Annotated in this window: 51 protein-coding genes and 1 rRNA gene (2 of these 52 running past the window's edge); 44 read left to right on the plus strand and 8 right to left on the minus strand. The window is 36.7% G+C overall.

Annotated elements, in window-relative coordinates; genetic code table 11:
• From Ami3637_RS11750 to epsC, 12 genes are all read left to right on the plus strand, one after another.
• A protein-coding gene (locus tag Ami3637_RS11750; protein WP_162362750.1) for a sugar ABC transporter ATP-binding protein crosses the window boundary here: on the plus strand, positions 1-507 show its final stretch. 987 nt of this gene lie to the left of the window's left edge; the window shows 507 of its 1,494 coding nt (coding positions 988-1,494); the start codon falls outside the window, past its left edge; the stop codon is at positions 505-507.
• Between the two features lie 16 nt (positions 508-523).
• A complete protein-coding gene (locus Ami3637_RS18660) occupies positions 524-652 on the plus strand; it encodes a hypothetical protein (RefSeq protein ID WP_330586622.1) in 129 nt (42 codons plus the stop codon).
• 41 nt (positions 653-693) lie between these two features.
• Positions 694-1,554: an ABC transporter permease gene (locus Ami3637_RS11755; RefSeq protein ID WP_330586623.1), complete on the plus strand. Its 861-nt coding sequence runs from the start codon at positions 694-696 to the stop codon at positions 1,552-1,554.
• A gap of 61 nt (positions 1,555-1,615) precedes the next feature.
• Complete coding sequence (locus tag Ami3637_RS11760) at positions 1,616-2,599, plus strand: sugar ABC transporter substrate-binding protein (protein WP_162362751.1); 984 nt, start codon at positions 1,616-1,618, stop codon at positions 2,597-2,599.
• Between the two features lie 81 nt (positions 2,600-2,680).
• A complete protein-coding gene (locus Ami3637_RS11765) occupies positions 2,681-3,724 on the plus strand; it encodes an NAD(P)-dependent alcohol dehydrogenase (RefSeq protein WP_162362752.1) in 1,044 nt (347 codons plus the stop codon).
• Between the two features lie 6 nt (positions 3,725-3,730).
• The gene (gene xylB / locus Ami3637_RS11770) at positions 3,731-5,254 is read left to right on the plus strand and encodes a xylulokinase (RefSeq protein WP_162362753.1); all 1,524 of its coding nucleotides are present in this window, start codon (positions 3,731-3,733) and stop codon (positions 5,252-5,254) included.
• Between the two features lie 214 nt (positions 5,255-5,468).
• Positions 5,469-6,512, plus strand: coding sequence for a LacI family DNA-binding transcriptional regulator (locus Ami3637_RS11775; RefSeq protein ID WP_162362754.1), 1,044 nt, complete (start codon positions 5,469-5,471; stop codon positions 6,510-6,512).
• A gap of 22 nt (positions 6,513-6,534) precedes the next feature.
• Entirely contained in the window at positions 6,535-6,942 is a 408-nt protein-coding gene (gene rbsD, locus Ami3637_RS11780) for a D-ribose pyranase (RefSeq protein ID WP_162362755.1), read from the plus strand.
• An 11-nt stretch (positions 6,943-6,953) separates the two neighbouring features.
• Positions 6,954-8,447, plus strand: a complete 1,494-nt coding sequence (locus tag Ami3637_RS11785) for a sugar ABC transporter ATP-binding protein (RefSeq protein WP_162362756.1) — start codon at positions 6,954-6,956, stop codon at positions 8,445-8,447.
• Positions 8,448-8,452: 5 nt separating this feature from the next.
• Complete coding sequence (gene rbsC / locus Ami3637_RS11790) at positions 8,453-9,415, plus strand: ribose ABC transporter permease (RefSeq protein WP_202931050.1); 963 nt, start codon at positions 8,453-8,455, stop codon at positions 9,413-9,415.
• A 71-nt stretch (positions 9,416-9,486) separates the two neighbouring features.
• Entirely contained in the window at positions 9,487-10,395 is a 909-nt protein-coding gene (gene rbsB, locus Ami3637_RS11795; protein WP_162362757.1) for a ribose ABC transporter substrate-binding protein RbsB, read from the plus strand.
• Between the two features lie 160 nt (positions 10,396-10,555).
• Positions 10,556-11,458: a serine O-acetyltransferase EpsC gene (gene epsC, locus Ami3637_RS11800; protein ID WP_243158005.1), complete on the plus strand. Its 903-nt coding sequence runs from the start codon at positions 10,556-10,558 to the stop codon at positions 11,456-11,458.
• A gap of 87 nt (positions 11,459-11,545) precedes the next feature.
• Here epsC and Ami3637_RS11805 read toward each other — a convergent pair whose 3' ends face one another.
• Complete coding sequence (locus tag Ami3637_RS11805; RefSeq protein ID WP_162362758.1) at positions 11,546-12,643, minus strand: HD-GYP domain-containing protein; 1,098 nt, start codon at positions 12,641-12,643, stop codon at positions 11,546-11,548.
• A gap of 195 nt (positions 12,644-12,838) precedes the next feature.
• On the opposite strand from Ami3637_RS11805, the gene Ami3637_RS11810 reads away from it, so the two are divergent.
• Positions 12,839-13,453, plus strand: coding sequence for a HutD/Ves family protein (locus tag Ami3637_RS11810; RefSeq protein ID WP_162362759.1), 615 nt, complete (start codon positions 12,839-12,841; stop codon positions 13,451-13,453).
• A gap of 77 nt (positions 13,454-13,530) precedes the next feature.
• On the opposite strand, the gene Ami3637_RS11815 is transcribed toward Ami3637_RS11810, so the two are convergent.
• The gene (locus Ami3637_RS11815) at positions 13,531-14,544 is read right to left on the minus strand and encodes a threonine aldolase family protein (RefSeq protein WP_162362760.1); all 1,014 of its coding nucleotides are present in this window, start codon (positions 14,542-14,544) and stop codon (positions 13,531-13,533) included.
• 320 nt (positions 14,545-14,864) lie between these two features.
• Between Ami3637_RS11815 and Ami3637_RS11820 the strand changes: the two genes are divergently transcribed.
• From Ami3637_RS11820 to Ami3637_RS11835, 4 genes are all read left to right on the plus strand, one after another.
• Entirely contained in the window at positions 14,865-16,460 is a 1,596-nt protein-coding gene (locus tag Ami3637_RS11820; RefSeq protein ID WP_162362761.1) for a CTP synthase, read from the plus strand.
• Positions 16,461-16,589: 129 nt separating this feature from the next.
• Positions 16,590-16,967: a BlaI/MecI/CopY family transcriptional regulator gene (locus Ami3637_RS11825; protein ID WP_162362762.1), complete on the plus strand. Its 378-nt coding sequence runs from the start codon at positions 16,590-16,592 to the stop codon at positions 16,965-16,967.
• Positions 16,968-17,044: 77 nt separating this feature from the next.
• Complete coding sequence (locus Ami3637_RS11830; RefSeq protein WP_162362763.1) at positions 17,045-19,342, plus strand: M56 family metallopeptidase; 2,298 nt, start codon at positions 17,045-17,047, stop codon at positions 19,340-19,342.
• Between the two features lie 250 nt (positions 19,343-19,592).
• Positions 19,593-19,769, plus strand: a complete 177-nt coding sequence (locus Ami3637_RS11835; RefSeq protein ID WP_162362764.1) for a GGDEF domain-containing protein — start codon at positions 19,593-19,595, stop codon at positions 19,767-19,769.
• Between the two features lie 47 nt (positions 19,770-19,816).
• Here Ami3637_RS11835 and spoIIID read toward each other — a convergent pair whose 3' ends face one another.
• Positions 19,817-20,074, minus strand: coding sequence for a sporulation transcriptional regulator SpoIIID (gene spoIIID / locus Ami3637_RS11840; protein ID WP_162362765.1), 258 nt, complete (start codon positions 20,072-20,074; stop codon positions 19,817-19,819).
• 167 nt (positions 20,075-20,241) lie between these two features.
• Between spoIIID and Ami3637_RS11845 the strand changes: the two genes are divergently transcribed.
• From Ami3637_RS11845 to Ami3637_RS11895, 11 genes are all read left to right on the plus strand, one after another.
• On the plus strand, positions 20,242-21,207 hold the full coding sequence (locus tag Ami3637_RS11845; protein ID WP_162362766.1) for a DMT family transporter: 966 nt from the start codon (positions 20,242-20,244) through the stop codon (positions 21,205-21,207).
• 239 nt (positions 21,208-21,446) lie between these two features.
• Positions 21,447-22,151 (plus strand): response regulator transcription factor, encoded by a 705-nt coding sequence (locus Ami3637_RS11850; RefSeq protein WP_162362767.1) that lies wholly within the window; start codon positions 21,447-21,449, stop codon positions 22,149-22,151.
• Positions 22,138-23,097, plus strand: a complete 960-nt coding sequence (locus tag Ami3637_RS11855; RefSeq protein WP_162362768.1) for a hypothetical protein — start codon at positions 22,138-22,140, stop codon at positions 23,095-23,097. The genes Ami3637_RS11850 and Ami3637_RS11855 overlap by 14 nt, the downstream gene beginning before the upstream one ends.
• The gene (locus tag Ami3637_RS11860) at positions 23,049-23,756 is read left to right on the plus strand and encodes a sensor histidine kinase (protein WP_162362769.1); all 708 of its coding nucleotides are present in this window, start codon (positions 23,049-23,051) and stop codon (positions 23,754-23,756) included. Before Ami3637_RS11855 ends, Ami3637_RS11860 begins: the two co-directional genes overlap by 49 nt.
• Before the next feature lie 204 nt (positions 23,757-23,960).
• The gene (locus tag Ami3637_RS11865) at positions 23,961-25,076 is read left to right on the plus strand and encodes a hypothetical protein (RefSeq protein WP_162362770.1); all 1,116 of its coding nucleotides are present in this window, start codon (positions 23,961-23,963) and stop codon (positions 25,074-25,076) included.
• Between the two features lie 17 nt (positions 25,077-25,093).
• Positions 25,094-26,098, plus strand: a complete 1,005-nt coding sequence (locus Ami3637_RS11870) for an efflux RND transporter periplasmic adaptor subunit (protein ID WP_162362771.1) — start codon at positions 25,094-25,096, stop codon at positions 26,096-26,098.
• Complete coding sequence (locus Ami3637_RS11875) at positions 26,068-26,235, plus strand: hypothetical protein (protein WP_162362772.1); 168 nt, start codon at positions 26,068-26,070, stop codon at positions 26,233-26,235. The genes Ami3637_RS11870 and Ami3637_RS11875 overlap by 31 nt, the downstream gene beginning before the upstream one ends.
• Positions 26,236-26,254: 19 nt before the next feature.
• Positions 26,255-26,911: an ABC transporter ATP-binding protein gene (locus Ami3637_RS11880; protein WP_162363752.1), complete on the plus strand. Its 657-nt coding sequence runs from the start codon at positions 26,255-26,257 to the stop codon at positions 26,909-26,911.
• Positions 26,905-27,597, plus strand: coding sequence for an ABC transporter permease (locus tag Ami3637_RS11885; protein ID WP_162362773.1), 693 nt, complete (start codon positions 26,905-26,907; stop codon positions 27,595-27,597). Before Ami3637_RS11880 ends, Ami3637_RS11885 begins: the two co-directional genes overlap by 7 nt.
• Positions 27,555-28,160 (plus strand): ABC transporter permease, encoded by a 606-nt coding sequence (locus Ami3637_RS17965; protein WP_162362774.1) that lies wholly within the window; start codon positions 27,555-27,557, stop codon positions 28,158-28,160. Before Ami3637_RS11885 ends, Ami3637_RS17965 begins: the two co-directional genes overlap by 43 nt.
• A 113-nt stretch (positions 28,161-28,273) precedes the next feature.
• Positions 28,274-28,708 carry a hypothetical protein gene (locus tag Ami3637_RS11895; RefSeq protein ID WP_162362775.1) on the plus strand — a complete coding sequence of 145 codons (435 nt, stop codon included), beginning with the start codon at positions 28,274-28,276 and terminating at the stop codon, positions 28,706-28,708.
• 73 nt (positions 28,709-28,781) lie between these two features.
• Here Ami3637_RS11895 and Ami3637_RS11900 read toward each other — a convergent pair whose 3' ends face one another.
• Both Ami3637_RS11900 and Ami3637_RS11905 read right to left on the minus strand, forming a co-directional pair.
• Positions 28,782-29,015, minus strand: coding sequence for a DUF3892 domain-containing protein (locus Ami3637_RS11900; protein ID WP_162362776.1), 234 nt, complete (start codon positions 29,013-29,015; stop codon positions 28,782-28,784).
• Positions 29,016-29,128: 113 nt separating this feature from the next.
• Entirely contained in the window at positions 29,129-30,211 is a 1,083-nt protein-coding gene (locus Ami3637_RS11905) for a metal-dependent hydrolase family protein (protein ID WP_330586625.1), read from the minus strand.
• Positions 30,212-30,505: 294 nt separating this feature from the next.
• On the opposite strand from Ami3637_RS11905, the gene Ami3637_RS11910 reads away from it, so the two are divergent.
• From Ami3637_RS11910 to Ami3637_RS11965, 12 genes are all read left to right on the plus strand, one after another.
• Complete coding sequence (locus Ami3637_RS11910) at positions 30,506-32,359, plus strand: hypothetical protein (protein WP_162362777.1); 1,854 nt, start codon at positions 30,506-30,508, stop codon at positions 32,357-32,359.
• 191 nt (positions 32,360-32,550) lie between these two features.
• Positions 32,551-33,297, plus strand: coding sequence for a polysaccharide deacetylase family protein (locus Ami3637_RS11915; protein WP_162362778.1), 747 nt, complete (start codon positions 32,551-32,553; stop codon positions 33,295-33,297).
• A 43-nt stretch (positions 33,298-33,340) separates the two neighbouring features.
• The gene (locus tag Ami3637_RS11920; protein ID WP_162362779.1) at positions 33,341-34,249 is read left to right on the plus strand and encodes a bactofilin family protein; all 909 of its coding nucleotides are present in this window, start codon (positions 33,341-33,343) and stop codon (positions 34,247-34,249) included.
• Positions 34,250-34,340: 91 nt separating this feature from the next.
• Positions 34,341-35,363, plus strand: coding sequence for a rod shape-determining protein (mreB, locus tag Ami3637_RS11925; RefSeq protein ID WP_162362780.1), 1,023 nt, complete (start codon positions 34,341-34,343; stop codon positions 35,361-35,363).
• A 75-nt stretch (positions 35,364-35,438) separates the two neighbouring features.
• Positions 35,439-36,578, plus strand: a complete 1,140-nt coding sequence (locus Ami3637_RS11930) for a THUMP domain-containing class I SAM-dependent RNA methyltransferase (RefSeq protein ID WP_162362781.1) — start codon at positions 35,439-35,441, stop codon at positions 36,576-36,578.
• Positions 36,579-37,070: 492 nt separating this feature from the next.
• Positions 37,071-39,638 (plus strand): calcium-translocating P-type ATPase, PMCA-type, encoded by a 2,568-nt coding sequence (locus Ami3637_RS11935; RefSeq protein WP_162362782.1) that lies wholly within the window; start codon positions 37,071-37,073, stop codon positions 39,636-39,638.
• 207 nt (positions 39,639-39,845) lie between these two features.
• The gene (carA, locus tag Ami3637_RS11940) at positions 39,846-40,931 is read left to right on the plus strand and encodes a glutamine-hydrolyzing carbamoyl-phosphate synthase small subunit (protein ID WP_162362783.1); all 1,086 of its coding nucleotides are present in this window, start codon (positions 39,846-39,848) and stop codon (positions 40,929-40,931) included.
• Positions 40,931-44,113 (plus strand): carbamoyl-phosphate synthase (glutamine-hydrolyzing) large subunit, encoded by a 3,183-nt coding sequence (gene carB / locus Ami3637_RS11945; protein ID WP_162362784.1) that lies wholly within the window; start codon positions 40,931-40,933, stop codon positions 44,111-44,113. The genes carA and carB overlap by 1 nt, the downstream gene beginning before the upstream one ends.
• A gap of 209 nt (positions 44,114-44,322) precedes the next feature.
• Positions 44,323-45,030, plus strand: a complete 708-nt coding sequence (locus tag Ami3637_RS11950; RefSeq protein ID WP_162362785.1) for a LytR/AlgR family response regulator transcription factor — start codon at positions 44,323-44,325, stop codon at positions 45,028-45,030.
• Between the two features lie 9 nt (positions 45,031-45,039).
• Positions 45,040-46,359: a sensor histidine kinase gene (locus Ami3637_RS11955; RefSeq protein WP_162362786.1), complete on the plus strand. Its 1,320-nt coding sequence runs from the start codon at positions 45,040-45,042 to the stop codon at positions 46,357-46,359.
• Positions 46,360-46,481: 122 nt separating this feature from the next.
• Positions 46,482-47,453 carry a CPBP family intramembrane glutamic endopeptidase gene (locus Ami3637_RS11960; protein ID WP_162362787.1) on the plus strand — a complete coding sequence of 324 codons (972 nt, stop codon included), beginning with the start codon at positions 46,482-46,484 and terminating at the stop codon, positions 47,451-47,453.
• 2 nt (positions 47,454-47,455) lie between these two features.
• On the plus strand, positions 47,456-48,220 hold the full coding sequence (locus tag Ami3637_RS11965) for a CPBP family intramembrane glutamic endopeptidase (protein ID WP_162362788.1): 765 nt from the start codon (positions 47,456-47,458) through the stop codon (positions 48,218-48,220).
• Positions 48,221-48,332: 112 nt separating this feature from the next.
• On the opposite strand, the gene Ami3637_RS11970 is transcribed toward Ami3637_RS11965, so the two are convergent.
• Both Ami3637_RS11970 and Ami3637_RS11975 read right to left on the minus strand, forming a co-directional pair.
• Entirely contained in the window at positions 48,333-49,784 is a 1,452-nt protein-coding gene (locus tag Ami3637_RS11970) for a basic amino acid/polyamine antiporter (RefSeq protein ID WP_162362789.1), read from the minus strand.
• A 134-nt stretch (positions 49,785-49,918) separates the two neighbouring features.
• Positions 49,919-50,689: a dimethylarginine dimethylaminohydrolase family protein gene (locus tag Ami3637_RS11975; RefSeq protein WP_162362790.1), complete on the minus strand. Its 771-nt coding sequence runs from the start codon at positions 50,687-50,689 to the stop codon at positions 49,919-49,921.
• 205 nt (positions 50,690-50,894) lie between these two features.
• Between Ami3637_RS11975 and Ami3637_RS11980 the strand changes: the two genes are divergently transcribed.
• Entirely contained in the window at positions 50,895-51,545 is a 651-nt protein-coding gene (locus Ami3637_RS11980; RefSeq protein WP_162362791.1) for a GntR family transcriptional regulator, read from the plus strand.
• 58 nt (positions 51,546-51,603) lie between these two features.
• Here the strand turns inward: Ami3637_RS11980 and Ami3637_RS11985 are convergent, their stop codons facing one another.
• Positions 51,604-52,845 carry an AI-2E family transporter gene (locus Ami3637_RS11985; protein WP_162362792.1) on the minus strand — a complete coding sequence of 414 codons (1,242 nt, stop codon included), beginning with the start codon at positions 52,843-52,845 and terminating at the stop codon, positions 51,604-51,606.
• Positions 52,846-53,763: 918 nt separating this feature from the next.
• Here Ami3637_RS11985 and pflB point away from each other — a divergent pair.
• The 3 genes from pflB to Ami3637_RS12000 form a co-directional block, all read left to right on the plus strand.
• A complete protein-coding gene (gene pflB, locus Ami3637_RS11990; protein ID WP_334297053.1) occupies positions 53,764-55,992 on the plus strand; it encodes a formate C-acetyltransferase in 2,229 nt (742 codons plus the stop codon).
• Between the two features lie 255 nt (positions 55,993-56,247).
• Positions 56,248-56,955, plus strand: coding sequence for a pyruvate formate-lyase-activating protein (gene pflA, locus Ami3637_RS11995; RefSeq protein WP_162362794.1), 708 nt, complete (start codon positions 56,248-56,250; stop codon positions 56,953-56,955).
• Positions 56,956-57,525: 570 nt separating this feature from the next.
• Positions 57,526-57,671 (plus strand): 16S ribosomal RNA (locus Ami3637_RS12000) (it continues 1,371 nt past the right edge of the window).

Here is a 57,671-nt window from a genome sequence, read left to right on the forward strand (position 1 = left end):
AACGGCATGATTATGCTTTCAGAAGACAGAAGAAGATATGGAATCGTTCCAGTGAGAAGTGTTATGGAGAATGCCAGTCTGTCCTCTTTAGAGCAATTTGTATATGGAGGATACGCTCATAGGAAAAAGGAGAAAGATACTGTGAAATCATATTTTCACAAGATGAATGTGAAGACTCCTACTCTTGAAACAAGTATTCAGTCTTTATCCGGCGGCAATCAACAGAAAGTACTGTTAGCAAAATGGATGCTAAGAAATCCGGATATTATGATTTTGGATGAACCTACAAGAGGTATCGATGTAGGGGCCAAGTTCGAAATATACAAACTGATGACGGAAATGGCCAGAGAGGGCAAAGGCGTTATAATGGTCTCATCAGAGCTGCCTGAACTTATTGGCATGTGTGACCGTATATACGTTATGTGTCAGGGCAGAATTGAAGGGGAACTCCAGAAAGAAGAGTTTTCCCAGGAAGCAATCATGAAGTTTGCTACAGGAACATGTTAAGGGAGGATGTAAAACAATGAGACTAAGGGATAGTGCAAGCACAGCAATGCAGAAATACTCCATATTTTTTGTTTTGCTGGTAATGATATTTATATCGGCCGCTATGAATGATAATTTTTCAGTGCAGGAAATCTTACAAATATAGGAAGACAGCTGGCTGTTGCAACTATACTGGCTTATGGTGAAATGCTACTTATTATCAGCGGTATGCTGGATTTATCGGCTGGTGCAGTTTTAGCACTTTCCGGTGTGCTTTCAGTAAATTTTTATAAGACTACTGGCTCACTGCTGGGAGCCTTTTTAGTAGCTATTGCAGTAGCAGTTGCCTGTAACCTTGTAAATGCCTTTTTTGTGGCAAACTGCAAAATGCCAGCATTTATTGTTACTTTAGCCATGACCATGGCAGCAAGGGGTTTGGCTCTGTTATATACCCAGGGTCAGAATATTCTTCAGATTGGAGATTACAGAATATTTGGACAGGGAAAACTGACAGACATACCAATTCTGGAGAAAATAACATTTTTGGATTCGGTGCCTATTCCCATAGTTTTCTTGATACTAATGACTATAATCATCTGGTATATATTAAATCATACTAAGTTTGGGCGCTCTCTTTATGCTATAGGAGGGAACGAAGAAGCCGCTATTGCGTCTGGAATCAATGTAATTTCATCAAAATATAAAGCGTTCATTATAAATGGTATTCTTGTGGGAATATCCGGAGTACTTTTCATGTCACGTGTAAATGCAGGACTTCCAAATGGTGCTGTGGGATATGAAATGGAAGGTCTGACAGCTGCCATTGTAGGTGGCACAAGTTTCTCCGGCGGAGTGGGTACTACTCTGGGAACCATGGTTGGCTCTTTCATCATCGGATGTTTAAACAACATTATGAATCTCCAGGGCGTAGACTCCTACGTACAGCAGGTTGTTAAAGGCGGTATCATTGTAGCTGCTGTTCTTTATGATCTGAAATTTAAAAACAAAAAAAGCGTTAAAGTAATTTTAGGAAATAAAGATAAGAAGAACAATGAAAATGTTAATTAATTTTTTAAGGCTCCAATTTTATTTATTATATAAATGTAAAGAAAGAAAGGAAAAGAGCATTATGAAAAAGAAAATTTTATCCCTTCTATTAGTTTTAACTCTTGTATTTGCCACATTTGCAGCTTGTGGAAAAGCTGAAAGCAAATCCGATGATAAAGAAGGCAAGACTTATAAGGTAGCTTATATCGCCAGAGCTCAGTCTGACTCTTTTGCTGCATGGCTTGCAAATGAAATGAAGGCAGCCGCAAAGGAATATAAAGACATTGATCTTGAAGTCTTTGATGGACAGGCTGATGACGAAAAAGAAAATGCTGCAATCGAAAATGCCATTTCTAATGGATTTGATGCAATCATTGTTCAGCCAAACAATGGTGAGGCTCAGAGACCTTATGTAGAACAGGTTGTTGACGCTGGTATCATTGCTATCACCACTAATGCTCGTATTGATGGCATTAAAGGTGCTTCTTCCGTTGACGCAGACCCATATCTTCAGGCTAAAGTTAATGCAGAACAGGCAATCAAACAGGTACCACAGAATGGAAGAGTTGTTGTTCTAAAGGGACCTTCAGGAAACTTCCACGCAGATGAAAGACTAAAAGCATGGAAAGAAGTATTCTTTAAAGCAAGACCAGACGTAAAAATTGTTGGTGAAGATTTTGCAAACTGGAATAAAGATGAAGCTATGCAGCTGATGGAAGACTGGGTTACATCACAGGGTAAAATTGATGCTATTATTTCTATGAATGATAATATGGCAGCAGGCGCTTTGGAAGTAGTTAAGGATAATCCAGATTATAAGAATATTTTATCTTACGGTGTAGATGGCACTGCAGAAGCTTGTCTTCTTATTGAACAGGGTAAGATGACTTCAACTTGCTTACAGTCTGCAATCGATCTTGCAAAATTAAATATGGAAACGGTTCACAAACTACTAACAGGTGAAGAAAAACAAATCGATACAAATATTGAAGAAGTACTTATCACAAAGGATAATGCAAGCCAGTATGTAAAAATGTACCGAGAAAGAGGACTAATCACTGAGTAATTAATGACTGATATAAAGGTGCCTTGAGACTAAATTAAGGCACCTTTCTTATATAACAGAAAAGAAAGGATATAAAGGCATATGAAAAACAGAGCAGCTTATATGACAGAGCTAAATAAAATGGAAATCCGTGAAATACCTGTACCTGAAGTGAAAGAACAGGAGGTATTGGTCAAGCTTGAATACGTGGGCATATGTGGCTCCGATGTTCATTACTTTCACGATGGCAGATGCGGAGACTTTGTAGTAGATGGAGAATTTATGCTGGGGCATGAATGTGCAGGCACAATAGTTAAATTGGGAAGTGGTGTAACTAATCTTACAATCGGTGACAAGGTAGCCTTGGAACCTGGTATTACCTGCGGCCAGTGTGAATTCTGCAAAACAGGAAGATATAATCTTTGCCCGGATGTACAGTTCTTAGCTACTCCTCCAGTTCAGGGATGCTATGAAAACTATATTGCATTTCCTGCCAATATGTGCTTTAAGCTACCAGAGAAGATATCCACCAAAGAAGGGGCATTAGTAGAACCTTTATCTGTAGGCATGCACGCAGCATCTCAGGGACAGATTGGACTTGGAGACCAGGTAGTCATTCTTGGTGCAGGATGTATAGGACTTGTTACATTACTTGCATGCAAGGCTTACGGTGCTACAGACATTACAGTAGTAGATGTTATTCCTAAGCGCCTTGAATATGCAAAGAAACTAGGAGCAACAAGAACAATAAATGGTAAGAATACAGATGTTATCGCTGAAATAGAAAAACTGACAAATGGCATGGGCGTAGAAAAAGTAATTGAAACAGCAGGTTCACCAGTTACTATAGCTCAGACTCCATATCTGGTAAAGAATGGTGGGACTATTGTTTTAGTTGGGTTGTCAGCAGATCCTGAAATTAAATTTAACTTTGGCAAGATTATGGCTAAGGAAGCTAAGATTGAGTCAGTATTCAGATATCGAAACGTATATCCTAAGGCCATAGCAGCTATAGCAGATGGCATCATTGATGTATCAGGAATCGTAACTCATGAATTTGAGTTTGACCATATTCAGGAAGCTTTTGAATGTGCTATAAATGATAAGGATAATGTTGTTAAAGCAGTAATTAAAATCACGGAGTAACAAACTATGGAATATTTATTGGGAATAGATATAGGAACTTCTGGAACAAAGACAGTTTTGTTTGATACTGATGCAAACACAGTAAGTTCCAAAACATGTGAGTATCCTCTTTATCAGGAACAGAACGGCTGGGCAGAGCAGGATCCACTGGACTGGTGGAAGGCAACAGCTGAAGGTATTCAGTATGTAATAACACAATCAAGGGTGAATCCCAAGGATATAAAAGGAATTGGCCTTTCAGGCCAGATGCACGGACTTGTTATGCTTGATTCCGATGGACTTCCTTTGCGAAGATCAATCATCTGGTGTGATCAGAGGACTGGTAAAGAGGTAGAAGATATGAACCGACTTCTGACACCAGAGAAGTTGATTGACATTACGGCCAACCCAGCCTTGACCGGTTTTACCGCAGCAAAGATTCTCTGGGTCAGAAAAAATGAGCCGGAAGTTTATAAACAGTGTGCTCATATTTTATTGCCTAAAGACTATATACGATATAAGCTTACAGGAGATTTTGCAACAGAAGTCTCTGATGCATCAGGAATGCAGCTTATGGATGTATCAAAGAGAGACTGGTCTGATGAGGTTCTGGATACACTTGAAATAAACAGGGGGCTGCTTGGAAAAATGTATGAATCACCGGATATAACCGGACAGGTTCATCAGGGGGCAGCAGCAGAAACAGGTCTTATGGCTGGTACGATTGTTGTAGGAGGAGCTGGAGACAATCCGGCTGCAGCTATAGGAACCGGAATTGTAAGTGAAGGAAGTGCCTTTACAACCATCGGTACTTCAGGAGTTGTTTATGCAATTTCAGATAAAGTTGCTATTGACAAAAAGGGCCGAGTGCATACATTATGCGCTTCAGTTCCAGGAAAATGGACGGTTATGAGTTGTACACAAGGAGCCGGACTTTCCCTTCAATGGCTTAGAAACAATGTATGCAGCAATGAAGTGGCAGAAGCAAAAGAAAAAGGCGTTGACCCTTATGAAATCATGACCGCTATGGCAGCAAAAGTCCCCGTTGGTGCGGACAGGCTGGTATATCTGCCATATTTAATGGGTGAACGTTCCCCTCATCCGGATCCGGACTGCCGTGGAACTTTCTTTGGCCTTTCAGCCATTCATGAAACAAAACACCTGATCAGAGCAGTACTGGAAGGGGTTGCCTATTCTCAGCTGGAATGTGTAGATGTTTTCCGGGAAATGGGCGTAAATATAAACGACATGATGATCTGCGGAGGTGGAGCGAGAAGTGATATGTGGAGGCAGATGTTTGCTGACATGTATCAATGTCCTGTAAGTACCATTCAGGCTGAACAGGGTGGTGCGTTGGGAGCTGCCATACTGGCGGGAATCGGTGCAGGTGTATATAAGGATTTGGAATCCACCTGTAAAAAGCTTATTTTGAAAAAGTCCATACAGGAACCTATTAAATCAAACAGTATGGAATATCAGAAGTACTATAAATTATATAAAGAATTGTATATAACGTTATTTGACAGTTACAAAAAATTAGCTGCCCTGTAAACGTTAATCATCATATGATGGAGCTATCCCGTGAGAATAAGTAATGTGCATACAAGAAGAAAACAGATACCTGTTTGCACGTATTTATTTACGAGAGAGCTCCTTTTTTTAAAATGTATACGTATTTAATACATTGACACTATGATTCATTTAAAGTAGAATGTAGGGGAAGGAAGGTTAAACGTTTAACCGAAGTAAGATGAAGGAAATTACCATGAAAAAAAGCATAACGATAAAAGAAATTGCAGAAAAGGCACAAGTTTCAATAGCTACAGTTTCTATGGTTTTAAATAAAAAAGATAAAAAAATCAGCCAGGCAACAAGAGAAAAGATTTTAATTATTGCAGAAAAATATAATTATACACCCAATACCATGGCAAGAAGTCTCATTACAAAGCAGACTCGTACAATCGGTCTGATTATACCCGATATTGTAAATCCATTTTTCCCTGAAATAGCAAGAGGCGTAGAGGATAAAGCCAGTGAGTTGGGATATAGTGTCATCTATTGCAATACAGATGACAAAATAAAAAGAGAAGATAAATATATTAACGTATTAACGGAAAAAATGGTGGACGGTATTATTTTTGCACACTCTTCTGACAGGCAGATGGGCTTTGACAGTTTAGACAGATGTAAAGTCCCCATTCTGTTAATAGACAGAGATTATGAAAATAAAAATGTCATAGGACGGGTTGTAGTAGACAACAAAAAAGGTGCTTATATGGCAACTTCGTATCTGCTGGACAGAGGCTATAAAAAGATTGCATATATTGCAGGTTCTATAACAACTACCACTGCAATTGGAAGACTAGAGGGATATAACCAGGCTCTTACGGAAAGAAAACTTGTTATAGATAATCGTTACATAAAGGTGGGAGAGTATAAGATGCAGTGGGGAATGCAGGCTGCAGAGCAACTGCTCTGTGAAAAAGAACCTGCTGACGCAATTTTCTGCGGTAACGATTTAATTGCCATCGGGGCAATAAAAAAATTAAAGGAATATGGTTTAAGAGTGCCAGAAGACATTGGAATTGTAGGATTTGACGACATTTATCTGGCAAGTCTGGTGGAGCCGCCACTGACCACCATAAAACAGCCCAATTATGAAATGGGTTTTAAAGCCGCAGAGCTTCTTATAAAAAATCTGGAAAAAGGCAGAGTGAACAGCGTAAAAAATGAGAATAATAAAATTTTAGCGAAAGAAAATAATATATTACTTCCAACTGAACTAATTATTCGAATGTCTACTAAATAATTTTCAAAGAGGTGTAGTTAAAATGAAGAAAAATTTGCTAATTAACTCCGAAATATCCTATTGCATTTCAAAATTGGGACATAAAGACAGTATCGTTATAGGTGATGCAGGACTGCCAGTTCCGGATGGTGTGAAACGCATAGATCTGGCATTATCTGAGGGTATTCCCTCATTTACATCAGTGTTAAGGGCTGTTTTGTCTGAACAGGAAGTGGAAAAGATTATTCTTGCAGAAGAAATACGGACGGTCAGCAGTGAATTACACGATGAAATTCTGGCGCTATGCAGACAATCAGAGAAAATGTTTGAGATTGAATATATGCCCCATGAAATGTTTAAGGAAAGTACAAAAAAATGTAAATGTGCCATAAGGACAGGTGAATTTACTCCTTTTGCAAATATCATATTAATATCGGGCGTAGTTTTCTAAGGAGGATATAAATGCATAAAAAGATTGTGACCATGAGCGGGATAACCAAGGAGTTTTCCGGAGTTACAGTGCTGGATAAGGTTGACTTTACTATATATGAAGGCAGAATTATGGCACTCCTTGGAGAAAATGGAGCGGGAAAGTCAACGTTGATGAAAATTCTTACGGGCGTATACGAGAAGTCATCCGGGCAAATACATTTAAATGATGAACCTGTTGATTTTAAAAGTACAAAGGAGTCCCAGGAAAACGGAATAGCCATTATACATCAGGAACTGAACCTCATAGGACACTTATCTATAGGTGAAAACATATTTTTAGGCAGAGAACCAGTAAACAGGTTTGGAAAAATTGATTGGCGAAAATTATACAGCGAATCTGAAAAATGGATTTCTATGTTGGGGCTAAATGAGAACCCCAGACAAATTGTAAATAATATCAGTGTTGGTAAACAACAGTTGGTGGAAATAGCTAAGGCCTTATCTTTAAATGCAAAAATAATTATTATGGATGAGCCTACGGGAGCATTAACCATTTCTGAAACAGAAAAACTGTTTAGTGTAATAGGAAAGTTGAAGGCGCAGAACCATAGCATTGTTTATATTTCACACAGGCTAGAAGAAATATTTAAAATTTGTGATGATATAACGGTTTTACGTGATGGAAAGTTAATCCGGGAAGTACCTGCATCGGAAGTTGATGAAGATAAGCTCATAGAAATGATGGTAGGAAGAAAACTGGAAGAACAGTATCCAAAATCCAATTCAGAAATAGGTGAAGTGATTTTTGAAGTTAAAAATCTTACAAATAAGTTTGTCAGCAATGGGTCTTTTCAGTTGAAAAAGGGCGAGACATTAGGCATTGCAGGACTTATGGGCTCAAGCAGAACAGAACTTGCCAGAACAATTTATGGAATATATAAAATGGATAAAGGCGAAATTTTTATAAATGGTAAAAAAATCCATATTAACAGTCCAAGAGATGCCATAAAAGCAGGGATTGCCTACGTTTCAGAAGACAGAAAGACCAATGGCATTGTTTTAGGCATGAGCATAAAAGAAAATATAACTCTTACTTCCTTAAAAAGTATCAGCGGAAGACTGGGATATGTTTTCAAGAAAAGGGAAGAAGAAGTCAGTCAGGAATACGTTAAAAATTTATCTATTAAATCCAGTGGGACCAAACAGCTGGTCAAATATTTAAGCGGAGGAAACCAGCAAAAAGTTTCTATTGCAAAGAATCTGTTTGCAGATCCCAGCATCCTTATTCTTGATGAACCAACAAGAGGTGTTGATGTAGGGGCTAAAAAGGAAATTTATAATTTAATTAATAAATTCAAGCAGGCTGGTGTAAGTATTATTATGATTTCTTCGGAAATTCCTGAAATTCTCGGCATGAGTGACCGGGTTCTGGTGATGCATGAAGGGCATATCAGTGGAATATTGGATATGGATAGTGCGAATCAGGAGAGTATTATGAGTTTAGCTGTAGGGAAGGGTGTGTAGTCAAATTGAAATGGACATCTAATGATAGTGTTAAGGATATAATCAAAAAAAATAAACCGTTAATTGTTTTACTCCTATTAAGTATTGCTATGGCTTGCTTAAGTGATAGTTTCTTTACATGGAGGAATCTGCTTACCGTTCTTAGGCAAACCTCGATAAATGCAGTGATTGCTACCGGCATGACCTTTGCTATCTTAATTGGGGGCATTGATCTTTCTGTGGGTTCTGTTCTGGCCATATGCGGTGCCATTGCAGCAAATCTCATTGCCTCAGGTATGGACATAATTTTAGCAATACTCATTACTTTATTTTTAGGCCTGGCCATTGGAATTGTAAATGGTCTGCTTATTAGTAAAGGGCGGTTACAGCCTTTCATTGCAACATTGGGAACCATGACATTACTTAGAGGTTTTACGCTGGTATATACCCAGGGAAAACCCATTGGAACCGGTGACGGTGCGGGAAGCCTCATTTTTGGGAAAATTGGGTCAGGCTATATATTAGGGCTGCCTATTCCAGTATACATTATGATTATTGTATTCGTCATTGCTTACTACATTTTAAGACATCTGCGCATGGGAAGATATATTTATGCTCTGGGCTCTAATGAGGAAGCAACCGTTTATTCAGGCATTAAAACCGATAAGGTTAAACTCTTTGTATATGGAGCCTCTGGAATCCTGGCCGCCTTGGCAGGAATCATTGTTACAGCCAGACTAGGTTCTGCACAACCTACTGCCGGAGCAGGATATGAACTGGATGCCATAGCCGCAGTAGTACTCGGAGGAACCAGTATGTCGGGCGGTGTAGGAACCATCGGAGGAACTGCTATTGGTGCATTGATTATAGGTATATTGAACAATGCTTTAAACTTATTGCAGGTGCCTTCTTATTATCAGGATGTGGCTAAGGGTGCAGTAATACTGTTTGCTGTTCTGCTTGACAGAAAACAGAAGGCCGCCAGATAAAACGTTATGTTATTTAATCGATGGGCGATTAAATATATATTGTATGTATTGTTAATTTAGGAGGATGAAAAATGAAGAAGATTTTAGTGGTTTTGCTGGTACTTATTTTAGCACTGGGAATGTTCGGATGTGGAAATAAGGCTGCTGCTCCAGATGACAAAGCTGACAAAAAGGCAACAATAGGCTTGATTGTATCAACTTTGAATAACCCTTTCTTTGTGGATCTCAAAGATGGTGCTCAGGCCAAGGCGGATGAGTTGGGAGCTAAACTGGTGGTTCTTGATTCACAGGATGATTCAGCTACAGAGCTTTCAAACATGGAAGATTTAATCAACAAGGGTGTTGACCTGATTCTAATCAATCCTACCGATTCAGAAGCAGTGGGGAGCGCTGTGGCTGCTGCTAATGAAGCAGGCATTCCGGTAATCACTCTTGACAGATCAGCTAATAAGGGCGATGTTGTTTGTCATATCGCTTCTGACAACGTGGCTGGAGGAAAACTTGCAGGTGACTTTATTGTTGAAAAGCTTGGAGGAAAAGGTAACGTTGTAGAACTTGAAGGTGTTCCAGGAGCTTCTGCTGCTATTGACAGAGGTAAAGGCTTTAATGAAGCAATCGCTAAGAGTAATATTAAAGTTGTAGCTAAACAGACGGCTAATTTTAACAGAGCAGAGGGATTATCTGTAATGGAAAATATTTTACAGGCTCAGCCAGAAATTAATGCAGTATTCGCTCATAATGATGAAATGGCATTAGGTGCTTTAGAAGCAATTAAAGCTTCCGGCAGAGATATCATGGTTGTTGGTTTCGATGCTACTGATGATGCAGTTAAAGCAGTTAAGGCTGGTGAAATGGCGGCTACTGTTCAGCAGCTTCCAAAAGAAATTGGAGCAGAAGGTGTTGATGCTGCCATGAAAGTGATTGGTGGAGAAAAAGTAGACAAATCCATTCCAGTTAAACTTTCACTTGTTACGGAATAAAAGAGTAAGATTCGGTTATATATTAAGGGATAAAGCCATTACAGCATACCATATTTGGTATGCTGTAATGGCTTTTTGAGTAAAATACTGGACTCAGGTAAAGACACTGTAGTATAATATAATTCAGCGTATGCATTTTTTATAGAGGGGATGTTAAAAATTGAAAGATAAATTTAAACAAAATGTTCAAGATATAGTTGAAGATATTACTGCTAATTATCTTACAGAGGAACTGTTCTTAGCAAAAGAGACTGTAATGCTGCCTGACAGGAGCGAGATTATCAGTTTAATAAAAGAACTCAGGACAATTATGTTTCCAGGGTATTTTGGAACAGACAGGCTGGATTGTACCCTGGCACCATATTTTATAGGACAAAAGCTTACAAATGTTTTTGATAAGCTTTCAACACAGATAGAGCTGGCCCTATCCTATACCTGCAACTGTAAAAGTAAGGAGATAGCAGATCAGGCTGAAACCATTACCGTTGAATTCCTGAGACAGCTGTCAAAAATTCAAAGAATACTGGTGACAGACATTCAGGCTGCTTATGATGGAGATCCAGCAGCAGGCAGTAAAGAACAGATTATATTCTCCTATCCAGGACTTTATGCTGTTTTCGTTTATCGTATGGCTCATGAACTGTATATAAGAAATGTACCTTTTATTCCAAGAATTATGACAGAATATGCTCATAGCCGTACAGGTATTGATATTAATGCAGGAGCAACCATCGGAAAGTATTTCTTTATTGACCACGGTACTGGGGTTGTAATCGGAGAGACTACCATAATCGGAGATAATGTAAAACTGTTCCAGGGAGTCACCATTGGGGCTTTATCTACACGGGGAGGCCAGTCTCTGGCAGGAGTTAAGAGACATCCGACTATAGAAGATAATGTTACTATTTATTCCGGAGCTTCTATTCTGGGCGGTAAAACAGTAATCGGTCATGACTGTGTTATTGGGGGTAATGCTTTTATTACAAAATCCATAGCACCTCATACCAAAGTAAGTATCAAAAATCCGGAACTGTCTATAAGTGGCGATGGATTTGATGAGTAGGAACAACAGTCCTTCATTTTTTATGTAATAAAAAAACCTGATTCAGCAGTTATTTAAAACTGTATAAGAATCAGGTTTTAATTTTATTTAATCAAATATTTCCAATGGAATTTCACTGTCCGCATCAATGGATTTTATAATATGTAAATTTTCAACTTTAGCAAGATCGAACTCTGTTCCGGATGCAATTTTTTTTGAGGAAAGAATCCTTACCATAGGATCCAGCATGCATCCCGGGGTATTTTTTATAACCAAGGCTATGGAATCATCCGTTAGTTTCACCATAGTTCCAACCGGATAAACAGAAATTGTTTTAAAGAAAGCATTTAAAATATCAGGATCAAAATGAGTACCTGAATTACTGGCCATAAAATCCAGAGTATCTTTAGTCTGCCATGCCGGACGATATGACCGGGCAGTTGTTAAGGCATCATAAACATCTGCAATGGCTAATATTCGGCCACATAAAGGTATATTTGCCCCTGAAAGTCCATTTGGATAACCAGTTCCATCATATTTCTCATGGTGGCTGGCAATACCATCTAAAACGGTTAATGAAATTTTCATTGAATTTTTTAGCTTGTTAACCGCATAGGTCGGGTGTTTTTTAACAATAGCAAATTCTTCTGTTGTTAAAGAGGAAGGTTTATTTATAATACCGATAGGTACTTCTAATTTACCAAAGTCATGCATTAAGCCAGCTGACGTAAGTTCCTGAAGGGAAACACGGCTATATCCAAGCTGTATCCCGATGAGTGTGGCTAAACTGGCAACATTAATGCAATGGGAATAAGTATAGTTGTCAAATGTTTTTATTTCAACCATATTTAAGACATATTCATCCTTAGAAAGAATATGGTCCATCAAAGAGCTGGAAACATCAATTAAGGTATTTGCCATGCTTGAAGTTATAGCCGACTTTGATACAAAATTTCTACATACGCTTTTTAAATCTGCCGTGATTTTCTGTTTTAAAGCAGGGTCAACAAAACCTTGAGCAATGATATCCTCGCTGTATTTTGTTTTTATATATACTCCGGGAATATTCAGTGTTCTTAACTTTCTGATATAACGTATAGTTAGTTTTTGATCGGCAAGTAGAAGTGGAACAACCGATACGTCATTCATAACAGCTTGACCAACTATCATACCGGGCTTAAGCTGATTTGTTTGTACGAAAATCATCTGGAACCTTCCTTGGTAAAAGTCTTGAAGTTAATTAGATTTTACGAAACATTCTAAAAACTTCCTAAAATAATAAAGCTAAGCTATATATTACCACATCTTATCAAAATTTGCAAATAAAGATAAATTAAAGTATAATAATTATGTAATATAAAGCAAATAAGTGTAAAAATGGGTTTTATTTATGGGGGCAAAATGTGTAATATAAACTATAAAAAGTATGGAAAACAAGATTATAAAATAGGGAAATGGTCAGGTGGAATCACCACTGAGTTAGCAATTTATCCCGAAAATTTTTTATATAACCAGCGAAAATTTATATGGAGGCTTAGTTCCGCATCTGTAGATGTTGAGAAATCAGATTTTACGCCTTTGCCGGATTATGACCGGGTTCTGATTGTACTTCATGGTGAAGTGGTACTTTCACATAAGAAAAAACGTGTAATAAGGCTGGCGCAATATGAGCAGGACCGGTTCAGTGGCACATATAAGACAAGAAGTTTTGGCAAAATAACGGATTTTAATTTAATGGTCAGAAAAGGCAACCAGGGTTTTGCCCAAGTAATAACCCTGACAAAAGAATCTGTATCTGTACAAGTAGAAATAATGGAAGGGTATAAAAAAATGAGCCATGGTTTTTATTGTGCAGAGGGAAAGTGTAAAGTAAATTTCCATAAGGAAGAATGTCTGTTAGAAGCAGGCGAATTATTAATAATAAATTCTGATTATGGCAGCATCAGCCAAATGAACTTATCCGGTGAGGGAAAGACTATCTGGACCCATATGTACTATAATGAAAATGAAATCTAAAAGATAAGTATGAATCTGAACTTAAAAGGAACAGTCAATTAAGAATTATTAATAGGCTGCTCCTTTTATTTTATTTATTATAACATTGCAATTAATTCGTCTATGTCTTCTACTGGTGTGGCCCAGGAAGTAACGAAACGGATGCAATATTCTTTGTCTCCAACAGGGCATTCTTTTTCAAAAGAGACCTGCTTTTCAAGTTCAGAAACAAGTTCATTTGGAAATATAGGGAAAATCTGATTGCTAGGTGAATCTGTAATAAATTTATATCCTTTTGCAGCAATACCTTCTCTTAAAATTTTGGCCATATCGTTGGCATGCTGTCCCAGATCAAAATAAAGATTATCTTTAAAGAACTCTTCAAACTGAACGCCAAGAAGTCTGCCTTTTGCAAGCATGGAGCCGCTTTGTTTCAGTATCCATCGGAATTCATTTTTTAATTCTGGATTAGAAATAATCAAAGCCTCACCAAATAGTGCCCCATTCTTTGTACCGCCAATATAAAATGCATCAGTCAGCTGGGCAATATCTTCTATAGTCATATCATTTTCAGGGGATGTAAGGGCTGATGCTAGTCTTGCTCCATCCAGATATAAATATAAATTGTATTTCTCACATCTTTTCTTTATTTCCTGCAGCTCTGATTTTTTATAAATAGTTCCCAGTTCAGTTGTATTTGAAATATATACCATTTTAGGCTTTACAAAATGCTCATCTTCATGATATCTCACGGCTTCATCAATCTGATCTGGATTCAGCTTTGCGTCTTTAGTAGGCATAGCAATAATTTTATGTCCACGGGCTTCTACTGCACCTGTTTCATGAACACATATATGTCCTCTGGCAGGAGATATTACAGCTTCGTGAGGTCTGAGAAAGGCTGTGATTGAAGTAAAATTGGTCTGAGTGCCTCCTACAAAAAAGTGTACATCAGCATCCTGTCTTCCAATTCTGTCCTTAATCATGCGGGCGGCGTTTATACAGTGAGGATCTTCTCCATAGCCCACAGTCTGTTCCATATTGGTTTTTACCAGTGCTTCCAGAATCTGAGGGTGAGCACCTTCACTATAATCACATCTTAAAAATATCATTGAATAGTCCTCCTAAAAATTTTTTGGCAACTGTGTAATGTCAGAGCAGCCTAAATATATTATATATGAAATAAATTTAGTCCGGTAGATAAAATGGGAAATAAAATATATTTGTTATTAAAAAAAACAATGGATTTTTTATTCAAAATGTAGTAAAATAATTCAGTAAATATTTATTGTATATAAAAGTGCACAAGAACAAAATATTAATAAGGAAGACGGCGAAAAGGGGTCTTGTATCTCTTTCACTCTAATTAGCTGTTGAACCTTATTTTTTTAGTTTTTGTGCTTTTTTTATTTAAAGGAGGCGATGAAAGGATATGAATAAAAAATATATTTTTGTAACAGGTGGTGTAGTTTCAGGTCTGGGGAAAGGAATTACGGCTGCTTCACTGGGGCGGCTGCTTAAGGCCAGAGGACTGAAAGTAGCAGCCCAGAAACTGGATCCCTATATAAATGTAGATCCAGGAACAATGAGCCCATACCAGCACGGGGAAGTTTTTGTAACAGAAGATGGAGCAGAAACTGATTTGGATTTAGGCCATTATGAAAGATTTATAGACGAAGATTTAAACAAGTTTTCCAATTTAACCACAGGCAAGGTATACTGGAATGTTTTAACAAAGGAACGCAATGGAGAGTATCTGGGAAGTACTGTGCAGGTTATTCCTCATATTACAAATGAAATAAAAAGCTTTATTTATAATGTGGGAAAATCCAGTCAGGCAGAGGTTATCATCACAGAAATAGGAGGAACCACAGGAGATATTGAGAGTCAGCCGTTTCTGGAAGCAATACGCCAGGTATCTCTGGAGGTTGGGAAAGAAAACTGTTTATTCATACATGTAACGCTTGTTCCTTATATAAAAAGCTCTGGAGAGCACAAATCAAAGCCTACCCAGCATTCTGTCAAGGAATTACGGGCACTGGGCATCTCACCAGATATTATTGTTATGCGCGCTGACGAACCCATCGGGGAAGATATCCGTCAGAAAATTTCTTTATTCTGCAACGTAAAACCGGATTGTGTGATTGAAAACATCACCCTGCCGGTTTTATATCAGGCACCTGTAATGTTAGAGAAAAGCAATTTTTCCTGGATTGTATGCAGGGAACTAAGCATCAATGCGGGACCTTGTGATATGACTGAATGGAACCAGATGCTGGATAGAATTGAAAAGCGGGATAAGGAAGTAAAGATTGCTATTGTGGGAAAATATGTGAAGCTGCATGATGCATACTTATCTGTGGCAGAAGCTCTCCGTCATGCCGGATACGAAAATGGCAGCAGAGTTCATATAAAATGGATTGATTCAGAGGACGTAAATCAGGAAAATATAGAATCGTCATTAGGCGATGTGACTGGAATTCTAGTACCAGGAGGGTTTGGGGACAGAGGGATAGAAGGGAAAATCTGTGCCTGCGAATATGCAAGAAAAAATAATATCCCTTACTTTGGCATATGTCTTGGTATGCAGATTGCAGTAATAGAATTTGCCAGACATGTACTTGGATTAAAGGATGCTCACTCCAGTGAATTTTTGCCTTATGGAACAAATTCAGTAATAGATTTCATGCCAGATCAGTCGGGAGATATCCCCAAGGGAGGTACCATGCGACTGGGTGCATATCCTTGTAAAATTAAAGAAAATACTAAAATGTCACAGGCTTATGAAAAAGAAACTGTACAGGAAAGGCACCGACACAGGTATGAATTCAATAACACTTACAGGGAACGTTTCATAGAGTGTGGTATGGAAATCAGTGGAACATCTCCAGATGGAAGGCTTGTAGAAGCAGTTGAAATACCGAGAAATACTTTTCATGTGGGTGTACAGTATCATCCCGAATTTAAAAGCCGTCCAAATAAGGCACATCCTTTATTCAGGGAGTTTATTAAAGCAGCATTAAAATAAAACAGGGTTGACAAATGAGGACTACAAATGTAAACTAAAGTAAGAGTTACATTTGTAGTCCTTACTTTTGTTTTGGGCAAGTACATTTGTATGGTAGGAGAAAAATTAATTATGTAAAGGGGTTTTTATATGAATAACAGGAATATCAGTATTAGTGACTCAGAGTGGAAGATTATGAAAGTTCTTTGGGAGTATCCCAACATTACTTTAAAAGAGATTGCAGGAAGAACAAAGGAATGTGGCTGGGGATACTCCACAGTAAGAACTTTAGTAAACAGACTGGCAGACAAGGGGGCCATTAATGCAGATAAAGGTGTCCCTAATAATTTTAAGTATTATCCTGTAGTAGGTGAAGAGGAATGTAAGATTAAAGAGGTAAAAAGTTTCCTGGAAAAAGTGTTTGATGGCTCCGCTTCAATGTTGATATCTACTTTAGTAAAAGATTCAGAGCTGTCTGATGAAGAACAGAAGAAACTAAGAGATATTATAGATAAAATGGACCAGTAAATGTATATTGCAAATAAACTATTAATTAGTATTTATAGGCGTTTAGGGTGATATTTAATGATAATGGGAGATAGCAAATGGATTTTTTAATTAATATGACTGTTACATTTTCTGTAACGGCTATTTTGATTCTGATATTAAAAAGGGTGTTTAAAAACCAGTTTACACCCAAGTGGCATGTACTTATCTGGACCATATTGATAATAAGGTTTGTCATTCCTGTTTTGCCTGAAAGTGATATCAGTATTTATAATTTCCTTCCAGATATTTCTGGAACATATGCTGAATTTGCTGAGCAAAAATCTGCGGAACAGATATACAGCATTCCAGAGAAAACCCACAGCACTCTGCAAAAGAGTCCGGATAATTATCTTAATTCTAAAAATGGGATTAATAAAGAAGTAACCAATGAAAATATACAATTGGAAGATAACGAATATAACCATAAGCCTTTAGAAAAGATGATACTTCTTATATATGGGGCGGGAGTTAATGTGATGGCAGCCGTTTTGTTGATTTCATACAGACGGATTCTTAAAAAAGTAAAAACCCTGCCTGTGTGTCAGGACGAAGAAATCTGCCATATTCTTGATCTGTGTAGAGAGCAGTTGAAGGTAAAAGGTGACAGAATTGTTCTGAGGAAGGGGGTAGAATCCCCTATTCTGGCAGGGATACTGAACCCAGTTATTTGTATTTCTGAAAAATATGACTGTTATGAGTTAAAACATGTTTTTACTCATGAATTATGTCACTATAAAAACGGAGATAACATCTGGAACCTGATTTCTTTGATGATTCTCTGTTTCAACTGGTTTAACCCACTGGCTTGGTATAGCTTTAAAACTTTCAGGTGTGATTTGGAAATGTACTGTGACTATCGGGTTATAAATTTTACTGGAGCGAAAAAAGCCTATGCAGAAATGTTATTGAACACGGTCACAGGAAAAACTTCTTTTATTATTTCTTCAATTTGTCTGGAAAGTGGAGAAAAAGAAGTAAGCAGACGTATAAAAAGGATAGCCTGTTTTAAAAAGCCTAAGATATGGGCAAGTGTATTAGGACTGGTTCTACTTGGAGTGCTGTCCGTATTATGTTTAACAAATGCTCCAGGTTTTTCTCAAAAAACTCAGTTAATTGATGTATGTGGACCCGACAACGAGTGGAGTAAATATATGTTAGAAGTACCTCTCTCCTGGGGTAAAGAATATGAAGAAGTGATGCCTGAAAGTCCACCATACAGTGAAAATATCATATTTCATAATAAGAATGGAACTGAAACTGCAGCACTGACTTATAGAATGCTGGATCTATCTGAAAATGAAGTTGAGCCTGAGGGCTCTGGCAGTAAAGGGAACTTGTCAGGAAGAGTAAATTATGAAAAAAAGGTAAAAGAACTGGTAAAGCAGTCTGGAATTTTACCTGTTTTAAAAAATAATGTAAAAATTCAAAGAATAAAAGAGCATTCCCCATATATATGGGATGCATATAAAGTGACCTATCTGAAAGATGATAAACGGATAAGGACAGAAGTCTATATTGCTTCTGATCAGTATACAAGAATAATGCCTGTGCTTTATACGGAAAATGATAGTATTACAGATAAAGAACTAATCAGTACGGCCATGACCTTAGAGAGTGTGAAAGCCCCTGCCTCCTATAGGGCAAAATCAGACGCTGGAATCCTAACGGATGCAAAAAGGGGTGTAGCTGTTGCTGGGGGAGATTATGATGCAGAGGCAATGCTTTCCCAGTATCTGGAGAATTATGTAACTACGAAGCTCCCTCTGAGTAAATCCATAAAAGGATTTAAGATAAATAGTTTTAAAGAAATAAATCCGGTGGGGGATATGCCAGGCATACTTGATAATGATATGGTTCAAGGGGAAACTGTACCATGGAATATTATTTATCCATCTGCCAGAGTATATAAAGTGGATTATGAGCTTGAACCGACAGATAAACAGAAGTATAAAGATATTGCCGGGGGAGGTTCAGAGATAACTGAAAAAGGTAATAAACACTACACGGAACGTTACGCTGTTTTTTATGGTTATTCCATAGATGCTAAAAAATATCAAGCTGCTTTTTTAGGTTTTTTAGAGGATGGCAGCCTGGCAGAGTGGGGAGTGGATTATTCCGTTCTGAATCTGATTAATCTCTATTATGAAAAGGAACTCCTGCCTCATATATTAAAGAATGCCAGAGTTCGGTATGTTGGCGATGCCAGTGCGGATGGAAAGCTTGTAAGGATGCTTCCATTACATGAGTATGGTAATGGCATTGAACTGCAGACCCAGAAAGAACCTTATGGCATTACAGTAAATTATCTGATTGGAAGGTCAGAACCATATAACCCGGAAACGGGGGCACCTTAAGTGCGTGGACAGGAAAAGATGGTGACATTTCTGGAATTTACAGTAGACAGACACCTACAGAGTTAAATTCATACATAAAAAAGCAACTTCAGAAAAATGCTCAATATCTTAATTCTGGAATAGAAAACGTCAAATCCGCCACAGTACAATGCCAAAGTCCATATTTAAAGAAGAACTTTAATTTTACATTCAGTGATGCTTATGGGAATAAAGGCGCAAATTAATAAAGTAGAAAGCCTTACTAGGAACTTTGCTTAAGATTCAGTTTACAGACAAAGGCAAAAGAGTAAAGGTATTCAGCTCAATGGGAATTGCCTTTTTCCCTGAACACGGAAATGATTTTAATGAACTGTACCGCAAGGCAGATACTGCCCAGTATCAGTCAAAAAATAATGGGAAGAATAAAATTAAAATTTATGAAAAATAAATAACTAAGAGGCTGTTAAAAACATTTTTTTAGCAGCCTCTTAATTACTATCTGGATGATTTAGAATGATATTTCTCCTTTGTAGCAAGGCCGCCTCTGATATGTCTTTCTGCTTTATTTGTGTCCAGAACCGCTTTTACTTCAGCGGCAAGCCCTGGATTTATTTCCTGCAGTCTCTCTGTAATATCTTTATGTACCGTACTTTTGCTGACTCTGAATTTCTTAGCAGTCGCTCTGACCGTGGAATTTGTATCAAGAATGTACCTGGCCAGTTCCAGGACTCTTTCTTCTATGTAATCCTTCATATTAAATACTTCACCGCCCCTATCATTTATTGGATTCAATCTAATGAGTTCGATATCACAATATATGCGGGAGAATTTGGAAGTATGAGAATTGTTTTGGAACATTAGCAGTCAGATGGTAAAATAAATAATAATACTTGATTTTTGAGAAAGGAATCTTACAAAAGATGAACGATACGAAAGAATTATTTATGCAAAAGACTGCAGTGGTGTGGATTGGTGCCATGCTTTGCTGTGCATTATGGGGAAGTGCTTTTCCCTGTATAAAAATTGGATACAGACTGTTTTGCATTACAACAGGTGATGTGGGCAGCCAGATTCTATTTGCAGGAAGCAGATTCACTTTGGCAGGCATTCTGACCATTGCAATAGGCAGTATATTAAATAAAAAAATGCTGGTTCCCAAAAGAGGCTCCTGGCTGAAAATTTTAAAGCTAAGTATGCTTCAGACAGTACTCCAGTATATATTTTTTTATATAGGATTATCCAATACAACGGGAGTTAAGGCATCTATTATAGAAGGAGTAAATGTGTTCCTTGCTATTCTAATTGCCAGTCTCATTTTTAAACAGGAAAAACTTACAAAGGTAAAGAGCATGGGATGCATAATAGGTTTTATTGGTGTAATCTTAGTTAATTTAACAAAAGAAGGAATGGATATGTCTATGAAGTTTAGTGGAGAAGGATTTATCCTTTTGTCCACTGTAGCTTACGCTTTTTCATCTGTTACGTTGAAACATTTTTCCAAAGACGAGAACCCCGTTGTCTTAAGTGGATACCAGTTTGCCTTAGGGGGAATCATTATGATTGTGTTGGGATTAATGATGAACGGTCGGTTAGATGTGATAACAGCGCCTGGGATTGTAATGCTACTTTATCTTTCAGTGGTATCAGCCGTAGCATATTCCTTATGGGGTATTCTGTTAAAATATAATCAGGTATCCAGGGTTGCGGTATTTGGGTTTATGAATCCAGTATTCGGAGTGGTTTTATCTGCCCTGTTACTCACAACTGAAAATGAAGAGGCACTGGGATTAAAAAGCGTCATTTCACTGATTTTAGTTTGTGCAGGTATTTATATCGTCAACTGTCAGAAACCTTCGGATAAGATAGATAATAGTGCAGCTTTGTGATAAAATATCATACGAAAGTATCTTTAAGAAATCTTAAGGTTATATAAAGACAGAATTAAGGATAATAATCTAATATAGAACTCAAATCAGGAAAAAAGTGGAGTGGGATAAACGAGATAATTTAGTCAACAGGAAAAGGCAAAATGAAATATGAATAAAACAAATAGAAAAAGGTATGAAAAATCTGCATCAAATAAATTAATTGATAGATACAGAAAAAGACAAGGAGGTTTACAACTATGAGTTATAAGATTCTGGTAGCAGAGGATGATGAGTCTATTGTAGATCTTTTAAAATTATATTTAGAAAATGAAGGGTATGAGGTATACGCTGCAAGTGACGGACTTCAGGCACTGGATATACTGGCCCACAATGAGATTGATTTAGCTGTATTAGACATTATGATGCCAAAACTCAATGGGTATGAAGTTACTAAAAAAATCAGATTTATCAGCAATATACCAATCCTGATACTCTCTGCAAAAAACTTAGACAGTGATAAAATAATAGGACTTGATCTGGGTGCAGACGATTATATGACAAAACCTTTTAATCCTTTGGAAATCATTGCAAGGGTAAAGGCAGCATTAAGGCGGTATTATAAATTAAATGACAACACAGCACAGCAAACGGTTACAAGTACAAAATTAATTGTAGGGGAACTGGAGCTGGATACAGAAAAACTGGAACTGACGAAAAGCGGGAAAGAGATTTCTTTAACGCCTACAGAATATAAAATAATAGCCTTATTGATGAAAGCACCTGGCAGGGTTTACACAAAAGCACAGATTTATGAAACTATTAGCGGGGAGTATTTTGAAAGCGATGATAACACAATGATGGTACACATTTCAAAACTCCGTGAAAAAATAGAAAGGGATCCTAAAAGTCCTGAATATATAAAAACAATCAGGGGGCTTGGATATAAAATTGAAAAAAGATAAACGAAAAAAAGGAAGTTTCCTGTCTCTGCTAGTAAAGAATTATATAGCCTTTACAGTAATAAACGTTATTTTGGTCATATCCATTTTCTCTTTAGGTACTCTGGCTTTGGCCGCCCACCTGAAAATGCCTAAAGGAGATATTACTCCTCAGATTAAACTACTTGAAAAAGGACAGTATGAACGTATAAAACCATATACCCTGGTAGGGCCTAAAGGGTATTTTGAAATTCTGGACAGCCATAATAAAGTCATTTATACCAGTGACAACAGTAAGATTCGAAGCGGATACACTAAAGGGGAATTGCAGTGTATTCAGGATTATTCAGGGAATGTTTACAGATATTCATCCAGATTTAAGGGGAACAATGGTAAGCCCCTGACTATAGTTCAGGAGATAAAATACCAAGATGATGGAGATAAAGATTCAGGATATTTTCAGATATTTGACCGGAATCGAAATGTGATTATGTCCAGTGCAAACGCTCCTGCCAAAAGACATTATACAAAGAGGGAGTTTACGTATCTGACCAATTCTTTAGATGATGACCTGGAAATCAGCAAGTACTCATTTAAAGGTAATGATGGTAACAAGTATAAAATTATCATGAACATGACTTTCTCTGACAGGAGAAGTATGAGGGCCTATTCACACGGACTGGTAGTAATAGATATAAGCATCATATTATGCTATATATTATCTGTATCGGGGTTTGTACTATGGCTTTCAAGGAAGATAAAAAAACCTTTGAATACGTTGAACCAGGCTATGCAGGCATTTGCCGGGGGGATCGAAACCAGGCTGTGGAGTACATTGGATCAGCGGAATTTGTTCAGATCTGTGACAGTTTTAATAATATGTCTGAGCAGCTCAGGGAAAGTGAAAATGCTAAAACAAAGATGGAAGAGCAGCGCCAGAAAATGCTGGCAGATATATCCCACGATTTAAAGACACCGATTACTACCATACAGGGGTATGCTAAAGCTCTGGCAGATGGCATGATAGCTGAAGAGGAGCAGAAAAAGTACTTAAATAAGATTTACAATAAATCTATTGAACTAACGGATTTAATTAATACTTTTTATGAATATAGTAAACTGGAGCATCCGGATTTCTCTTTCTGCTTTGAAAGCATCGAAATATATGAATTTTTACGAGAATATCTGGCAGAAAGATACGAAGAAATCAGTGACAAGGGCTTTGAACTGGAACTGGATATACCTGAAGATCATGCTTTTTGCAATGTGGACAAGTTCCAGTTAAAACGTGCATTTGATAACATAGTAAATAATTCCATAAAGCATAACCCAAAAGGGACAAGGCTTTTTATCAATGTAACTATGGATGAGCAGCAAAGTCTCAATAAATTCGTGAGAATTGTAATTGCAGATAATGGTGTTGGTATTCCACAAGAACTTACAGCCTCCATATTTGATCCTTTTGTAGTGGGAGATGATTCCAGAACCAGCAAGCAGGGCTCTGGATTAGGGTTATCCATTAGTAGAAAAATCATTGAAGGGCATGGAGGAAATATTGCTCTTGAAACAGGAGAAGAAAAAGGATATAAAACGGCATTTAAAATATTTATTCCATTACTGGGACAGTAGATTTATCTTTACTGTCCTTTTGTATACAGAAAACCACGCGTTGGACGCGTGGTTTTTTTTTAGGGGTAAACACTAATTAATAAAAAGTTAATACACTTAAAAAACTTTAAGGCTACATAAAGTTTTTTTAAGGTTTTGTAAAGACTTGATAAAGAATTGAAAGATAAGATTTATTTAAATAAAGGAAAAGAAAGGAAAAAACAAATGAAAAAGGTAATTGCATTCTTTATTATGACAGCGATTGTTTTCAGCTTTCCCGACATAAGTCTGGCAGCAGAAAAAAAGGCTGCAAGTGCGGAAAATAAAGTAAAAGTTTATGACATTTCACTAGATTCTATAGATGAAATCATGTTTAAGAGCAGTAAATACTTTAATGATTCTCAGGAAAAGAAACAACGGCTTCTGCTTGATCAGAGTAAATATGAAAGAGAAATTAGAAAACTTAAGAAGGAAGATTCTGGAGATGGCTGGGGGAATGCAAGCTCAATTAGTTCTCTTTATGATCAATTAAGGACATCAAAATATAATGTACAGGTATCCGATATTACAGAAACAGCAAATTTAAAAAAGCAGGCCCTTACAGCTAAAATTGAATATTTAAAATATATAGGCATGAAATTAGACCAGGAGCTTTTAAAGAATAAGGCAGAACAGGAGAAACAGCAAAATTCAGTTGGGGAAGAAAAATATAAAAGAGGATTGATTTCTTTAACTCAATATAAGGAGATGGTTACTAAAACAAATTATAGTGATGAAATCTCTGAGGGTGAAAAAAAACTTCAAGACCAAATTGCAAATGTGAAAAGTGCTGTGGGACTTAAGGATGATGATAAAGTTCAGTTTAAAGAAATGAAGGATTTTGATCTTGGACAGTTAAATCAGATTAATTTGGATAAAGATCTGGAAGAGACTGTGAAAAATTCTAAAGATATTCTTTTGCAGGAATTGAAAGTGGAACATTTAAAAACAGATTTTGTAAAAGACAGAAGGGCAATAAGTGACAGCGAAAAAGATTTAACAGAGCTTAAAGATACAGTTAAAAAGAATTTTAAAAAGCAATATGAACAGATTGATACAACTACAAGAAAAGTTAATAAGTCAATCAGGGCAATGAATGATGCAAAAAGGAATCTGGATATTGCCAAGGCAAAGTATGACAGAGGATTAATGTCAAAGAAAGATTATGAGGATGTTACGGTAAAAAATATGGAAACTGTAAATCAGGGGAAGGCAGCAGAAATTGAACTACAGGAAGTATTTTTAACCTATCAGTCATTTAAGGAAGGTTATCAGGGATCAATTGGCGGAAGTGCAAGTTAATTAAAGGAGGATAGTAAATGCTTAATTTGAAGAAGGTAAAGAAGAAAAAAGTTATAAAGATTGGAATTGTGCTCATCATTATTGCTGTTGTAATAGTTGCATTGATGCCAAAAGACGGACAGAAAGATCAACAACTGCCAGTCGCATCTTTTTCATTAGAAAAAAAGGATGTGATAGAGAGTATAAGTACAAGTGGAAAAGTAGAGAGCGTAGAAAGCAAAAATGTATCAGCTGCAGCGGACGGAAAAATAAAAAATGTTTATGTGAAGTTAGGACAACAGATTAAAAAGGGGGATTTGCTTGCGCAGCTTGATACAACCAGCATCCAGAGAGAAATGGACAAGGCACAGAAAAGCAGTAAAACTGAAATGAATTCAGCCTTCCAGGACATGAACTCAAAATACAGAGAATATGATAACGCAAAATTTTTATATGATATGGGAGAAATCTCAAAGGATGATTTATTGAAGGCCCAGAATGCCTATGAGGCAGCTTCTTCAGATTATGAAATAAAAAAACAATCTGCAGATACCACTTCATTGCAACAGCAGATTGCGGATGCAACCCTGAAATCGCCTATTTCAGGTACTGTAACTCTGGTTAATGCAACGGAAGGAAATTCCAGCAGCGGAGTTTTATTTACTATTGAAAATACCCAGGATTTGCAAGTAGCAGCCAATGTGAGTGAATATGATATAAACCAGGTAAAAAAAGGGCAGAAAGTGATTGTTAAAACAGAAATGACCGGTGATACAGAACTTTCTGGTGAAGTTCTTTCCATTGCGCCAACAGCTCAGAAGGAAGAGACCACAGGAAAGACAACTTCCAGTGGAAAAGTACAGTTTTTAGTGGAAATCAGCATAAAAGATAAAAATCCTGGTGTAAAAATTGGGACTAATGCAAGAGTCAACATTGTAACAGCAGGAAAAGAGGGGTTCTGGCAGTACCTTTTGATGCGCTTGTTAAAAGCAAGCAGGGCAGTAGTATCTATGTGGCGGAAAAACAGGGAAGCAGTTATATAGTACGAAAAGTCACAGTTAAGACCGGGTTAGAAAATGATCTTTATGTAGAAATTATGGGCAAAGGCGTAAAAGAGGGATTGAGGGTTATAAATAATCCTAAAGACCTGACTGAGGGTCAGGAGGTAAATCTTGGATAATATAGATAAAATTATTGAAATGAAAGACATATATAAAAGTTTCTATGTGGGGACTCCTCAGGAACTGAACATTGTTAAAGGTGTTGATTTAACAGTAAATAAAAAGGAATTTCTGGCTGTAGTCGGGGCATCCGGCTCTGGGAAAAGTACACTGATGAATATAATAGGTGCACTGGATAAGCAGACCAGCGGTACATATCTACTTGAAGGTCTGGACGTTTCTTCAGCTAATGATGACCAACTGGCAGAAATACGAAATCTCAAAATTGGTTTTGTTTTTCAGAACTTTAATCTTATTCCCAGATGTTCTGCCCTTAAAAATGTTGAATTACCAATGCTATACGCTGGAATGGGCAGAAAAGAAAGAATGGACAGAGCTAAAGAACTGTTAGACTTAGTGGGAATGTATGACCGAAGAGAGCATCAGCCAAATGAACTATCAGGAGGACAGAAACAACGAGTGGCCATAGCAAGGTCACTGGCCAATGATCCTGCCATATTGCTGGCAGATGAACCTACAGGAGCTTTAGATTCCAAAACTGGAAGAATGGTTATGGACTTGTTTCATAAAATAAACAGGGAAGAAGGGAAAACCATTGTATTTATTACTCACAGCATGGAACTGGCTGAAGAAACTACCAGGCAGATAACGATAAAGGATGGTCTGATATGTTAATTATAGAAAATTTATTTCTTGCAATAGCAGGGTTAAAAACCAATAAAATGCGGTCCCTTTTGACGATGCTGGGGATTATAATCGGTATTTCATCTGTAATAGCTATTGTTTCAGTGGGAGATTCCATATCTGCCTCCATTGAAAAGGATATGAAGGCCATGGGAATGGAAAATATATCGGTAGATGTCAGGAGAAAAACGGATGATAACCAGGTGAATTTTAATGATGACGAAAAGCCCACGGCAGAGGATTTACTTTCATTAACTGATATTAAAAACTTTCAGGACAAATTTAAGGATAAAATAAAAACTCTCAGTTTTACCCAGGATGGAGGTTCTGGTGAAATAAGAATTGGGAGAAAAACAGAGAATGTCTATATTCAGGGAACCAACTATGGTTATAGCATACAAAAAAAAGTTAAAGTAATAAATGGGAGGTATCTGGAGAATAAAGATGTAGAAAGGGTTCGGAAAGTGGCTGTTATCCCGCGGGAAATGGCAGAATCCATTGAAAAGGAAGGGGATGAGGCTTTAGGCAGCGAAATAAAAGTTTTCGTAGAGGATAAGCTGGCAACCTATTTGGTAGTAGGGATTTATGACAATGGATCTAAAAATAAAGGACTGGTAGCAGGGGATTTGAGGAAATGGCTACCATTTACGTTCCGGCATCAACTGCGGGTGAGCTAAAGAATGAGACAAATTTCAGGGGTTTTGAGATTTCTCCAGCTTACGGTGTAGATGGGGCAGAGCTGCTTAAGGAAATTAACAGCTACTTTAATGATTTGTACAGTAAAAATAAAAAATGGGAGTGTCAGGGTTATAATATGCAGCAGGACATGAATTCCTATACAGATATGCTTAATAAAGTTAAAATGGCCATTGCAGTTATAGCAGGGATATCCTTATTAGTAGGTGGTATTGGGGTTATGAATATCATGCTGGTTTCTGTAACGGAACGAACCAGGGAAATTGGTATCAGAAAAGCTTTAGGAGCCAAAGGAAAATTTATTCGGTTACAGTTTATTGTTGAAGCTATAATTATTTGCGGCATAGGGGGTATAATAGGGGTAGCTCTTGGCCTGGGAATAAGTGCTATCGCTGTTAATATTATGGGGAACGAACTAAAGGCATCCTGGCCTGTAATACTTATCAGTGTGGCGTTTTCCATGTCAATCGGGGTATTTTTTGGATATTATCCAGCGAATAAAGCAGCTAAGCTGGATCCTATAGAGGCCTTACGATATGAATAAAAATTTTATTAATTTATCATATTTTCAACACAAAAATACGTTAAAATGTTAAAATATAGTTTGTATGGAATTTTTATTATAACCATTTTATGGTGGAAACGGAGATTAATTTTATGAAATCAAAAAACAAAGAGGTTCAGGGAAGGCCTGGAAAATGTTCTATTTCAATTCTTTTATACGTTGTTGCTACTCTTGTAGCACTTCTTGGAATTGCTATATTAGTGGATGACATATTTATATTTAAATCTACTATTGATCAATATGTAATGCAAGGGTACCCTGCTGCAGAAGTTATGAAAAGTCTGATTCCGGCACAACTGCTTCCAGGTGTATTTGAAGCATTGGCTTTATATGGGGGCATGACATTTGCTTTAATCGGAATTGGCATTGCCAATAGAAAGCTTTCTGGTTGTGCTATAAATTCAGAACCTGCTGCTGACACTTTGCAGGAAGAACTTCCTTTATTAGAAGAAAATGAAACAGAGGAAGACGAAATAACAAACGAAGAAGAACAGAATTTAGAAACTGAAGATACAACAGTAAAATAATTTTATATTGTAAGAATAAAACAGAGCCGGCCCGTTAACATATACATAACGGACCGGCTCTGTTTTATAATATTCATTTAAAAGTTGGCAAATCTGAAATGGCATCTGCCACTGGGCCATTGGGGTCATTTCTTAAGAATTCGCCGCCGTTTTTACCACGGACCACAATGGTACCTTCTAAAAGCCCGTCCTTGGCCATGAGTATTGCATGATTAACTGGAACCACAGTCTCATCATCCAGCATAATGTCGGTTATTTCGCCTTCCTGATCTTTTCTGATTTTGATTATTTTACGATTATCATTCATATCTTTCTCCTATGCCTCTGTTCTTATATAAATACAGTTCATATTTATTACGTATATGTCTTAAGTATCTTCAAAATCAGAGAGAATATTCATCAAAAGAAAAGAATCGCCTATCAGATGATGGCTTTTATTAAACAGCCTTCTTTCATAATAATGCTCATATTTTCAGTAGATATGTTTCTTATTTCTTTTAGAGGATTGCCTTTAATGACAATTAAATCAGCGAACTTTCCTTCTTCCAGAGTTCCAGTTATATCTCCAACCTTTAACATATCTGCCCCGGCTTTTGTGGCAGCAACGATAGTGTCCATGGGTGAAATACCAGCTTTTTCTACAAAGGAATACATTTCTCCAATGGCAGTAGTTCCATATGGGGTCAGCGTAGAACAGAAGGAATCAGATCCTATGGTTAATCCGATACCTTTTACCTGAGCCTTTCGCAGATTTTCATATACTCTGTTCAGCTCTTTTTCTGCAACAGTTTCTCCCTTATATTTATCATGAACTTCGGGAATGTATGTAGGAGCATAGGTTTTAAACCATTCATTCAGAAATTGAATGGTAGGACAAAAATAAATCCCTTTTTCAGCCATTATATCCAGACATTCATCATTCAGAGTCTGGCCGTGGATAATCAGATGAACTCCTGCCTTTACAGAGTCTAAGGCACCACTGTAACCTTCAGCATGTGACCACACCGGTATGCCTACCATATTACATTCATCTACAACGGCCTGAATTTCTTCAAAAGTGTAATGCTGGTCCAGTTTCTGATCCCATCTCCAGATTCCTCCTCCCGTACTCCAGATTTTAATTGCATCGGGATTTTCCCTAAGCCTTCGGCGCACTGCTTTTCTAAGTTCCCAGGGACCATCAATACGTTCTGCCCAGGGATGAGATTCCTCATTGTAATTTATGGGCAGCCTGTGGCTGTCCCCATGGCCTCCAGTACGGCAAAACCCAAGGCCGGTACCCACGATACGGGGCCCTTGCATAACCCCTGCTTCCACCATATTGCGGATATGAAGACCAGAACGGGAAATTTCTCCTACAGTTGTGAGACCATGCTCTAAACATTCATGAGCCTGCTGTACTGCTACCACTGTTTTCTGTATGGGATCCTCGAGAATCCAGTCGCTATCATTATCAGTAAGGTTACCAGAAAAATGTAAATGCGTGTCTATCAGACCCGGCATAATAGTTTTATCCTTTATGTCGATTAGCTCATAACTGTCTCCAAAATCCTTATGGGCCCCGGCGTATTCAATTTTTTTATCAGAAATCAGTACTAATGAATTTTCAATGGGGCATTGCCTGTTCCGTCAATTAACAGACCCCCGGTAAAAGCTATTTTACTCATATAAAAAGACACCTTTCTTATTATATAAAAATTAAAGTTATAAAATTTATAACTTTAGTATAGCATATTTTAGAAAAATATTTTAAAATTATATGAAGGAAACTCAAATGAAAAGAAAAGGAGTATAAGCGTGGCGATCAGACAATCTGCATACGACAATTTAATAGCAGGAATAAATAAGAATGAAGATTTTAATGATGCATTCGAAATGATTATTAACAATCCGTACAGAATCCTGGGAGCCTCAACCTATTGTGATGAAGCCGAATTAAAGGCACTTTATAATCAATGGAAAAATGCCCCTGAAAAATATAAACCCAAGTTTGATAAAACGAAACTGGGAGCTCCAAACAGAACAAAGGAAAATATGGTATGGGCATTGGAAAATGCAGATAGTTATGTATATAAAATATTTTGGTTTTCTGATCCAGATGTAGCTGCCAGATTAGGAAATAAAGGAGACTTTATAGAATTCTTTGGAAAAAAACGGGGAGTGAATACCACTGATTATAATTCATTTTTAGCTCAGTATATTTTCTTGTGCATATTTGACAGAAATTTTACCTTAACAGAACAATGGAAGATTATTTTAAATTTAATCAATGATCTTTTAAATGTGTCCGTAGGCAGATTCTGGGGATTCTTTAGTGGAAATAAGATAGAAGCTATCGACAACAATAAGATGGCTTTTTTATATAATGAGTTTAAAGACAACATTTTATATCCTATAAAAGAAATTGTTAACAGACAGAATATAAGGATAGATCTGGAAGAGATTATCCACATGCATAAAATCTTAAGCAGCGTAGAAAAACCACAGCTTCCTTTTTCCAGAATACAGAATATATTATTTGAGAAAATGGAACGCTGGTTTGTAAAAGAAGCAGATTATGTAAATAATGTGCTTCTGGCTAAGGTAACAGGTGTTAATGCCACATCCATGGAAGAAAAACTGGCTATTACCAATGCATATAATTATATTATGAGTACTATAGCACCTGAATTTAAAAATATTGTAACAGATATTATACCAAATGAGCATTCCATGAATACCAGATTAAGGATGATGTTTTCTGGTAAGTTTATTGTGGTTTCTAAAATTCTTAGTAATGCAGGCCTCTACAATGAAAGCCTCAAATTATACCAGTTGTTTAACGAATTGTTCGAAGATGAATACATATCAGGTGAAATCACCAATTTAAGCAAGTTGATTAAACAGGAAGAAAAAACCAGAATGGCTCCTCATGCGGCAGCCACAGCCATGGGAAATCCCTCCATGGATGAAAACAGTGGGCTGGCACCTCCTGCAGAACTTGGTGAATTGGAGGCTTTGGAAAAAGAACGAAAGAAAGAATTTTTTAAGCGGAATGTACGAACTGGTATTGATTATAAAGAGGTAATTCAGGGAGTACTAAACAATGAATTGCGTCTGGTTAAAACCGAAGAAGAGGAAATACCTTTAATTGAAAGGGTAGTAGAAGAAGCTGCAGCAGAAGCAGAGGCAGAAGCTCTTAGAATGAGGGCTGCCATGGAAGAAATGCAAAGAAGGCATGAGCAGGAGTTACAGGATAAAATTGATGAATTGAATCGTGAATATAAGCATAGCATGAAAAAATGGGTAAGTGCTATTTTAATTATATTAGTATTAACCATTTCATCCATAGGGATGCTGATATATGAATTGCTTAAGACAAATGCGGGTCCAGACATGGCAAATGCGGTAGCGGTATCTTCAGATGTAGAGACTATGCAGAAAACCCTTAAAACAGAAAAGGGTGAAATTGAAGAAATGGAGTCCAAGCTTAGTGACATTAATGCCGCCATAGCAGAAATCAGTCGTAAGTATGAAGAAAACAATGACGAAAAATACGCTGATCAGCTTGCAGAGAAACAGGCAGAGTATAATAAGCTGTATTCTCAGTATACAGACAATGTAACAAAGTATAATCAGCATTTAGACGAATATAAAGCCATGAGTCAGTAAAAACATCACTTGTTTTCTGCATTAATTTGTGATAATATTCTAGTATATGTTTACAATTTAGATAAGGAAAGAGTATGTATGAAAGAAAGAAGTGTCGCTTTTTATAAACGTATGATTGTTTTTACGGCTCTTTCAATAATAATTGTCATAGCTTGTTTATTGACTTTTTTTGTAGGTAATAAGCTGAATCTTTGGAATCGGGAGCCTGTAGCAGAAAAAGTGTGCCTGCCATCAGCAAAACAACAGAAAATAAGGTTGTTAAATCTGCTGTACAAAAGGAAAAGGCCGCCACAGATACTGCTATTTGTGATAAAATAACAGAAAATGATGGAAAAGTAGTATATCTGACTTTCGATGATGGTTCTTCCCCAAATACTCCGCAAATTTTGGATATATTGCGGGAGAACAAGATCAAAGCAACTTTTTTCTTTAATACTAGTGAAAGCCAGACAGCAGACAGTATTATTAAAGAGGCTTACGATGATGGACATGCCGTAGGTGTGCTTACTTCAACAGGTACTAATTATGATACCATTTATTCTTCTGTAGATAATTATGTGAAGGATTTTGAACAATCATATAACAGAATCCAGAGAGTTACAGGTAAAGCTCCTAGTATACTGAGATTTCCTGGTGGAAGTATAAATGCATATGACAAAGATAGGTATAAAGATTTAATAAAAGAAGTAGTACGCAGGGGAATGGTGTATTTTGACTGGAATGTATGTGCTGATGACGGCTCGGGTAAAATGTCAAAAGAATCAATGATTACAAATGCTACAAAACTTCCTAAAAAAGCTGATGAGTGTATAGTTCTGATGCACGACAATGGAAATGACAATACCTGTGAAGCATTAAATGAAATTATCCGATTTTATAAAGATAATGGATATAGTTTCAAAAAGCTGACAGCCAATGTTAAACCAATTACCTTTTAGATGGTAAATAAATAATACAGTGAATTTATTGGAGGCGCCAAAAATGAGTAATAAAGGAAATTTTAGCCAGGCAATGAGGGAAATTCTGGGGATAGACTCTTCTCAAGATAAGGGAAAAGTAAATGAAGAAACTGCCGCAGTACCAGAAAACAGCGAAGAATATATGGCTGCAAATCAGACTCCAACGGAGCCGGCTGGCAATGACCGATTAAATCAGGATTTTAGTCAGGCATTTAAACAGAGCGCTCCTCAGAATACACAGAATATGGGAGCATACTCAAATCCTAATCCTAATAATGATACATATAATCAGCAGAGAGCGAATACAAATAATGAGGAACCAGCTTTCTTTGACAAGCCAGGATTTGGTCAGTCCTCACAAAACACTTTCTCTGGCAATTTTGCTGCTGATTCAACAAAATTTAATAATGGTTTTGGCGGCGGCGGTAATTCTGGAAATGGTATGGGTCCCAATGAACCATACAATGAAGATGAAGTGGGCACAACTATTATTACAAGAAACACAATAGTTGAAGGAAATATAAAATCTTTTGAAAACATTGAATTAAATGGTAAGGTTAAGGGCAAAATTGATACTACAAAGAATGTAGGAGTATCAGGTTTTGTTCAAGGCGATATTGAAGCTACTGATATCCTATTGGAGGGTGCACAAATTAAAGGTAACATTAATTCTAAGGGCGCTTTACTTATGGATAAGGATACTTTGCTTGTAGGCGATGTTGCAGCCCAGAACACCAGAGTTGATGGCAAAATAAAGGGCGAAGTGAATATTGGGGGCAATGGCGAGTTTCTATCAAACTCTGTTGTTGTGGGGAATATTACAGTATCTAACTTTTATGTACAGTATGGTGCAAGAATGCAGGGTTACATTAATACCAATTTCTCTAAAAACGAAGAGGATAGCATTTTTGGGCAAATCGTAGGTAGCTAGGATGTAGGTATTACATAAAACAAAGACTATTTGTGCTGCTCTTTAGTGATGATTGCTTAAAGAGCAGTTTTAAATTGAAAGGAGAAATCAAGTGGGATTTTCATCAGAAGTTGGAATTGACCTTGGTACGGCCAATGTTTTAGTTTATATTAAAGGAAAAGGTGTCGTTTTAAATGAGCCTTCAGTTGTTGCAATTAATCAGGATAACAATGAAATTTTAGCTGTAGGAGAACAGGCCAGACAAATGCTTGGTAGAACTCCTGCAAACATTGTTGCAGTCAGACCACTGCGGGATGGTGTTATTTCAGATTATGATGTAACAGAAAGAATGCTGAAGTATTTTATTAAGAAAACCTGTGGAACAAGCAGATTTTTCAGGCCTAGAATTATGGTCTGTGTTCCAAGTGGTGTAACAGAAGTAGAGAAAAGAGCAGTAAGAGAAGCTGCTACTCAGGCTGGAGGTAAAGACGTTTATCTTATGGAAGAGCCTATTGCAGCAGCCATTGGTGCGGGCCTTGATATTGCAAAGCCAGACGGAGTTCTGGTTATTGATATCGGCGGAGGTACTACAGATATTGCAGTTATTTCACTTGGTGGAATTGTTGCAAGTTCTTCTGTAAAAATTGCTGGAGATAAATTCGATGAATATATCGTTAAATATATGCGAAAGGTTCACAAATTATATATTGGTGAAAGAACCGCAGAAGAATTAAAAATGACAATAGGAACAGCTTATCAAAGAGAAGAACCTATCTCCATGGAATGCAGAGGCCGGGATCTGGTTAGTGGATTACCTAAATCTATAGAGGTTTCATCTGCAGAGATGATGGAGGCTCTTGAAGAGCCACTGCAGACTATTGCAGAGGCCGTTCATTCCGTATTGGAGAGAACGCCCCCTGAATTGGCAGCGGATATCAGTAATTCAGGTATCGTTATTACTGGCGGTGGTGCACTACTTTATGGCATTGATAAAAGAATTCAGGATAGAACCGGAATACAGGTAAGAATTGCAGAGGATCCAAAGTCCTGCGTAGCTATTGGAACCGGTGAAGCTCTGGATTCCATTGAATTCATGGAGACCAATCAATTAAACAGAAGAAGACCTAGTTTTTAATGCACAATAAAAAAATAAAAAAGCTCTCAAAGGGGGAGCTTTTTTTCTATAAAGCGAGGGAAAGTAGAGGAAAAAATGAAACTTGAACTGATTGCAACGTCCACCTTTGGCCTGGAAGCAGTAGTAAAACGAGAGATAGAAAGCTTAGGATACAAGATTATTAAATCTGAAGATGCGAAGATTACTTATATGGGTGATGAAAGAGCTATAGTAAAATCAAACCTGTGGTTAAGGTGTGCTGACAGGGTCCTAGTTAAAATGGCTGAATTTGAAGCTTTAGAATTTGAAGATTTGTTCCAGACTATAAAAGGCATAGCCTGGGAAGAATGGATACCTGTTGATGGTAACTTTAAAGTCAACTGTTCGTCTGTTAAGTCTAAACTGTTCAGTATGCGTAGCTGTCAGAGTGTTTCAGAAAAGGCTATTATAGAAAGGCTGAAAGAAACATATGGGGTAGAGCATTTTGAGAAAAGTGGAGCAGAATATGTTATAAAGGTAACGCTCCTTAAGGACAGAGTTACTGTTACACTGGACACAACAGGAGTTGGGCTTCATAAGAGAGGATACAGGCAGAATGCAGTGACGGCCCCTATTAAGGAAACTTTAGCGGCAGCTATGGTACAGCTTTCTTTCTGGAGAGAAGGAAGGCTGCTTGTGGACCCTTGCTGTGGTTCAGGAACAATTCCCATTGAAGCTGCCATGATTGAAAAGAATATTGCTCCAGGATTAAACCGGCATTTTGCAGCAGAAAAATGGGATATAATCCCAGAAGATTTGTGGAAAGAAGAAAGAAAAAAAGCTTTTAGCGAAATAATACATGATAAAGATATCCGTATCAGAGCCTATGACATAAATCCTGCAGCCATAGAAGCTTCAAAGGAAAATGCAGCAGATGCAGGGGTAGATGACTGCATAACCTTTGAACGAATGAATGTGGCTGAAATGGAAGCCAGTGAAACGAGTGGTGTAATCATTACGAATCCCCCATATGGAGAAAGGATTGGAGAGAAGGAAGAAATTAAGAAAATCTATAATAAGTTTAAGAATTTCTTAAAGCAGAACCCAACCTGGTCCCTGTTTATGATTACTCCGGATAAAACCATAGAAAAGCAGGTCTTTGGAAAACTGGCAGACAGAAGAAGGAAGCTGTACAACGGCAATATTGAAGTCTGTTACTATCAGTTTCATGGGGCAAAACCTAAAACAATTAAATAAAATATTAGTAGTAAAAACGGAGCTGTTGCAAAATGACTGATATTTTGCAGTAGCCCCTTTTTTTATGCAAATTAATCAAACGATAAGAGAATAGGTCTTTTGCTCTTATAATTATAAAAAAACAAAATCTCCGGTAGCTTTTTGGGCAAATCCTACCATATTTTATGAAAGCTGAAACTTTATGGTAGGCATTTCAATAAAAAAGCTAACAATGTGTCAAAACTAATGAGTAAAGATGCAAGAAGCTACCGGGATTTAAGTAAAGATGATAATCACGGTAGTGCAACAGCATAGACAATAAAAAGCAAATTAATATTTGGATATGAAGCCTCATCTCTAAGTATAAAAAGAAATAATTAATTTGAAGTATTTAACATTTAATTAACAGGAGTTTAACATTTATTACATTGATAAAAAAGTGAAATTAGAATAGAATATGTCAAAATAAGCATACTAATATTTAACATAGGAATAAGGAATGGAGTGCGTATAATGTTCTATAAAATGAGTGCAACAGAAGTACTTAAAGATTTAAATTCTTCAAAGGAAGGGTTGGATGAGAAGCAGGTAGAAGAAAATGAGAAAAGATATGGAAAAAACCAACTGGCAGAAGAAAAAAAGCAGGGACTATTGAAAGTATTTCTCACTCAGTTCAAAGATCTGTTAGTGGTCATTCTAATTGCAGCAGCAGTCATCTCCATATTTACAGGTGATCTGGAAAGTACACTGGTAATATTGGGAGTCATTGTTCTTAATGCTATTTTAGGAACAGTACAGCATTTTAAAGCAGAAAAATCATTAAATAGTTTAAAAAAATTAGCCTCTCCTCTTGCTAAAGTCATACGGTGTGGTAAAAGACGTGGTATAGAAGCAGCAAATATTGTAGTAGGAGATATACTGGTGCTGGAAGCCGGGGATGTAGTGCCTGCTGATGGAAGAATTGTTGAATGCTATTCCATGCAGGTCAATGAGAGTTCTTTAACGGGAGAAGCAGAGAGTATAAATAAAATTTCTGAAAAAATATCTGGAGATAAAACCCTGGCAGACCAGGATAACATGGTATTCTCTGGTACACAGGTAACTTATGGAAGAGGTATGGCAGTTGTCACCAGTGTTGGTATGAATACTGAACTGGGAAAGATTGCACAGCTGATGAACGAAACCAAGGAGAGGAAAACCCCTCTGCAGATAAGCCTTGACGCTTTTGGCAAAAAACTTTCCTTAATCATTATGATTATCTGTGCATGCATATTAGGACTATGCATTTATAGGGGCATGACCGTCTTGGATTCACTGATGTTTGCAGTTGCATTGGCTGTAGCGGCCATTCCGGAAGCTCTCTCTTCCATTGTAACCATATCTCTTGCTTTAGGAACATCTAAGATGGCTAAAGAAAATGCTATCATGAAAAATCTCAAAGCAGTGGAAAGTCTGGGGTGTGTATCTATCATCTGTTCAGATAAAACAGGAACACTGACCAAAAACCGGATGACAGTGAAAAATACTTACCTGGCAGACAATGGAGAACTATCCACCAACCGATTGCTATTGGCAGCAATACTGTGCAATGACAGTTCTGTAACCGAGGGAAAGGTGCTGGGAGACCCCACTGAAACTGCTCTCATAGAATATTACATGAACACCAGGAAAGATTATAAGCAGGTATTATCAGCTTATCCAAGATTATCAGAACTCCCTTTTGATTCAGATAGAAAGCTCATGAGCACTTTGCACAACATAGATGATACTACTGTTATGATGACAAAAGGTGCAGTAGATGCCATGCTGCATAAATCAAGATTTGTATATAGTAATGGGGCAGAAAGAGCTATTACAGAAGAAGATATTAATCAGGCGCAGGATCAAAACCATGAATATTCTAAGAGGGGACTTAGGGTTTTAGCTTTTGCCCAGAAAAATATTGAAAAACAAGATATCAATTTAAATGATGAAGATAACTTTACATTTATCGGATTGATTGCCATGCAGGACCCCCCAAGGGAAGAATCCAAAGAAGCAGTATCAAACTGTCTTACAGCTGGCATCATGCCTGTTATGATAACGGGTGATCATAAGGTGACAGCTTCAGCCATTGCAGAAGAAATCGGCATCCTGAGATCTGGGCAGAGAGCTATAACTGGAATGGAACTGGACGAAATCTCCGATGAAAGATTAGATAAGGAAATTTCAGAAATTGCCGTTTATGCCAGAGTTACGCCAGCTCACAAAATCAGGATTGTTGATGCATGGCAAAACAAGGGAAATATTGTGGCAATGACGGGAGACGGTGTAAATGATGCTCCCGCCCTGAAAAAAGCGGATATTGGTATTGCCATGGGAATCACAGGTACGGATGTATCAAAAGATGCAGCTTCAATGATTCTGACCGATGATAATTTCGCAACGATTGTAAAGTCTGTAGCAAACGGAAGAAATATCTATACAAATATAAAGAACTCTATTAAATTTTTGCTATCTGGGAATACATCCGGAATACTGGCGGTGGTTTATACTTCTTTAATGGCTCTGCCAATTCCATTTATGGCGGTACATCTTCTGTTTATAAATTTAATAACTGACAGTCTTCCCGCTATTGCCATCAGCATGGAAAAACCAAAAGCAGATTTGCTTAAAGAGCCTCCAAGAAGAAGCGATGAACCTATATTGACCAGAAGGTATCTGCTGGAGATTGGAATACAGGGGGTATTAATCGCTGCGTTTACTCTGGCGGCATACTATCAGGGATTGCCAATAGGAGCAGAAACGGCTTCAACAATGGCCTTTGCAACTCTTTGCTTTGCAAGATTATGGCATGGGTTTAATTCACGAGGCAGACAATCCATATTTAAACTTGGATTTTTAAGTAATGTTTACAGTCTGGGGGCCTTTGCTTTAGGAACATCGCTGCTGTTTGCAGTTCTTACTATAAATCCATTACAAAGCTTGTTTCAGGTTACTGAGCTATCGGGAAATAACATAGCTTATATTGTTGCCTGCGCAGTTGCTCCAACAATACTGATACAAGGCAGCAGAGTAATAAAAGAGTTATTTAAAAAGTAAATATTAAATAAAAAGAGAAATTTGTCATTTTTTATAGTGACAAATTTTTTTTATTATGATATGCTATTGGGTTAGAGAATCAAAATTGAAAAATAATTATAAATTTAAGTATTGCATAAAAATAACCTTAAGTGTATAATTATTTGAAATGCTGAAAGAAATATTCATCATAAGCTACAGGTAAATCAGGAAAGGAAAGGTCGTAACATGGAAGCGCTGTTATATTTGGAAGACGGAACAGTTATCACTGGAAAAGGTTTCGGATTCAGAACAACTAGGGTAGGCGAACTGGTTTTTAATACAGGAATGACCGGTTATCAGAAAACGCTTACAGATCCTTCGTATATGGGTCAAATAATTACAATGACGTATCCTCTTATTGGAAATTACGGAATTAGTAAAATTGATAATGAATCTGATAAGATTTATGCATTTGGGTTAGTAGCAAAAGACATATGTTTTGAACCATCAAACTCAAATTGTATTATGAATATTGATGAGTGGCTTAAGGAAATGAAGGTACCGGGTATCTGGAAAGTAGATACAAGAAGAATTACAAAGAAAATAAGAAACGAAGGTACAATAAAGTGCGTTATCAGTAATGAAGGAATTTCCATAGAAGAAGCCCAAAGGCTTTGTAAAGAGACACCGCTTAAGGGTGACTGGATGAAAGAAGCAGCTGCCAAGGAAAAGAAAGTCATTCTTCCAACAGGAGGAAGTGATATTAAAAAGGTAGCAGTATTAGACTTTGGGGTAAAAAAGAGTATTTTAGATGGGCTTAGCAGCAGGGGCTGTGAATTACATATATTCCCGTATGGTACAGGTGCTGAAGAAATCATGAGCATTAAACCGGATGGAATATTTTTGACAAATGGGCCGGGAGATCCGGAAGCGGCCACAGAGGCTATTGCAATTACAAAAGAAATCATGGGGACAGTTCCTACTTTTGGAATCTGTATGGGACATCAGATATTAGCTTTAGCGGCAGGTGGAAAAACATATAAATTAAAATATGGACACCGAGGCGCAAATCATGGTGTTTATGACAAGGACACCAATCGTTCTTACATCACATCTCAAAATCACGGTTATGCCGTAGATTCTAATAGTATTATTCTAAAGGGTATGGAAGTGACCCACATTAATCTAAATGATGGAACTGTTGAAGGCATGAAGCACAGGGATTTGCCAATATTCTCTGTTCAATACCATCCTGAAGCCTCACCGGGACCAAATGATAATCAGTATTTGTTCGATAAATTTATAAATATGATGAAAGGCGGTGTTTTATAGTGCCAAAAAAGAACTATCTGAAGAAAGTGCTGATCATCGGATCTGGACCGATTATCATAGGGCAGGCCGCTGAATTTGATTATGCAGGCACCCAGGCATGTAAAGCCATAAAAGAAGAAGGAATTAAAACCATTCTGGTAAACAGCAATCCAGCAACCATTATGACCGATCAGGGCATAGCCGATACAGTGTACATGGAACCTCTCACACAAGAAGCTTTACAGCAAATTCTGGAGAAAGAAAGACCGGACGGGATTCTGGCAGGATTTGGGGGGCAGACCGGATTAAACCTGGCTATGGAATTGGAAGAAAACGGAACCCTGAAGAAACTGGGAATAGAACTTCTGGGTATTAATAAAGACAGCATAAAAAAAGCAGAAGACAGAGAAGAATTCAGAGATTTAATGCTTGAAATCGGTGAACCGATTCCAAAGAGTATTATTGCTACAAATCTTGAAGAGTGTAGAGAGTTTGTCAAAGAAGCAGGGTATCCTGTTATAATCAGGCCGGCATTTACTCTTGGAGGAACCGGGGGTGGTATTGCAAACAATGACTCTGAACTGGCACTTTACTGTCAAAGAGGTCTTGAAAACAGCGCCATTGATCAGATTCTACTGGAAAAGTCAGTTGCAGGATGGAAAGAAGTCGAATATGAAGTAATGCGTGACTCTAAAGACAACTGTATCATTATCTGCAGTATGGAAAATCTGGATCCAGTTGGAGTGCACACAGGGGATAGCATTGTAGTTGCACCAACACAGACTTTAAGAGACGAAGAATATCAGATGCTCCGGGATTCATCCCTTAAGATTATCAGGAGCCTTAAGATTGAAGGGGGCTGTAACGTTCAGTTTGCTTTAAATCCTGATACAAGCGAGTACATCGTAATAGAAGTAAACCCAAGGGTAAGCCGTTCTTCAGCCCTTGCATCAAAAGCAGCAGGCTACCCGATTGCTAAAATTGCAGCGAAAATTTCTCTGGGATACAATCTGGACGAATTGAAAAACTATGTAACCCAGACTACAAGCGCATGCTTTGAGCCTACCCTGGACTATTGTGTTGTGAAATTCCCTAAGTGGCCTTTTGACAAGTTCAGTAATGCCTCAAGGAAACTGGGGACTCAAATGAAAGCAACAGGAGAAGTCATGGCTATATGCAGGACTTTTGAGAGTGCCTTATTAAAGGCGGTCACTTCCTTAGAAGTTAAATGTAACGGCCTTAGAGTACCATTTGTAACAAAATTAGAGAATGGCAGACTGATTAAAAAACTGGAAGCTTGTGATGATGAACGAATTTTCTGTGTGGCAGAAGCCATGAGAAGGGGATATAGCGTAGAGGAGATTTTCCAAAAGACTAAAATAGACAGATGGTTTCTTAATAAAATAAAAAATATCATGGATATGGAGAAAATCTTAAGTACAGTAGAACTTAATGCAGAACTGCTTTTAGAAGCAGAAGCTATGGGTTTCACAGATGTAGAAATACTGGGGCTTACAGGAACCTCAAGGGAAGTTTTGCAGGATATGCGAGTATATAATGACATCTATCCGGTATATAAGGTAGTAGATACCTGCGGAGGGGAATTCGATGCGGTTACTCCGTATTATTATTCCTGCTATGATGGAGAGGATGAAAGTAAAATTTCTGATAACAAGAAGATTCTGGTAATCGGTTCCGGACCTATTCGAATTGGACAGGGAATAGAGTTTGATTATTGCTGTGTTCAAGGGGTATGGGCCATAAAAGACATGGGTTATGAAGCCATTCTTATGAATAATAACCCTGAAACTGTCAGCACGGATTTCGATACTTCGGATAAGCTTTATTTTGAGTCCCTTCACGTAGATAATGTAATGAATGTTATAAAAAAGGAAAGACCTTACGGTGTAGTGCTCCAGTTTGGCGGGCAGACTTCTTTGAATCTGGCAGAGCAGCTGCACAAAAGAAGTATAAAATTACTGGGGACAAGCTTTAAATCTATTGATCTGGCAGAAGACAGAGAGAAATTTATTGAACTATTACAAGAGTTAGGTATACCTACACCAAAAGGCTGCGCGGTTACAGATGAAGAAAGCGCCTTTAAGGCTGTAAACGAGTTAGGCTATCCGGTGGTGGTAAGACCTTCTTATGTAATAGGTGGAAGAGCTATGCAGGTGGTATATAGTGATGAAGAACTTCAGAAATATTTAAGAGAAGCTGTTTCCCTTACTTCAGAGCATCCTGTGCTGATTGATAAGTATATCCAGGGTAAAGAAATGGAAGTAGATGCTATAGGGGATGGAGAAAATATTCTGATTCCAGGTATTATGGAGCATATTGAAAGAACCGGAGTTCATTCCGGTGATAGCATGACCGTGTATCCTCCACATACTTTACAGAAAAGCACAATAGATACCATCATTGATTATACAGAAAGGATTTCCAAAGCTTTAAATGTTCTTGGACTGGTAAATATACAATATGCTTTTGACGGGAAAAACGTATATGTAATTGAAGTGAACCCAAGAGCTTCCAGAACCGTGCCGATTTTAAGCAAAGTTACAGGGGTGCCTATGATTAAGCTGGCAGTTTCAGTAATGCTGGGAAAGAAGCTTAAAGAATTTGAATATGGAACAGGACTTTACAAACATGTAGGAAAATATGCGGTAAAAGTACCCGTTTTCTCTGGAGCTAAGTTAACGGATGTAGACGTAACTCTGGGACCTGAAATGAAATCAACAGGAGAGGTTTTAGGGATTGATAACGACCTGGATAAGGCAATTTATAAAGGTATACTGGCTGCCAACGTAAAGATTCCTGTACAAGGTGGGGCTTATTTTGCACTTCGTGATACGGAGAGAACCGATCATACCCTTGATGTAGTTAAAATGTATCGGGACCAAGGGTATAAAATGTACTGTTCTGAATGGACTTATGACTACTTTGAAGAAAATGGAATTGATGCTGTTAAATTAACCTTTGAAAAAGCTAAGAGCATGATTGGTGAGGAGATTGAGCTTTTCATTAATGTACCAAGTATTGCAAACAGGCCGGAAAGGGAAGATTTTATACTGAGAAGAAAGGCAATAGAAAGAGGCCTTCCTGTTCTTACCTGTATGGATACAGCAGAAGCATTTATGACTGCAGTTAAACTAAAGGCAGCAGGAACAAAGCTTGATTATTGTGTATTAGGATCAAAATAAAGTTATTAACTTAATTCGTATTTGCTAACATAAATAGGCAACAAAGTAGTTTCCCTTTGTTGCCTATTTTTTATGTAATAGGAAATATCGCTGGATTTTCCTATTACATAAAATAAGGCAGTACGGAGTGGCGAAGCCACATTTTTTATTGGGCATTTTAAATAAATAATGGTAAAATTATAATGTTTAGGCAAAGGAAGGTGAAGATTTTGAAAATTGCAGTATGCGACGATGAGCCGTTATTTAGAGAAAACATAAAAAATTTTTTAGATAAATACTACAATAGTTTAGATGTAGGTATATACACTTTTTCTAATGGACAACAGCTAATTGAACAAATCAGAAAAAATGAAGAGTTATTTCAGATAATATTTCTAGATATTGAAATGCCAGGAACGGATGGATTTGAAAGTGCTAAAATAATACATGATATAAATAAGAACATACCAATTATTTTCCTTACTAGCCATACTGAGCTTGCTATGGAAGGTTATGAAGTAAATGCTTTTCGGTTTTTGTCCAAGCCGGTGGATGAAGATAAATTAAAAAAGGCTTTAAACGATATTGAATCTTTTTTAGAAAATGATGAGAAAATAATGGTTTGTGACAGTGGAACAGAATATGTGCTTTATGTCAGAGATATTATGTATATTCAGGCAGAAAATGTTTACATTAATCTTTTTACTGCTAAAGGTAGTTATCTAATCAGAAAGAAAATAAATGAAATGGAAACTTTACTGAATAAGCTGATTTTTTTTAGGTCACACCGCAGCTATATTGTAAATATGGAATTCATAGAATCCTTTGATGGTAAGAAAATTATTATGAAAGACAAAAAAGAGATTCCCATCAGTAAAAAACAGCAAAACGAATTTAAATATAGAATGATGGATTATTTAAGAAAGAATAGCAAATGAGGCAGTACGATGATGAATATTATATATATGACTATTTCACAAATGGTAGTTCTTCTTGTATTATTGTTTGTTGTAAAATACATTTTTATGGAAATCAAGTTTAGTAATAACAGAGCACAAAAAATCTATTTCACAGCAGGTATTGTGTTAATGCTTGTAGCTGCAATACTAGATAATCAATTTGAATTTATTAGTGTTCTGATAACCATATTCTTATTTGAAGTTGCAGTGTTTACAACTCGAAAAAAAAAGAGAATACGGGGATTACTTCTTATTATTCCGGTTTTAGGAATTGTAATTAGTTATATTATGTTACCCATAGCATTACTTTATTTGTTTATTGGATCTATGAACGATATCATTTTTAAATTTCAGTATACGATGAAGCTTTTAGATATCTTTTGCTGGGGTATTATCCTTCTATTTTATATTCGAGGGAAAAAGTGTAGAAAAGAATTAAAAAATACTATTGAAAAATATCACTTGGATAAATGGGAGACAAGAGTACTAAGTACTATAGGAGTTTTTTTATTCCTGCTTTCTATATTGATTTCTTCTGCAGATGAATTAAATATACCTGTAGATTACTCTAAAGTACTAGTTTTTGTAAGTGCTACAGTTGTTTTATTGTTGAATATCGCAATAATTGGGTTGGTATTTCAAAGATATGCAAAGTATCAATATCAAAATACAGCAGAGTTAAATGAATATTATCTGAATTTACAATTGGAACATTTTAAAATTTATCAGGAAACACAGAGAGAAACCCGAAGAATACGACATGATATGAAGAATCATACGGGACTGATGAATCAGCTGGCGCAAACAGGAAGTTATAAAGAGCTTAAAGAGTATTTGCTTAAATTAAATGATCAAGTGGAACATATTGATCAAGAATTACATCTTGGAAATGAAATTGTAGATGCGATAGTTAATGAAAAATCTGTGCAGGCAGGGAAATTAGGCATTACGATTGTAACCGAGGGAGTATTACCAGATTGTTTCAAGATTGAACCCATAGATTTGTGTACAATATTTGCTAATGCCATTGATAATGGGGTAGAAGAGTTGCACAAAATCAATATACAAGAAAAGAAATTGGAGATTCATATAGTAAACCATAATTCCATGAATATGATATCTTTTCAAAATATAACGAAACAACAAAGTAAAACGCAGATTAATACATGGAAACAAGATAAATTAAATCATGGGTTTGGAATAGAAAATATACGCAGAGCTGTAGAAAAATATAATGGATATATAGAATATGGAGTGCATGAGCGAGAGAACAATTTTTATTTTAGATTAGATGTAATTTTGTTTTAATGGTGTTATCCATAGAAAAAACGAAAATTTGCAACAAAATATGAATATTTCACAACATAAATAACGCCATTGCCTGCTTAAAAGGTATACTGAGTTCATAAATCAGAAAGGGTGTAATATATATGAATTCAGAAGTTGCAGTTAATTTTAATGGGGAAAGAAGTCTAAAAGCAAATGTAAATAGGTTGTGCATAGGAGTTTTAATTTACTCACTTCTTATGATTATGGTAACTATAGCAGGGGTAATAGTTAGAATGGTTGTTATTGAAGTGAGGGGAAAAGGGGGATTTAGCGATGCAGCATTTAATGAAATTGAATCCGCTATGATGACCTCAGGCATTGAATATATTGTTGCAGTAAGCTTGGGAATGCTGTTTTTAATCTTATTTTTTCGAAAGTTAGGATTGATAAATAAGATTGGTTGCAGTAATAAAAGAATGGATGTTAAAAATTTTGTGGAAATCCTATTTGTGTTTATGTCAGTCCAGTGTGTTTTCAGTATAAGCTCAATGGCTGGTGAAAATGTTTTAAATAAATTGGGTTTTTCCATGTTAGGCGATTTGGAAGCGGCAACGGGATACAGCACTACTATTTCGATGTTTTTATATGCTTCTATCATAGGTCCATTATCAGAGGAACTGATTTTCAGGGGCTTTGTACTTCGAGGTCTTGAAAAGTATGGTGAAAAGCTGGCTATTGTGGTTTCAGCTGTGTTATTTGGGGCATTTCATGGGAATTTTATTCAGGGGTTGTTTGCATTTGTAGTTGGTCTAGTTTTAGCTTATGCAACCATGGAATATTCCATGAAATGGGCAATGGCATTACATATCATTAACAATTGCATTTTTGGTGATGTTTTGGGGTATGCTTTTTCTCATTTTAGTGATTCTACACAAGAAATAATTTGGTATATCATACAGGGTATATTTTTAGTAGGCGCATCTGTGATTATAATAAGAAACCGTATAGATATCAAAGCGTATATAAGGGGAAATCGTTGTAAGGGTTACAGGCAGGTTTTTTCCTCTTTTGGAATGATCCTTTTCCTTTCAGTCATGTTTATGACAGCTATGTTGGGAATTGAAAGGATATAGTGATGAATATGAATGCTCTATTTGATAAAATTAAAATAAGCAAGATAATTCTAATCTATATTTGTGCAATTGTTTTTACTTTTATAATTTTAAGAATATCTTTTTTTAAAAACATTTATGCAAACGATAAGTTTTTTGCTGAAATTATATTAAATACATTAGTTTTGGCTTGGTTTATATATGTATTTTATAAAGAGGAATTATTTAATAATAAGAAATTCATTTATGAGATAAAAAAGATTAATTACAAAAAAATAGCACATTTATATTTTTTAAATATTGGAATGTACATCGGGTTAGGATTATGTTTTTTTGTAGGAGACAAATCTTTAATAAGAGTTCCTTCTGCTTTATATGTAATTTTTGGAATAACATTAGCGCCAGTAGTTGAAGAATTAATATTTAGGGGTGTGATATTAAATCGCCTAAAATTAAAATTTAGCTCAATTTCATCAGTTTTTGTTTCAGCAATAATATTTGGAATAGTACATATGGATTTAAATATTTTAGGAAGAATAATCTTTGGTATCCTATGTGCAATAATGTATCTGCAGACAAAAAGTATTATGAACTGTATGGTTTTTCATGCATTAAATAATGCAAGTTTATTTATACTTCCTATTGTATCTAAATATACCCATTTTACAATAAAATTTGAAGGACAAACTGAAACTTCTGTAATAATACTAATAATATTTATATGTTTTGCTATATCAATTTTATTGGATATTATCTATATAAAGAATAATTTGCTAAGAAAAAATTAGATCCGCTCTTGGACAGGGAATTTAAATAACCACATAAAAACTAATATAGAGTATGATTAATAAAAAAGACGACTGAGCATTTTCAGTCGTCTTTTTAGGTGTGCCAGCATGGTTAAAATGGCTGAATGGTTTTGTTATAAAGCATTACTATAGAGAGGACGAATGCAGATAACATGATTATAAAGCCGATTTTATCAATCTTAGCTGGTAACAATGGTTTGCATTGCTGTTTCCTGGTATATATATAAAGCAAGGTTCCAGGTCCGTATAATAATGCAGAAATTAATATGTAGGTAATTCCGCTGGCATATAGGAGCCATGCTCCATATACGGTTCCTATGATAGCAAAAATCCATGCCTTTGATTTTTCAGCAGTACTGGCATGCTCAAGACCCTCACCTTTCATGGTGATTTGCAGACAGTATAGTGCAGAGAAAATATAAGGAAACATAATAGCACTTGTTGACAGTGTATAACAAACCTGATAGGACGATTCATTAAAATATACAATAATTAAAAATGCCTGTACGATTAGCGTTGTAGTGATTACAGATACTACAGGTGAATTATTTTTATTTAATTTTGTAAAAAATTTAGGAAAACATTGCTGTGACGCAGGACCATATGCACTGTCAATACTAAGTATAGAATAGGTAAACATGGCACCGCCTAATGAAATGATTACTGCAATATTTACGAATGCTGCACCCCAAGGGCCTACAACGGCTTTTAGTACACCGGCCATTGGAGGATTCCCAAGAGCAGCCAGCTCTTCATTAGAGAGGACACCCATACTAAGCAATGATATAAGTACATATAATATTAATAATGATAAAAAAGATATAGCTGTTGCACGGCCGGCAATAGCAGTGCTTTTAGCTCTGCCGGAGATAACTACTGCTCCTTCAATCCCGATAAATACCCATACGGTAACATACGCGGTAGATTTAACCTGCTCAAGCAGACTCATGCCACCATCAACACCTCTGAAGTTTTCCATGAATATTTTTGGATCAAAAGCTCCTGCAAATATAATGGCCACAACCATTACCATAATAGGTAAAAGCTTTGCACAGACCACAATTACATTAATGGTTACAGCTTCATTGACGCCTCGCAGAATAAGTAATGTAATAAGCCATATAAAGATAGAACCGCAAGCGATTGATAATAAATTACTTCCTGAACCAAAGGCAGGAATAAAATAACTTAGAGCAGAAAAAAATAAAGTGACAAATGATATTTGAGCTAAAATGGCACTTAGCCAGTATCCCCATGCAGCATTAAAGCCTATGTATTCACCAAAACCTGATTTTGCATAATTATATATACCGCTTGTCAGTTCTGGTTTTACGTAGCTTAGCCTGAAGAAACACATACAAAGACCGAGCATACCTATACCACAAATAAGCCATCCAATTAATACTGCTAATGTATGTGCACCACCTGCAGCGAAGTCGCCGGATAAACTGAATACTCCACTGGCCAGGGTAGTGCCGATTGCAAACATTGTTAATTTTATAGTGCCGAGATTTCTAGTCTGATCTGAAGAATTATCGTTCATATAATAATCCCCTTTCTGTAAAAGGACCAAACCATTGTAGGGGATGTTACAAACATCCCCTACAATTTAATTTATAACTATATAACCTATGGACTTATTTTAGTTTTCAAATTTCATTATTAACAGACAGGAATTTAGAATCGTAAAGATAAGCAGCTAAGACCGCCATCAAGTTTTCTGTATTCTGAAGTATCTACTAGAATAACTTCATAGCCAGCATCTTTTACTGCTTTTTCAACTGCAGCATATCCTTCAGGGACAATAACTGTACCATTCATCCAGATACAATTTGCAGCATAAGACTCATTGTCAGGAATGACAATCTTGTTATATTTAGCAAAGTCAGGTTTGTCAATAAATTCACCGGAAACCAGCATGTTGTTGTTTTCGATATAGTTTACGCCCGTCTTCAGATGAAGTACTTTTTCAAGAGGAACTTCTGATCCAGTTAGGCCATGCTTTTCAAGAATAGCGATAAACTGCTTGATACCTTCTTCATTTGTTCTTGCAGAACGTCCAACATAGAAGTGGTCGCCAACCATCATAACATCTCCGCCTTCCAGGGTACCTGGTTCTTTAATGTATTCAATCTGGTCATCACTGAAGAATTTTTTAATGGCAGGTAAAATTTCTGCCTTTTCACCGTTTCTGGTGCCTGCACCTGGGTTCGTGATAATAGCACATTTGCTTGTAATAACGGCTGGATCTTCTACAAAGCATGAATCAGGATATTCTTCAAGGGCATCTAGTACAGTAACTTCAACACCGCACTTTTTTAATGCTTCTATATATGTATCATGCTGCTTCAGGGCTAATTCATAATCTGGTTTACCTAATTCTGGTGCAGATGTAATACCTTCTACCATTGCTTTGCATGGTCTTCTTACGATACAATTTTTAAACATTTTTTTTACCTCCATTATTGATTGAATTTTTAAACATTTCTTACATATATAATATATTGTATACATAGCATTGTCAATATATTTTATATTATATTTTATATATTGTTTTATATATTATATATTATTTCTTGATTTTAATAATTTCTAATGATATGATAAATCCATAATAATTCTATAAATGAACATGCCTAAAGAAAGGTCTTATATGTATAAATTCCAATCCCTAAAAGATCATGTATATGATTATATTGCTGATCAGATATTAAAAGGCAATTTATTGCCGGATGAGAAAATAAATGAAAATAAAATCTGCCAGGAGCTGAATATCAGCCGTACTCCAGTTAGAGAAGCACTTATACAGCTCTCCAGTGAAAATGTCCTGGAAAACGTACCGAGAAAGGGATTTGTACTGAGAAAACTGGATTCAAAAGAAGCAGCTGAAATTTATGCAGTAGTTGGCGTGCTTGATGGATATGCTGCCGTTCTGGCATGCAACAGATTATCAGAAAAGACTCTGAAAGATATGGAGTTTTATATTGAAAGTATGGATGTGGCTATAAATGCTGGAAATTACGAAATGTATTATAAACAGCAGGAAATCTTTCATCAGCTTTATCTGGTAGAGTGTGGAAATGACATACTCATTGATTCTCTGCTAAAACTTAAAAATAAATTTATGACTAAAAATTATGATTTACCCCATATGGAAGATGCAAAAACAGTTTTGTATGATACGAATAATGAGCACAAAGAAATGCTTAAACTCTTTCAGAATCATAAAACTGCTGAACTGGAAGCTTATATCAGGGAGGTCCATTGGGATCCATCGAAATCGGATACAGAAGTTACAATTTAAAAATCTAATAAAAAATCCCGCAGTCCGTGATGTGCTGCGGGATTTCTGGTTAAATGAACTATTCTTTAACGTGGGAACTGTCCGAAGAAACATGGTTTTCAAGTTTTGTGCTTAATTTAACTTCTTTGGAATTTACCCATTTTAAAATAAAGGTCTGGATGATTCCTGCAATAGGAACAGCCAGAATCATTCCCACAATTCCACCATAATAACCTGCTACAGACACAGCCAGTAATACAAATAGTGGGTGAAGCCCTGTTGTTGATCCCACAATTTTAGGATAAATCAGGTTGCAGTCTATCTGCTGGACAATGAGTAATACTACTACTGCGGTTATACCCTGGGTAAGACCATCTGTAAAAGTTCCCACAATAAATGCCGGAATCATTCCCAGTATGGGACCGAAATATGGAATAATATTGGAAATACCGGCAAAGCAACCGATAAAAACAGCAAAATCAAGACCCAGAATAGAAAGTCCAATAGAAGACAATATAGCTATAATCAGTGAGTCCAGCAAAGCTCCCCGGATAAAGGCGGAAAGCACGTTATTTATATCGTTTAATGTTTCAGTTAATATGGCATTGGCTTTTTGCGGTAATACCAGATGTAAAAATTTTCTCCATAGATGAATAAAAAAGTCTTTATCCATAAGTATATAGATACTTATGATGGTACCAATAGCAAGATTGACTATACTTCCACTAATGCCTGTAATCCAGTTGATAGCAGAACCCGCACTAAAATGTGAAGAGAGCCAGAGCATTCCACGGTTTGCAAACTCATGGACATATTCAGCCAGACCCATTTCAGGTAGCCCAGCAATCCAGGTTTTTATGTTGACTTCATAAGTTGACACATAATTAATAACCGCATTTACCATACTGTCTATCCCTGTAAAAACAAACTGCCCCAGTATCAGAACAGCGAATGCGTATATAATCACCACTACTATAGCAATAATGATTATATATGTTAAGATGACACTGATGAGCCGCTTAGTTTTTTCCAGTTTCTCTAATTTTGCTGAATCCTTTGTGTGGGTAAAAATAATTTTACTCATGATTTTTTTATTGATGATGTCTACCAGAGGACTAAGTAAGTAAGTAAGTACCAATCCTATAAAAAGTGGAGTTAATGAAGCAGATACACTGGATAAAGAGTCCATCACATTAACGGCAATAGAATTTGAGTTTTTTATTATAAAATATAAAGCATACAATATAGCAGCAGTACAGGCTATAAAGATACTGTATTTCCACCAGTGTTTTTCTGGGAGATAATCTTTAAAATTTGACATACGTGCACCTTTCAATATTAGATAGTATTATATAGTTTAACACAATTCATTAAAGAGAATGATGAAAAATTTACATATATTTCAAGAGAATAATCTTTAAAAGAATTATATCCATTATTATACAGATTAACACAAATACAAACAAGGAGAAAATATTTAATTATGATAAATATACCAGAATTGCTTACTCCTGCAGGGGGAATGCAGCATTTACCAATCAGGAAGAGAGATTAATCAGAAGAATTTTACTCAGAAAGAAGTTCAATTATATAAGTATATAAGAAGGAAAGAAAAATTCCCTGCAAGGAAATGTTTATGACAGAGAGGAGTTGGCTTTGTGCAAGAATATGAGCCTGATGGACTTTATACCATCCCACGAAATTTATAAGAATAGTGAGGGGCGTATGTATGATCAATTAAATTGTGCCTTTGCTGGAAACATTCAGCTTATGATTAGTGAGCATTTGTTTCATATAAAAAGAGTTCACTGACAGGGAGAAAAACATAAATTTTTACGGAAAATATGCCGCAGAACAAAAGCATTATTATGCAAAAAATGTCGAATGTTGAAAATTCAATAAGGGAAGATGCTCCCTTGAAAACATGCAAAATTTAAGGATATATTTTAAATAATTTGTAATAAAAAATCACAAAAAAATGTTTGACGAAAATACTGTTTGGGTATATTATGTATACAAGATACAGAATACGAAAGACAACAGAGCAAAGTTTTCGGATTCCTTTTTTTTCGAGAACTCATGTATACAATATACATATAACGTATTCTTGAATATAAACGCTAATTCTAGGTCAATATATTGATGAATCAATGCTACATTCTGCAGGATTGGACTTTCTAATTTTAGTGCTCTGATAAAAGGAAGGTTTGATTAAAAAGCAAGGAGGATAATTTATATGATTAAGGCATGGGACGGATTTACGAGCGGAGCATGGAATGATGTAATCGATGTAGATAATTTTATCAACATCAACTATACTCCATATGAAGGAGATGAAACTTTTCTGGCAGGCCCAACTTCAAGAACCACAGCGGTCGCTGAAAAAGTACAGAACTTACTGAGGGAGGAAAGAGCCAATAATGGGGTGCTGGCAGTAGATGCCAGTCGTATTATGAGAGTTACTACCTTTCCACCGGGCTATATAGACAAAGACAAGGATCTTATTGTTGGTATACAGACTGACGAGCCTTTGAAAAGAGGTGTCTGCCCTTTCGGGGGTATAAGAATGGCCAGACAGTCTGCAGAAGCTTATGGCGTGAAACTTGATCCTAGTATCGAAGAACAATTTAAGTATACCACTACACATAATGATGGTGTGTTTAAAGTTTATTCAGATGAAATGCTTTTAGTGAGAAAGCTTGGATTTATTACAGGGCTGCCAGATGCATACGGACGGGGAAGAATTATTGGAGATTACAGAAGAGCCGCTCTTTATGGTGTAGATCATTTAATACAGGAAAAGAAAAACGATAAACAGGCTCTTCATAAAAGCCCAATGACTGAAGAAACAATAAGATTGATTGAAGAAGTACAGAAACAGATAGATTACTTCCAGGAACTAAAACAAATGGCCGCAGGATACGGATATGATATTTCACAGCCTGCTGCAAACACAAGAGAAGCTATCCAGTGGCTATATTTTGCTTATCTTGGTGCGATAAAAGAAGAAAATGGAGCTGCTATGTCCATAGGAAGAACGTCTACATTTATAGATATTTATGCAGAACGAGATTTAGCTGATGGGACATTTACAGAGGAGCAGATTCAGGAATTCATAGATGATTTTATTTTGAAGCTAAGAGTTGCAAGACATCTGAGAACCCCAGAATACAATGACTTATTTGGCGGAGACCCAATGTGGATTACAGAAGGAATTGGGGGAATGGGCGCTGACGGAAGAACACGAGTTACAAAGAGTTCTTACAGATATTTAAATACCTTATATAATCTTGGACCTTCCCCTGAACCAAATTTGACGGTTCTTTGGTCAGATAAACTACCTGGTTCGTTCAAGAGGTTCTGTGCGCAGGTTTCCATAGATACAGACTCAATTCAGTATGAAAATGACGATGTCATGAGACCTTCTTATGGGGAAGATTATTCAATTGCCTGCTGTGTATCCGCTATTCAGATGGGTCAGCAGATGCAGTTCTTTGGTGCAAGATACAATCTTGCTAAAATTCTTTGTCTGGCTTTAAACGGTGGCATCGATGAAAGAACTGGTATGAAGTGCGGACCACAGATGGAACCAATCAAAGGTGATGGACCTATCGATTATGAAGAGGCCATGCGAAGGTTTAACATATATAAAGACTGGTTGTGTGAGTTGTATGTAAATATTATGAATATCATTCACTTCATGCACGATAAGTATGACTATGAAAGAAGTCAGATGGCATTCTTAAATACAGAAGTTAAGCGGTTGATGGCTTTTGGTGTTGCAGGACTTTCTGTAGCTGCTGACTCCTTTAGTGCTATTAAATATGCAAAAGTATATCCAATCAGAAATGAAGAGGGGATAATTGTTGATTACAGAACGGAAGGGGAATTCCCTAAGTATGGTAATGATGATGACAGAGTGGACAGCATTGCAGTTGAGCTTACCAAGGGCACTATCGATGCACTAAGAAGTCATCCAACTTATAGAGATGCAGTGCATACTTTATCAATTTTAACCATTACTTCCAATGTTGTGTATGGAAAGAAGACTGGCAATACTCCGGATGGAAGAAGGGCAGGAGAACCATTTGCTCCTGGAGCCAATCCAATGCATTGCAGAGATTCTTTAGGTGCTGTAGCTTCATTGAACTCCGTATCAAAAGTGAAATGGGAAGACTGCCAGGATGGTGTATCCTATACATTCAGCATTACTCCTGATACTCTTGGTAAGGATAAAGAAGCGCAGAAAGACACGTTAGTAGGGCTGATGGGAGGATACTTTAGCAGAGGTGCTCACCATCTGAATGTAAACGTGTTAAACAGAGAATTGTTAATGGATGCTTATGAAAATCCAGATAAATACCCTAATTTAACTATCCGGGTATCTGGATATGCAGTTAAATTTAATGCTTTATCCAGAGATCATCAAAAAGAAGTAATTGCAAGGACCTTCCATAAGGCCATTTAATACGTATCTTATCTATGATTCCTCATAGCTATGATAAACTATTACCTTACACTGAATCGCAAGATTCAAATGAGTGGAAAACTCATGAAAAAACTAACTTAATGTATGGCATGGGACACTTATTTAAATAAGTGTCTCGTGTTATCTTAAAATTAGTTTTAGTATTGCGTATAAAGGTTTGAGCATAGCGGACACAATAGAGATATGATATACTAGGCAGTAATTTATTAAATCTATTATTTGAGGTGATTAATTATGGTAAAGGGAAGACTTCATTCATTTGAAACTTTTGGAGCAGTAGACGGACCGGGTATAAGAACAGTAGTCTTTTTACAGGGATGTCCTGCCAGGTGCGCATACTGTCATAATCCTGATACTTGGGATGTTCATGGAGGAAGTGAAGTCGAAACGAAACAAATTGTAGACAGAGCTAAAAGAGGTATGAGCTATTATGGAGAAAAGGGGGGCGTAACCTTTTCCGGAGGAGAACCTCTTTTACAGGGAGAATTCCTTATACAGACTATAAGAGCACTAAAAAAAGTAGGTATCAATTCTATCATAGACACAAGCGGAACTTATATTGATGAGTTTACAGAGAAAGTCATTGAAGAGTGTGAAATGGTTTTGCTTGATGTAAAACATTCCCAACCGGAAAAGTTTTGGGATATTACTGGTAAGAAGCAAGATAATCTGCTAAAACTTATAGATTTAATTAACAAGCACGGAAAACATGTCTGGGTGCGTCAGGTGATTGTCCCGGGGATAAATGACTCACAGGCCAATATAAAGAGTCTGAACGAGTTTATAAAGAGGATAACGCATGTAGATAAGGTAGAACTATTGGGATATCATAACCTTGGTGTGGAAAAATACGAAAAGCTTGGCATTAAGTACAGGCTGAAAGATGTTGAACCAATGGATCAGAAAGAGTTAAACAAGTTAAGCGCATTGGTGAGTTTTTAAACATAAAATTAAAAAGTTGAGTTGGATTGTTATATATTTAAGTTGAGTTAAAATAAAAAGGATGCCTGATTTCTAAAGGGTATCCTTTTTTCGTTGTTGTTGGCAGACCCTTATTTAATATGCTTGAACTTTATATTATAATGTAGGAAAATCAGACAAAAGAGATTACAATTTTGTGATCTTACCAAATAAAAACAAATAAAATCGAAGAAAATAGAAAAAATTGAAAAAATCTATTGACAAGCCATATAACTTTTGGTATTCTAATATAGCTGTCGCAAGTGAGCGCAAACAACTACTTACTGTGGCACAAGAACCTTGAAAACTTCATAGTGTAAAAGAATTAGTCAAGAGAACATTAAGTTGTTCTCGATACTAAGTACAAACAATCATAACGATTGGTAAGATAACCAAACTTGTTTTGGAAGTCAACGTACAATTTCTTAAAAAACAACAATAATTCTAGGATTTATGTTTTGCATAAAGAATAGAGAAGCGAAACGCGAAGCGTTTCAGCCGAGCAGAAGCTCAAACTTGATTTGATTCAGAGAAATCTGATTTAAATACCATTTAATAAAGAGTTTGATCCTGGCTCAGGATGAACGCTGGCGGCGTGCCTAACACATGCAAGTCGAGCGAGAAATTTATGAACGAAACTTCGGTCTAGGGATTAAATGGAAAGCGGCGGACGGGTGAGTAACGCGTAGGCAACCTGC

This window comes from Aminipila terrae, assembly GCF_010120715.1.
Taxonomy (GTDB): Bacteria; Bacillota; Clostridia; order Peptostreptococcales; family Anaerovoracaceae; genus Aminipila; species Aminipila terrae.

Bases quoted from the DNA above. Each gene is read 5' to 3' on its own strand.
- Ami3637_RS18660 (WP_330586622.1), top strand. From the start codon at position 524: ATGAGACTAAGGGATAGTGCAAGCACAGCAATGCAGAAATACTCCATA.
- Ami3637_RS11755 (WP_330586623.1), top strand. From the start codon at position 694: ATGCTACTTATTATCAGCGGTATGCTGGATTTATCGGCTGGTGCAGTT.
- Ami3637_RS11760 (WP_162362751.1), top strand. From the start codon at position 1,616: ATGAAAAAGAAAATTTTATCCCTTCTATTAGTTTTAACTCTTGTATTT.
- Ami3637_RS11765 (WP_162362752.1), top strand. From the start codon at position 2,681: ATGAAAAACAGAGCAGCTTATATGACAGAGCTAAATAAAATGGAAATC.
- xylB (WP_162362753.1), top strand. From the start codon at position 3,731: ATGGAATATTTATTGGGAATAGATATAGGAACTTCTGGAACAAAGACA.
- Ami3637_RS11775 (WP_162362754.1), top strand. From the start codon at position 5,469: ATGAAAAAAAGCATAACGATAAAAGAAATTGCAGAAAAGGCACAAGTT.
- rbsD (WP_162362755.1), top strand. From the start codon at position 6,535: ATGAAGAAAAATTTGCTAATTAACTCCGAAATATCCTATTGCATTTCA.
- Ami3637_RS11785 (WP_162362756.1), top strand. From the start codon at position 6,954: ATGCATAAAAAGATTGTGACCATGAGCGGGATAACCAAGGAGTTTTCC.
- rbsB (WP_162362757.1), top strand. From the start codon at position 9,487: ATGAAGAAGATTTTAGTGGTTTTGCTGGTACTTATTTTAGCACTGGGA.
- Ami3637_RS11805 (WP_162362758.1), bottom strand. From the start codon at position 12,643: ATGATTTTCGTACAAACAAATCAGCTTAAGCCCGGTATGATAGTTGGT.
- Ami3637_RS11810 (WP_162362759.1), top strand. From the start codon at position 12,839: ATGTGTAATATAAACTATAAAAAGTATGGAAAACAAGATTATAAAATA.
- Ami3637_RS11815 (WP_162362760.1), bottom strand. From the start codon at position 14,544: ATGATATTTTTAAGATGTGATTATAGTGAAGGTGCTCACCCTCAGATT.
- Ami3637_RS11820 (WP_162362761.1), top strand. From the start codon at position 14,865: ATGAATAAAAAATATATTTTTGTAACAGGTGGTGTAGTTTCAGGTCTG.
- Ami3637_RS11825 (WP_162362762.1), top strand. From the start codon at position 16,590: ATGAATAACAGGAATATCAGTATTAGTGACTCAGAGTGGAAGATTATG.
- Ami3637_RS11830 (WP_162362763.1), top strand. From the start codon at position 17,045: ATGGATTTTTTAATTAATATGACTGTTACATTTTCTGTAACGGCTATT.
- spoIIID (WP_162362765.1), bottom strand. From the start codon at position 20,074: ATGAAGGATTACATAGAAGAAAGAGTCCTGGAACTGGCCAGGTACATT.
- Ami3637_RS11845 (WP_162362766.1), top strand. From the start codon at position 20,242: ATGAACGATACGAAAGAATTATTTATGCAAAAGACTGCAGTGGTGTGG.
- Ami3637_RS11850 (WP_162362767.1), top strand. From the start codon at position 21,447: ATGAGTTATAAGATTCTGGTAGCAGAGGATGATGAGTCTATTGTAGAT.
- Ami3637_RS11860 (WP_162362769.1), top strand. From the start codon at position 23,049: ATGGAAGAGCAGCGCCAGAAAATGCTGGCAGATATATCCCACGATTTA.
- Ami3637_RS11865 (WP_162362770.1), top strand. From the start codon at position 23,961: ATGAAAAAGGTAATTGCATTCTTTATTATGACAGCGATTGTTTTCAGC.
- Ami3637_RS11870 (WP_162362771.1), top strand. From the start codon at position 25,094: ATGCTTAATTTGAAGAAGGTAAAGAAGAAAAAAGTTATAAAGATTGGA.
- Ami3637_RS11880 (WP_162363752.1), top strand. From the start codon at position 26,255: ATGAAAGACATATATAAAAGTTTCTATGTGGGGACTCCTCAGGAACTG.
- Ami3637_RS11885 (WP_162362773.1), top strand. From the start codon at position 26,905: ATGTTAATTATAGAAAATTTATTTCTTGCAATAGCAGGGTTAAAAACC.
- Ami3637_RS17965 (WP_162362774.1), top strand. From the start codon at position 27,555: ATGGCTACCATTTACGTTCCGGCATCAACTGCGGGTGAGCTAAAGAAT.
- Ami3637_RS11895 (WP_162362775.1), top strand. From the start codon at position 28,274: ATGAAATCAAAAAACAAAGAGGTTCAGGGAAGGCCTGGAAAATGTTCT.
- Ami3637_RS11900 (WP_162362776.1), bottom strand. From the start codon at position 29,015: ATGAATGATAATCGTAAAATAATCAAAATCAGAAAAGATCAGGAAGGC.
- Ami3637_RS11905 (WP_330586625.1), bottom strand. From the start codon at position 30,211: ATGCCGGGTCTGATAGACACGCATTTACATTTTTCTGGTAACCTTACT.
- Ami3637_RS11920 (WP_162362779.1), top strand. From the start codon at position 33,341: ATGAGTAATAAAGGAAATTTTAGCCAGGCAATGAGGGAAATTCTGGGG.
- Ami3637_RS11930 (WP_162362781.1), top strand. From the start codon at position 35,439: ATGAAACTTGAACTGATTGCAACGTCCACCTTTGGCCTGGAAGCAGTA.
- Ami3637_RS11935 (WP_162362782.1), top strand. From the start codon at position 37,071: ATGTTCTATAAAATGAGTGCAACAGAAGTACTTAAAGATTTAAATTCT.
- carA (WP_162362783.1), top strand. From the start codon at position 39,846: ATGGAAGCGCTGTTATATTTGGAAGACGGAACAGTTATCACTGGAAAA.
- Ami3637_RS11955 (WP_162362786.1), top strand. From the start codon at position 45,040: ATGATGAATATTATATATATGACTATTTCACAAATGGTAGTTCTTCTT.
- Ami3637_RS11960 (WP_162362787.1), top strand. From the start codon at position 46,482: ATGAATTCAGAAGTTGCAGTTAATTTTAATGGGGAAAGAAGTCTAAAA.
- Ami3637_RS11965 (WP_162362788.1), top strand. From the start codon at position 47,456: ATGAATATGAATGCTCTATTTGATAAAATTAAAATAAGCAAGATAATT.
- Ami3637_RS11970 (WP_162362789.1), bottom strand. From the start codon at position 49,784: ATGAACGATAATTCTTCAGATCAGACTAGAAATCTCGGCACTATAAAA.
- Ami3637_RS11975 (WP_162362790.1), bottom strand. From the start codon at position 50,689: ATGTTTAAAAATTGTATCGTAAGAAGACCATGCAAAGCAATGGTAGAA.
- Ami3637_RS11980 (WP_162362791.1), top strand. From the start codon at position 50,895: ATGTATAAATTCCAATCCCTAAAAGATCATGTATATGATTATATTGCT.
- Ami3637_RS11985 (WP_162362792.1), bottom strand. From the start codon at position 52,845: ATGTCAAATTTTAAAGATTATCTCCCAGAAAAACACTGGTGGAAATAC.
- pflA (WP_162362794.1), top strand. From the start codon at position 56,248: ATGGTAAAGGGAAGACTTCATTCATTTGAAACTTTTGGAGCAGTAGAC.